The 54,792-nt window shown below is 72.5% G+C and carries 56 protein-coding genes (2 of these 56 only partly in view); 31 read left to right on the top strand and 25 right to left on the bottom strand.

Features of this window, described 5'->3' with window-relative positions; genetic code table 11:
- Nucleotides 1–666, bottom strand: partial view of an RsiG family protein gene (locus PV796_RS16865; protein WP_376569698.1) — the 5' portion only. 96 nt of this gene lie to the left of the window's left edge; the window shows 666 of its 762 coding nt (coding positions 1–666); its start codon is at nt 664–666; the stop codon falls past the left edge of the window.
- Nucleotides 667–839: 173 nt separating this feature from the next.
- Here PV796_RS16865 and dtd point away from each other — a divergent pair, with 173 nt between their 5' ends.
- The gene (dtd, locus tag PV796_RS16860; protein ID WP_274914072.1) at nt 840–1,265 is read left to right on the top strand and encodes a D-aminoacyl-tRNA deacylase; all 426 of its coding nucleotides are present in this window, start codon (nt 840–842) and stop codon (nt 1,263–1,265) included.
- Between the two features lie 577 nt (nt 1,266–1,842).
- Here dtd and ygfZ read toward each other — a convergent pair.
- The 6 genes from ygfZ to PV796_RS16830 form a co-directional block, all read right to left on the bottom strand.
- Nucleotides 1,843–2,823, bottom strand: a complete 981-nt coding sequence (gene ygfZ / locus PV796_RS16855; RefSeq protein WP_274914071.1) for a CAF17-like 4Fe-4S cluster assembly/insertion protein YgfZ — start codon at nt 2,821–2,823, stop codon at nt 1,843–1,845.
- 30 nt (nt 2,824–2,853) lie between these two features.
- Entirely contained in the window at nt 2,854–3,309 is a 456-nt protein-coding gene (locus PV796_RS16850; RefSeq protein ID WP_274914069.1) for a Fur family transcriptional regulator, read from the bottom strand.
- Between the two features lie 21 nt (nt 3,310–3,330).
- On the bottom strand, nt 3,331–4,380 hold the full coding sequence (locus PV796_RS16845) for an ABC transporter substrate-binding protein (RefSeq protein ID WP_274914068.1): 1,050 nt from the start codon (nt 4,378–4,380) through the stop codon (nt 3,331–3,333).
- 5 nt (nt 4,381–4,385) lie between these two features.
- The gene (locus PV796_RS16840) at nt 4,386–5,159 is read right to left on the bottom strand and encodes an ABC transporter ATP-binding protein (protein WP_274914067.1); all 774 of its coding nucleotides are present in this window, start codon (nt 5,157–5,159) and stop codon (nt 4,386–4,388) included.
- Nucleotides 5,159–6,202, bottom strand: a complete 1,044-nt coding sequence (locus PV796_RS16835) for a FecCD family ABC transporter permease (RefSeq protein WP_274914066.1) — start codon at nt 6,200–6,202, stop codon at nt 5,159–5,161. Before PV796_RS16835 ends, PV796_RS16840 begins: the two co-directional genes overlap by 1 nt.
- Nucleotides 6,203–6,492: 290 nt before the next feature.
- Nucleotides 6,493–7,077, bottom strand: coding sequence for an FABP family protein (locus PV796_RS16830; RefSeq protein WP_274914065.1), 585 nt, complete (start codon nt 7,075–7,077; stop codon nt 6,493–6,495).
- A 299-nt stretch (nt 7,078–7,376) separates the two neighbouring features.
- On the opposite strand from PV796_RS16830, the gene PV796_RS16825 reads away from it, so the two are divergent.
- Nucleotides 7,377–7,742, top strand: coding sequence for a DsrE family protein (locus PV796_RS16825; protein ID WP_274914064.1), 366 nt, complete (start codon nt 7,377–7,379; stop codon nt 7,740–7,742).
- Between the two features lie 30 nt (nt 7,743–7,772).
- On the opposite strand, the gene PV796_RS16820 is transcribed toward PV796_RS16825, so the two are convergent.
- The 7 genes from PV796_RS16820 to PV796_RS16795 form a co-directional block, all read right to left on the bottom strand.
- Nucleotides 7,773–8,072: a DUF3099 domain-containing protein gene (locus tag PV796_RS16820; RefSeq protein ID WP_274914063.1), complete on the bottom strand. Its 300-nt coding sequence runs from the start codon at nt 8,070–8,072 to the stop codon at nt 7,773–7,775.
- A gap of 134 nt (nt 8,073–8,206) precedes the next feature.
- Complete coding sequence (locus tag PV796_RS16815) at nt 8,207–8,494, bottom strand: DUF1416 domain-containing protein (RefSeq protein WP_274914062.1); 288 nt, start codon at nt 8,492–8,494, stop codon at nt 8,207–8,209.
- 39 nt (nt 8,495–8,533) lie between these two features.
- A complete protein-coding gene (locus PV796_RS16810) occupies nt 8,534–9,379 on the bottom strand; it encodes a sulfurtransferase (protein ID WP_274914061.1) in 846 nt (281 codons plus the stop codon).
- 164 nt (nt 9,380–9,543) lie between these two features.
- Nucleotides 9,544–9,651: an Ms5788A family Cys-rich leader peptide gene (locus tag PV796_RS42380; RefSeq protein ID WP_376569689.1), complete on the bottom strand. Its 108-nt coding sequence runs from the start codon at nt 9,649–9,651 to the stop codon at nt 9,544–9,546.
- Nucleotides 9,652–9,867: 216 nt separating this feature from the next.
- Nucleotides 9,868–10,569, bottom strand: coding sequence for an LmeA family phospholipid-binding protein (locus PV796_RS16805; RefSeq protein ID WP_274914060.1), 702 nt, complete (start codon nt 10,567–10,569; stop codon nt 9,868–9,870).
- A gap of 201 nt (nt 10,570–10,770) precedes the next feature.
- Complete coding sequence (locus tag PV796_RS16800; RefSeq protein WP_274914059.1) at nt 10,771–11,901, bottom strand: hypothetical protein; 1,131 nt, start codon at nt 11,899–11,901, stop codon at nt 10,771–10,773.
- A 10-nt stretch (nt 11,902–11,911) separates the two neighbouring features.
- Nucleotides 11,912–12,214 (bottom strand): MoaD/ThiS family protein, encoded by a 303-nt coding sequence (locus PV796_RS16795; RefSeq protein ID WP_274919066.1) that lies wholly within the window; start codon nt 12,212–12,214, stop codon nt 11,912–11,914.
- A 130-nt stretch (nt 12,215–12,344) separates the two neighbouring features.
- Here PV796_RS16795 and PV796_RS16790 point away from each other — a divergent pair, with 130 nt between their 5' ends.
- Nucleotides 12,345–14,078, top strand: a complete 1,734-nt coding sequence (locus PV796_RS16790; protein ID WP_274914058.1) for an ABC transporter ATP-binding protein — start codon at nt 12,345–12,347, stop codon at nt 14,076–14,078.
- Nucleotides 14,075–16,108, top strand: a complete 2,034-nt coding sequence (locus PV796_RS16785) for an ABC transporter ATP-binding protein (protein WP_446750601.1) — start codon at nt 14,075–14,077, stop codon at nt 16,106–16,108. The genes PV796_RS16790 and PV796_RS16785 overlap by 4 nt, the downstream gene beginning before the upstream one ends.
- Before the next feature lie 99 nt (nt 16,109–16,207).
- On the opposite strand, the gene PV796_RS16780 is transcribed toward PV796_RS16785, so the two are convergent.
- Entirely contained in the window at nt 16,208–17,119 is a 912-nt protein-coding gene (locus PV796_RS16780) for an alpha/beta hydrolase (RefSeq protein WP_274914057.1), read from the bottom strand.
- A 252-nt stretch (nt 17,120–17,371) separates the two neighbouring features.
- Between PV796_RS16780 and PV796_RS16775 the strand changes: the two genes are divergently transcribed.
- The 5 genes from PV796_RS16775 (at nt 17,372) to PV796_RS16755 (ending at nt 23,019) form a co-directional block, all read left to right on the top strand.
- A complete protein-coding gene (locus tag PV796_RS16775; RefSeq protein WP_274914056.1) occupies nt 17,372–18,184 on the top strand; it encodes a response regulator transcription factor in 813 nt (270 codons plus the stop codon).
- 24 nt (nt 18,185–18,208) lie between these two features.
- Nucleotides 18,209–19,234 carry a LacI family DNA-binding transcriptional regulator gene (locus PV796_RS16770; protein WP_274914055.1) on the top strand — a complete coding sequence of 342 codons (1,026 nt, stop codon included), beginning with the start codon at nt 18,209–18,211 and terminating at the stop codon, nt 19,232–19,234.
- Between the two features lie 143 nt (nt 19,235–19,377).
- Nucleotides 19,378–20,493 (top strand): S1C family serine protease, encoded by a 1,116-nt coding sequence (locus PV796_RS16765; RefSeq protein ID WP_274914054.1) that lies wholly within the window; start codon nt 19,378–19,380, stop codon nt 20,491–20,493.
- Nucleotides 20,494–20,653: 160 nt separating this feature from the next.
- Entirely contained in the window at nt 20,654–21,394 is a 741-nt protein-coding gene (locus PV796_RS16760; protein WP_274914053.1) for a response regulator transcription factor, read from the top strand.
- Complete coding sequence (locus PV796_RS16755; RefSeq protein WP_274914052.1) at nt 21,391–23,019, top strand: sensor histidine kinase; 1,629 nt, start codon at nt 21,391–21,393, stop codon at nt 23,017–23,019. Before PV796_RS16760 ends, PV796_RS16755 begins: the two co-directional genes overlap by 4 nt.
- Nucleotides 23,020–23,056: 37 nt before the next feature.
- Here the strand turns inward: PV796_RS16755 and PV796_RS16750 are convergent, their stop codons facing one another.
- Nucleotides 23,057–24,508 carry an LmeA family phospholipid-binding protein gene (locus PV796_RS16750; protein WP_274914051.1) on the bottom strand — a complete coding sequence of 484 codons (1,452 nt, stop codon included), beginning with the start codon at nt 24,506–24,508 and terminating at the stop codon, nt 23,057–23,059.
- Nucleotides 24,509–24,689: 181 nt separating this feature from the next.
- Here PV796_RS16750 and PV796_RS16745 point away from each other — a divergent pair, with 181 nt between their 5' ends.
- Entirely contained in the window at nt 24,690–25,544 is an 855-nt protein-coding gene (locus tag PV796_RS16745) for an SDR family oxidoreductase (protein ID WP_274914050.1), read from the top strand.
- Between the two features lie 73 nt (nt 25,545–25,617).
- On the opposite strand, the gene PV796_RS16740 is transcribed toward PV796_RS16745, so the two are convergent.
- Both PV796_RS16740 and PV796_RS16735 read right to left on the bottom strand, forming a co-directional pair.
- Nucleotides 25,618–25,833, bottom strand: a complete 216-nt coding sequence (locus tag PV796_RS16740; protein ID WP_274914049.1) for a hypothetical protein — start codon at nt 25,831–25,833, stop codon at nt 25,618–25,620.
- Nucleotides 25,830–26,012, bottom strand: a complete 183-nt coding sequence (locus PV796_RS16735) for a hypothetical protein (protein ID WP_274914048.1) — start codon at nt 26,010–26,012, stop codon at nt 25,830–25,832. The genes PV796_RS16740 and PV796_RS16735 overlap by 4 nt, the downstream gene beginning before the upstream one ends.
- A gap of 231 nt (nt 26,013–26,243) precedes the next feature.
- On the opposite strand from PV796_RS16735, the gene PV796_RS16730 reads away from it, so the two are divergent.
- The 5 genes from PV796_RS16730 to PV796_RS16710 all read left to right on the top strand — a co-directional run bounded on the left by PV796_RS16730 (nt 26,244) and on the right by PV796_RS16710 (nt 29,301).
- Nucleotides 26,244–27,131, top strand: coding sequence for a helix-turn-helix domain-containing protein (locus PV796_RS16730; protein ID WP_274914047.1), 888 nt, complete (start codon nt 26,244–26,246; stop codon nt 27,129–27,131).
- Nucleotides 27,118–27,324 (top strand): DUF397 domain-containing protein, encoded by a 207-nt coding sequence (locus PV796_RS16725; protein ID WP_274914045.1) that lies wholly within the window; start codon nt 27,118–27,120, stop codon nt 27,322–27,324. The genes PV796_RS16730 and PV796_RS16725 overlap by 14 nt, the downstream gene beginning before the upstream one ends.
- A 232-nt stretch (nt 27,325–27,556) precedes the next feature.
- Nucleotides 27,557–27,886, top strand: coding sequence for a type VII secretion target (locus PV796_RS16720; RefSeq protein WP_274914044.1), 330 nt, complete (start codon nt 27,557–27,559; stop codon nt 27,884–27,886).
- Nucleotides 27,883–29,034, top strand: a complete 1,152-nt coding sequence (locus PV796_RS16715) for a WXG100-like domain-containing protein (RefSeq protein ID WP_274914043.1) — start codon at nt 27,883–27,885, stop codon at nt 29,032–29,034. The genes PV796_RS16720 and PV796_RS16715 overlap by 4 nt, the downstream gene beginning before the upstream one ends.
- 3 nt (nt 29,035–29,037) lie before the next feature.
- Nucleotides 29,038–29,301: a hypothetical protein gene (locus PV796_RS16710; protein WP_274914042.1), complete on the top strand. Its 264-nt coding sequence runs from the start codon at nt 29,038–29,040 to the stop codon at nt 29,299–29,301.
- Nucleotides 29,302–29,403: 102 nt separating this feature from the next.
- On the opposite strand, the gene PV796_RS16705 is transcribed toward PV796_RS16710, so the two are convergent.
- Complete coding sequence (locus PV796_RS16705) at nt 29,404–31,221, bottom strand: bifunctional metallophosphatase/5'-nucleotidase (protein ID WP_274914041.1); 1,818 nt, start codon at nt 31,219–31,221, stop codon at nt 29,404–29,406.
- Between the two features lie 186 nt (nt 31,222–31,407).
- Here PV796_RS16705 and mshD point away from each other — a divergent pair, with 186 nt between their 5' ends.
- Nucleotides 31,408–32,325 carry a mycothiol synthase gene (gene mshD / locus PV796_RS16700; protein WP_376567396.1) on the top strand — a complete coding sequence of 306 codons (918 nt, stop codon included), beginning with the start codon at nt 31,408–31,410 and terminating at the stop codon, nt 32,323–32,325.
- Between the two features lie 62 nt (nt 32,326–32,387).
- On the opposite strand, the gene PV796_RS16695 is transcribed toward mshD, so the two are convergent.
- Nucleotides 32,388–33,011 carry a GNAT family N-acetyltransferase gene (locus PV796_RS16695; RefSeq protein WP_274914039.1) on the bottom strand — a complete coding sequence of 208 codons (624 nt, stop codon included), beginning with the start codon at nt 33,009–33,011 and terminating at the stop codon, nt 32,388–32,390.
- 311 nt (nt 33,012–33,322) lie between these two features.
- Here PV796_RS16695 and PV796_RS16690 point away from each other — a divergent pair, with 311 nt between their 5' ends.
- The 4 genes from PV796_RS16690 to PV796_RS16675 all read left to right on the top strand — a co-directional run bounded on the left by PV796_RS16690 (nt 33,323) and on the right by PV796_RS16675 (nt 38,372).
- On the top strand, nt 33,323–35,602 hold the full coding sequence (locus tag PV796_RS16690; RefSeq protein WP_274914038.1) for an RNA degradosome polyphosphate kinase: 2,280 nt from the start codon (nt 33,323–33,325) through the stop codon (nt 35,600–35,602).
- Nucleotides 35,603–35,729: 127 nt separating this feature from the next.
- Nucleotides 35,730–36,929, top strand: coding sequence for a CHAD domain-containing protein (locus tag PV796_RS16685; protein ID WP_274914036.1), 1,200 nt, complete (start codon nt 35,730–35,732; stop codon nt 36,927–36,929).
- 19 nt (nt 36,930–36,948) lie between these two features.
- A complete protein-coding gene (locus PV796_RS16680) occupies nt 36,949–37,461 on the top strand; it encodes an NUDIX hydrolase (RefSeq protein ID WP_274914035.1) in 513 nt (170 codons plus the stop codon).
- Nucleotides 37,462–37,508: 47 nt separating this feature from the next.
- On the top strand, nt 37,509–38,372 hold the full coding sequence (locus tag PV796_RS16675) for a helix-turn-helix transcriptional regulator (protein ID WP_274914034.1): 864 nt from the start codon (nt 37,509–37,511) through the stop codon (nt 38,370–38,372).
- Nucleotides 38,373–38,409: 37 nt separating this feature from the next.
- Here PV796_RS16675 and PV796_RS16670 read toward each other — a convergent pair whose 3' ends face one another.
- Nucleotides 38,410–39,267: a class I SAM-dependent methyltransferase gene (locus tag PV796_RS16670; protein ID WP_274914033.1), complete on the bottom strand. Its 858-nt coding sequence runs from the start codon at nt 39,265–39,267 to the stop codon at nt 38,410–38,412.
- A 196-nt stretch (nt 39,268–39,463) separates the two neighbouring features.
- Here PV796_RS16670 and mshA point away from each other — a divergent pair, with 196 nt between their 5' ends.
- On the top strand, nt 39,464–40,846 hold the full coding sequence (gene mshA / locus PV796_RS16665) for a D-inositol-3-phosphate glycosyltransferase (RefSeq protein ID WP_274914032.1): 1,383 nt from the start codon (nt 39,464–39,466) through the stop codon (nt 40,844–40,846).
- Complete coding sequence (locus PV796_RS16660; protein ID WP_274914031.1) at nt 40,839–41,372, top strand: YbjN domain-containing protein; 534 nt, start codon at nt 40,839–40,841, stop codon at nt 41,370–41,372. The genes mshA and PV796_RS16660 overlap by 8 nt, the downstream gene beginning before the upstream one ends.
- A 16-nt stretch (nt 41,373–41,388) precedes the next feature.
- On the opposite strand, the gene PV796_RS16655 is transcribed toward PV796_RS16660, so the two are convergent.
- Together PV796_RS16655 and PV796_RS16650 are read right to left on the bottom strand one after the other, a co-directional pair.
- Nucleotides 41,389–42,690 (bottom strand): alpha/beta hydrolase family protein, encoded by a 1,302-nt coding sequence (locus PV796_RS16655; protein ID WP_274914029.1) that lies wholly within the window; start codon nt 42,688–42,690, stop codon nt 41,389–41,391.
- 227 nt (nt 42,691–42,917) lie between these two features.
- Nucleotides 42,918–44,309, bottom strand: a complete 1,392-nt coding sequence (locus PV796_RS16650; protein WP_274914027.1) for an MDR family MFS transporter — start codon at nt 44,307–44,309, stop codon at nt 42,918–42,920.
- Between the two features lie 220 nt (nt 44,310–44,529).
- Between PV796_RS16650 and PV796_RS16645 the strand changes: the two genes are divergently transcribed.
- The gene (locus PV796_RS16645; protein ID WP_274914025.1) at nt 44,530–45,291 is read left to right on the top strand and encodes a phosphoglyceromutase; all 762 of its coding nucleotides are present in this window, start codon (nt 44,530–44,532) and stop codon (nt 45,289–45,291) included.
- A gap of 374 nt (nt 45,292–45,665) precedes the next feature.
- On the opposite strand, the gene phoU is transcribed toward PV796_RS16645, so the two are convergent.
- Nucleotides 45,666–46,343, bottom strand: coding sequence for a phosphate signaling complex protein PhoU (gene phoU / locus PV796_RS16640; protein WP_274914024.1), 678 nt, complete (start codon nt 46,341–46,343; stop codon nt 45,666–45,668).
- Nucleotides 46,344–46,706: 363 nt separating this feature from the next.
- On the opposite strand from phoU, the gene PV796_RS16635 reads away from it, so the two are divergent.
- Nucleotides 46,707–48,011: a sensor histidine kinase gene (locus PV796_RS16635; RefSeq protein WP_274914023.1), complete on the top strand. Its 1,305-nt coding sequence runs from the start codon at nt 46,707–46,709 to the stop codon at nt 48,009–48,011.
- Nucleotides 48,008–48,688, top strand: coding sequence for a response regulator transcription factor (locus PV796_RS16630; RefSeq protein WP_016572018.1), 681 nt, complete (start codon nt 48,008–48,010; stop codon nt 48,686–48,688). Before PV796_RS16635 ends, PV796_RS16630 begins: the two co-directional genes overlap by 4 nt.
- Before the next feature lie 74 nt (nt 48,689–48,762).
- Here the strand turns inward: PV796_RS16630 and PV796_RS16625 are convergent, their stop codons facing one another.
- Nucleotides 48,763–49,377, bottom strand: coding sequence for a DUF461 domain-containing protein (locus PV796_RS16625; protein WP_274914022.1), 615 nt, complete (start codon nt 49,375–49,377; stop codon nt 48,763–48,765).
- 773 nt (nt 49,378–50,150) lie between these two features.
- Here PV796_RS16625 and PV796_RS16620 point away from each other — a divergent pair.
- The 6 genes from PV796_RS16620 to rlmB all read left to right on the top strand — a co-directional run.
- Nucleotides 50,151–50,633, top strand: a complete 483-nt coding sequence (locus tag PV796_RS16620; RefSeq protein WP_003953493.1) for a CarD family transcriptional regulator — start codon at nt 50,151–50,153, stop codon at nt 50,631–50,633.
- 435 nt (nt 50,634–51,068) lie between these two features.
- A complete protein-coding gene (gene ispD, locus PV796_RS16615; protein ID WP_274914014.1) occupies nt 51,069–51,815 on the top strand; it encodes a 2-C-methyl-D-erythritol 4-phosphate cytidylyltransferase in 747 nt (248 codons plus the stop codon).
- On the top strand, nt 51,802–52,326 hold the full coding sequence (ispF, locus tag PV796_RS16610; RefSeq protein WP_274914012.1) for a 2-C-methyl-D-erythritol 2,4-cyclodiphosphate synthase: 525 nt from the start codon (nt 51,802–51,804) through the stop codon (nt 52,324–52,326). The genes ispD and ispF overlap by 14 nt, the downstream gene beginning before the upstream one ends.
- Before the next feature lie 141 nt (nt 52,327–52,467).
- Nucleotides 52,468–52,872, top strand: a complete 405-nt coding sequence (locus tag PV796_RS16605; protein ID WP_274914010.1) for a PPOX class F420-dependent oxidoreductase — start codon at nt 52,468–52,470, stop codon at nt 52,870–52,872.
- Nucleotides 52,873–52,993: 121 nt separating this feature from the next.
- On the top strand, nt 52,994–54,388 hold the full coding sequence (gene cysS, locus PV796_RS16600; protein ID WP_274914008.1) for a cysteine--tRNA ligase: 1,395 nt from the start codon (nt 52,994–52,996) through the stop codon (nt 54,386–54,388).
- Nucleotides 54,389–54,541: 153 nt separating this feature from the next.
- On the top strand, nt 54,542–54,792 hold the 5' portion of the coding sequence (gene rlmB / locus PV796_RS16595; RefSeq protein WP_274914007.1) for a 23S rRNA (guanosine(2251)-2'-O)-methyltransferase RlmB. Its footprint extends 703 nt past the window's final position; the window shows 251 of its 954 coding nt (coding positions 1–251); it begins with the start codon at nt 54,542–54,544; the stop codon falls past the right edge of the window.

The following is a 54,792-nucleotide window of genomic DNA, read 5'->3' as shown; positions in this document are numbered from 1 at the left end:
GCGCTGTGAGATCCCCCGCTCGTGACGGATCAGCCGCCCCATCGCGTCCTGCAACTCCTCGTCCGTACGGGCCGTGAGGTCCGAGAGCTCCACCTCGCCGAGCATCTCGTCGGCGAGCCGACGGCACTCCTCGCTGTGCGGGGTGCCGAGGGTCACGTGCCGGGCCGACGAGCGCTGGCGGGACGGCAGGTCGGTGAGGATCTCGGGCAGCCGGTCCAGCAGCGCCGAGTGGGCCCCGGTGCGGCGGGCGATCTCGGCGCGGAGGATGTCGATCCGCCCCTGGAGGAGGCGGCGCAGATAGCTGAGGTCGGCCTCCTCCTGCTGGCAGTCACGGCGCACCCCCCGCAGCTCGGGCAGGCTCAGCCCGGACAGCTCGGGGGAGCCGGTCGGGCGGAAGCGGTCGCGCTGCTGCGGAGGGCGGGCGGTGGGTGCTGCCTGGCCGGCCTGGAGCATGGGGTCGTCCTTGGTAGGGGCGGGCTCGATGGGAGCCGGCGCCGGGGTGGTGGTCAGCGCGTGCGGGGCCTCCGGGGCGGTGGGGGACTCCGGGGCGACGGGTCTCGTACGACCGGACGGTGGGGTGGGGAGCGCCGGCGGCGGGCTGCCCGCCGGTGCCGTCCGGGCGGCTGGCACGGGGCCGGGTGTCTGTCCGGCGCCGAGTGTCGTCATGAATCGTTCCGTCCCCTCGTACCGGTGCCGCATCCAGGGCATGTGTCCGTGAAACGCACCGCGTGCACGCATCGTGCCACTCTGTGCAGTCCATGTGCAGGGGACACGGCATGCGAACGGCCCTTGTGGGGGTACCGGCCCGGGCGGCGCGGCGGCCCGGCATCATGGCGGGTATGCGAGCTGTGGTGCAGAGGGTGAACGGCGCACGCGTCGACGTGGCGGGCGAGACGGTCGGGGAGATCGTCGGGGAGGGGCTGTGCGCGCTGGTGGGCGTCACCCATGACGACACCCCGGAGAAGGCCGCGCAGCTCGCCCGGAAGCTGTGGTCGGTGCGGATCCTCCAGGACGAGAGGTCCTGTTCGGACGACGGGGCGCCGCTGCTGGTGATCAGCCAGTTCACTCTCTATGGTGACGCGCGCAAGGGCCGTCGTCCCACCTGGAGCGCCGCCGCGCCGGGCCCGGTCGCCGAACCGCTGGTCGACGAGGTGGTGGCCCAACTGCGCGCGCTGGGCGCCAAGGTCGAGACCGGCCGCTTCGGCGCGGACATGAAGGTGTCGCTCACCAACGACGGACCGTTCACGGTCCTGCTGGAGGTCTGAGCTCCGGGCCCGCCGGGGCCTTAGGGGCTGGGGGAACACTTCCCCTAGGGGCCGCAAGCGCCCCCTGCGGGGCCTCAACGCGCCACGCCGGTACGGGTATTCCCGCGGAGACACACCGCGCCAGAGCCGGGTCCCCCGCGGAGACACACCGCGCCGGAGTGGGGTCCCCCGCGGACACGCACCGGGCCAGAGGGGGGTCCCCCGTGGATGCGCACCGCGGCGGAGCGGGGTCCCGCGCGGAACGTCGCACCGGGCCGAGGCGGGTCTCCCCGCCGAACGCGCCGCGCCCTGGCCGGTGTTCCCCGCGGAAGGCTCCCCGCCCGGGCGGGTACTCCCGGTGGAACGCAGCGAGCCCGGACGGGAGTTGCGCGCGGGAGCCACGCAACCGGGCGGGAATCCGCGAGAGCCACGCAGCCGACGGGAATTCCCCGCGAGACCCCCGCAGTCAGGCGGGGACTCCTCGCCGGGAGCCACGCACCCGGCGGGAATCCCCCGCGAGACGCGCCGCGCCCTCCTGGGTGTTCCGCGGTGCGGTGGGGCCCGGCCAGCCGGCCCGGTCCCGCCGCACCACCCTCCCTCACGGCTCGACGACGACCTCCTGGGCCGCCGCGGTGTCGCCCGCGATCAGTGGGGCGTCGGTGGGGACGTTGCGCTTGACCAGGGCCAGGGCGATCGGGCCGAGCTCGTGGTGGCGGGCCGAGGTGGTGATGAAGCCCAGTTGGCGGCCCTCCGGGCCGTCGGCGGCCAGGCGGACCGGCGTGCCGTGCGGGGGCAGGTGCACCTCGCTGCCGTCCAGGTGCAGGAAGACCAGGCGGCGCGGCGGCTTGCCGAGGTTCTGGACCCGGGCGACGGTCTCCTGGCCGCGGTAGCAGCCCTTCTGGAGGTGGACCGCGCCGCCGATCCAGCCGACCTCGTGCGGGATGGTGCGGTGATCGGTCTCCAGCCCCAGCCGCGGGCGGTGCGCCTCGACGCGCAGCGCCTCCAGGGCCAGCACGCCGATCGCGGGACCGTGCTCCGCCGCGAAGGACTCCAACTCGGCGCGGGGGAGGAAGAGATCGCGGCCGTGCGGGGCCTCCCGGACGACCGTGCCCTCGGGGGCCTCGGTGATGGAGCCGGCCGGGAGGTGGACGACGGCGAACGCGTCGGTGCGGTCGGCGACCTCGACCCGGTAGAAGAACTTCATGCTCTCCAAGTAGGCGATCAGCGCCTCCTGCTTGCCGGGCTCGGTGTGCAGCCACGTCGTCTCGCCGTCGTCGACGAGGTAGAGCGCGTGCTCGACGTGGCCGTGCGCGGAGAGGATCAGCGCCTCGGTGGCCCGGCCGGGCGGGAGTTCGCTGACGTGTTGGGTCAGCAGCAGGTGCAGCCAGCTCAGCCGCTCGGGGCCGCTGACGGTGACCACGCCGCGGTGCGAGAGGTCCACGAAGCCGGAGCCGTCGGCGAGCGCGCGCTGCTCCCGGAACAGGTCGCCGTAGTGCGCGGCGACGCCTTCGTCGGGGGCCTCGGCGGGGACGGCGCCGGGCAGCGACAACAGGGGGCTGGCGGATGAATGTCGCAGCATGGGCCCAGCCTACGACCAGCGGCCGCGGAGCTACCCGCTTCCCTCGGCGTCCCGGCCGCCCTGCCCGGTTTGCCGGGTGCAGGACGCGCACCGGCCGAAGATCGCGAAGTGCTTCAGGTCGGTGTCGAAGCCGAACTGCTCGCGCAGGGTGTCGGTGAACGGGGCGGCCACCGACAGGTCCGCCTCGATCACGTCGGTGCAGTCCCGGCACACCAGGTGGATGTGGTGGTGGCGGTCGGCGAGGTGGTAGGTGGGCGCGCCGTGGCCGAGGTGGGCGTGGCTGACCAGCTCCAGCTCCTCCAGCAGCTCCAGGGTGCGGTAGACGGTGGAGATGTTGATGCCGCCGGCGGTCTTGCGCACCTCGGTGAGGATGTCGTCCGGGGTGGCGTGCTCCAGCCTGTCGACCGCCTCCAGCACCAGTTGCCGCTGCGGGGTCAGGCGGTAGCCGCGCCTGCGGAGGTCGCTCTGCCAGTCGGTGGTCACCACACGGCCAGTGTAGGAGGGCGGTCAGCCGGTGTGCACTCCTCGGAGATAACGGGCGAGGTCGGCGATGGCGGTGGGGTTGCGGGGGCTCTCGACGAGTTCGGCGTAGTCCATGACGTAGATGCGGTGGTGCTTGACGGCGGAGACGTTGGCGAGCGGGGCGTAGGACTCCAAGAACGCCTTCTTCTGCGCGGCGGTGGTGTCGCCGTAGTTGTTGACGACGATGACGTCGGGGTCGCGGGCGACGACGGTCTCCCAGCCGACGGTGGTCCAGGAGTCCTTGAGGTCCTTCATGACGTTGTCGCCGCCGGCCTTGGTGATGATGTCGTGCGCGGCGGCGTACTCGCCGGCGGTCATCGGCTTGTCCTGGCCGGAGTCGTAGAGGAAGACGGTGGGGCGGTGGGCCGGGGCGTGGGCCGCGGCGTCGGCGACCTGCTTGCGGTAGGTGCGGATGAGGGCCTGGGCGCGGTCCTCGACGTGGAAGAGCTTCCCGAGGTTGGTCAGGTCGGCGTAGAGCGCCTCCAGGGGTGGCATCACGCCGCGGGCGGCGGAGTCGGTGCCGTTGTGGCAGGACTCGGTCAGGACGTACGCGTCGACGCCCAGCTTCTTCAGGGCGGCGGGGGTCAGACCGTCGCCCTCGCCGAAGCCGTAGTTCCAGCCGGCGAAGACCAGATCGGCCTTGGCGTCCAGGGCGATCTCCTTGGTGATGGCCTTCTTGGAGAGCCAGGGGACCTTGCCGTAGGCGGCCTTCCACGGGACCTTGCTCAGCTCGCCCTTGTCGTCCGGCATGACGTAGCCGGCCATCCGGTCCGTGAGGCCCAGCGCGAACATGATCTCGGTGATGCCGACGTCGTTGGTGACGACCCGGCGCGGGGTGTGCGGGTAGGTGGTGCGGGTGCCGCAGTTGGTGAGGGTGACGGGGCGGTCGTCGGGAGCCGGGCGGGCATCGGTGCCGGCGGGCCCGGTGCCCACGTGGGCGCCGCAGCCGGTGAGGGCGAGGGCCAGGGCGGCGAGCCAGGCGGCCGGGCGGAGGCGGCGGGCGGGGTGCGGGGTGTCGGTCACGGGGTCCCTCACGGTCCTCAGGAGGCGGGCAGGCGGTCGAACAGGAGCTGGACGGCGCCGGTTTCGGGGTGCCGCACGCGGTGCGCGCGGACACCGAAGACCTCGGCCAGCAGCTCGGCGGTGAGCACGTCGTGCGGCGGTCCGGAGGCGACGATCCGGCCGGCGGACAGCACGTGCAACTCGTCGCAGTGCACGGCGGCCAGGTTGAGGTCGTGCAGCGCCGTCAGCACCGTCAGGTTGCTGTCCCGTACCAGCGCCAGGACCTCCAACTGCTGGGCGATGTCCAGGTGGTTGGTGGGCTCGTCGAGGACCAGGACGCGGGGCTCCTGGGCGAGTGCGCGGGCGATCAGGACGCGCTGCTTCTCGCCGCCGGAGAGGCCGAGGAAGCCGCGGTCGGCGAGGTGGTCGGCGCCGACCCGGGTCAGCGCGCGGGCGCAGATCTCGCGGTCCGCGGCGCTGGGCCGACCGGAGCCGCGCTGGTGCGGCAGCCGGCCCATGGCGACGACCTCGGCGGCGGTGAAGTCGAAGTCGGTGCCGGCCTCTTGGGGCAGCGCGGCCAGCAACGTGGCGCCCTCGCGGGCGGTCAGCGCGTGCAGGTCGGCGCCGTCCAGGAGGACGCTGCCGGCGGCCGGGCGCAGCGCGCGGTAGACGCAGCGCAACAGGGTTGACTTCCCACTGCCGTTGGGGCCGACGAGCCCGACGAGCCGCCCGCTGCCGGCGGTGAGGGTGACGTCGTGGACCAGGCGCCGCCCGGCCACCGCCACCGACAGTCCGGTGATGTCCAGACGCATCAGGAACCGCCCCCGAAGGTGTAGCGGCTGCGCCGCATCAGCAGGACGAAGCAGGGGACGCCGAGGACGGCGGTGAGCACCCCGACGGGCAGTTCGACGGGGGCCAGCAGCACCCGGGAGAGCACGTCGACCCAGACCATCAACACCGCGCCGAGCAGCGGGGCGAGCGCCAGCACCCGGCGGTGGTCGGCCCCGACCAGCATCCGGGTGGCGTGCGGCACCATCAGTCCGACGAAGCCGATCGCGCCGGAGACCGCGACCACCGCGCCGGTGGCCCCGGCGGCCACCACGAACAGTTCGCGGCGCAGCCGTTCGGGGTCCACGCCCAGCGCGGCGGCGGTCTCGTCGCCCATGGCCAGGGCGTTCAACCGGCCGGCGGAGAGCCGGAGATGGACCAGGGCGGCGGCGACCGCGGCGGCGGCGATCGGGACCGAACCCCAGCCGGCCCCGCTCAGGCTGCCCAGCAGCCACATCATCGCCGAGCGGGCCGCCTCGCCGCGGTCGGCGGTGAACACCATCAGGGTGGTGACCGCGGAGAAGCCGTAGTACATGGCCGTCCCGGTCAGCACCAGCCGCATCGGGGTCAGCCCGTGGGCGGTCCGGGCGGCCGCGTAGACCAGGGCCATGGCCAGTAGCGCGGAGAGGAACGCCGAGACGGACAGCGCCCAGACGCCGAGCGCGGCGAGCGCGCCGAAGAGCATCACGGCGTTGGCGCCGACCGCCGCGCCGGAGGAGATGCCGAGCACGAACGGGTCGGCGAGGGCGTTGCGGACCAGGGCCTGGACGGCGACGCCGATGGCGGAGAGTCCGGCGCCGACGACGGCGGCGAGCAGCGCCCGGGGGAACCGCAGCTCCCAGACGATGGTGTAGGCGGCGACCTCATCGGGTCTGAGGGTGCCGCCGGTCAGCCCGGCGCCGAGGTAGCGCAGCACCTGCGGCCAGCCGATCCCGGCGGCGCCGAGGCCGGTCCCGCACAGCAGCGAGACGAGCAGCACGGCGCCCAGCGCGGCGGCCAGGGGGAGGGTGCGGGTGGGGCGTGCCACGGGGCCTTCGCCTTCGGCTCGGGCCGCGCGCGAGAGGTCCCCCTGCTCTTTTGGAGCGTGGGGGAGGGAAAGGGGCGGCGGCCCGGAGCCGGGCCGAGCGGGCGTCCCCTCGCAGTCCACGGCGAGTTGGTGCGGATCCGGCGCCGCCGCGGGCGATCGGGCTTGCGGAACGGGCCCGTTGGGGCGTTCCGCTTACCGTTGCGGGTCAGCGCCGGACTCTCACCGGACTTCCCCCGCGGGGCGTCGTCGTTGTCAGGTTTTCGTGCGCGGCCGGACGGCCACGGGTGGGCTCAGCCCTCGTACGGGGTGCCGTCCGGGCGGAAGAAGGAGACGCCGTCGGGCATGTCGTCGGGCAGGCTCTCGGCCCACTCCTTGAGGTCGGCGACCTTCTTGAGCTGCGCGGACATGTAGGGGCGCAGCGGCACCTCGGGGGTGGCCTTCTCGCCGACCCACATCAGGTCGCCCTTGACGTAGCCGTACAGGCGCTTGCCGCCGCTGTACGGGCCGGCGGCGGCGGTCCGCGCGACGGCGTCGGTGGCCAGGTCGATCTGCGGCTTCTGGTCGGCCAGTTCGCCGTACCAGATCTCGACGACGCCCTGGTCGCGGGTCATCACGACCTCGACCTTGTTTCCGTCGACCCGCCAGAAGCCGGTCTCCGTCTCCAGCGGGCGGACCTGCTTGCCCTCGTTGTCGAGCACCCAGGTGTGCGAGGTGTACTCAAGGAAGTCGCGGCCGTCGTGGCTGAAGACGACCTCCTGGCCGAAGTTGCACTTCTCCGCGCCGGGGAAGTCGAAGACGCCGGCGCCCTCCCAGCGGCCGAGGAGGAAGACGAGCGGCACCAGGGACGGGTTCAGGTCGGACGGGATCTCGATCATGAGCTCAGGCGATCTGTTGTGGGGACGAGAGGTATCAGCGCTGGCCCTGGTACAGCTTCTTCCAGGTCAGCCCGGCGAAGGCGATCACGCCGACGGCGACCAGAACCAGCAGGGTGGTGAAGAATGCCTCAAGCACGAGCGCGCTCCTTGGGCGGAGTGAGGTGTTACGGACCGCCTGCGAGTCTAGTCGGCGCCGTCGGCGGCGGCGCTGTGAGGTCCGCCCCGGCTCTTGGGGCCGGCGCTCCGGCTCCCACGGGGCGTCCCCGGTCCGCCGGCCCGCCCGCGCCTACTCTTGGGCCATGGCGAACAAGCTGGTGATCAAGGTGACGGCGGGCGCGGACGCGCCCGAGCGGTGCTCGCAGGCGTTCACGGTGGCGGCGGTGGCGGTGGCCAGCGGCGTGGAGGTGTCGCTGTGGCTGACGGGGGAGTCGGTGTGGTTCGCGCTGCCGGGGCGGGCGGCCGAGTTCGAGCTGCCGCACGCGGCGCCGCTGCCGGAGCTGATCGAGTCGATCCGCGCGGGCGGCGGCGCGATCACGGTGTGCACGCAGTGCGCGGCGCGGCGCGGCATCGAGGAGAAGGACCTGATCGAGGGGGCGGGCATCGCCGGCTCCCAGCTCTTCGTGAGCGAGATCATGCCGGACGGCGTGCAGGCGCTCGTCTACTAGGGCCCTCGGCCGCGGGTGCGCGGGCGGGGGTCAACTGCGGCGGCGGTCCTCGTCGTCCCGGTCGTCCAACTCCCGCCACCAGCGGTCGGACTCCGGGTCCCCGGACTCGTCCCACCAGCGCTCGCCCGGCTCCCGGCGGTTGCCGACGATGGCCGCGACGGGCGGGATGACCATGGCGACGACGCACATCGCCACCGCGGCCGGTACCGACCACAGCCGCACCAGGCTCCACGCCAGCACGAACAGCACCAGGCACACCGTCATGAGGACGAAGTACCGGCGGTGACGGCGCTGCGGCGGGGTGGGCGGGCGGTGCGCATGCGCGTACATACGTCCACGGTAAGTCCGCGGGGCCCGGGAAAGAAGGCCGGAGGACCGCACCCCACAGCCAAGGCGTCCAAACCCCTGGGGTGCGGCCCTCCGGGCCGAACGGGCCCGCGGCACGGGCCCGTCCGCGCGCGCCGTCAGACGGCGATGGCGACCTCCGCCAGCCCGCCCTGCTGGGCGACGACGGTGCGGTCCGCGCTGGCACCGGGCACGAGGGCGCGCACGGTCCAGGTGCCCTCGGCCGCGTAGAAGCGGAACTGTCCGGTCGCGGAGGTGGGAACCTCGGCGGTGAACTCTCCGGTGCTGTCCAGCAGGCGGACGTAACCGGTGACGGGCTGGCCGTCGCGGGTCACGCTGCCCTGGATCGTGGTCTCACCGGGCTTGATGGTCGAGGCGTCCGGGCCGCCGGCCTGTGCTCCACACATAGGGGTACTTCCTTGAGGGGTAGAGAGGGGCTCTCGGGCTTACTTGTTGGCGCCGAGCTCGATCGGGACGCCGACCAGGGAGCCGTACTCGGTCCAGGAGCCGTCGTAGTTCTTGACGTTGCTCTGGCCGAGCAGCTCGTGCAGCACGAACCAGGTCAGCGCGGAGCGCTCGCCGATCCGGCAGTAGGCGATGGTGTCCTTGGCCAGGTCGACGGACTCCTGCTCGTAGAGGGCGGTGAGCTCGTCGTCCGACTTGAAGGTGCCGTCGTCGTTGGCGTTCTTCGACCACGGGATGTTGCGGGCGCTGGGCACGTGGCCGGGGCGCTGCGACTGCTCCTGCGGGAGGTGGGCGGGGGCCAGCAGCTTGCCGCTGAACTCGTCGGGGGAGCGGACGTCGACCAGGTTCTTGGTGCCGATCGCGGCGACGACGTCGTCACGGAAGGCGCGGATCGAGGTGTCCTGGGCCTTGGCCTTGTACGCGGTGGCCGGGCGCTGCGGGACCTCGGAGCCGTCGACCAGGTCGCGGGAGTCCAGCTCCCACTTCTTGCGGCCGCCGTCGAGCAGCTTGACGCCGTCGTGCCCGTAGAGCTTGAAGTACCAGTAGGCGTAGGCCGCGAACCAGTTGTTGTTGCCGCCGTAGAGGACGACGGTGTCGTCGTTGGCGATGCCCTTCGCCGAGAGCAGCTTCTCGAAGCCCTCCTGGTCGACGAAGTCGCGGCGCACCGGGTCCTGGAGGTCCTTCTTCCAGTCGATCCGGACGGCGTTCTTGAGGTGGTTCTTGTCGTAGGCCGAGGTGTCCTCGTCGACCTCGACGAGGACGACCTTCGGGTCGTCCAGGTGTGCCTCGACCCAGTCGGCGTCTACCAGGACGTCGCTACGGCTCATGTTCTTCTCTCCTCCGGGGCAGTTGCGGGGGGCGGGCTTGAGGGTGCACGGGTACCGCGGACGGCGCGGCGGCGCCAGGAGGCGCGCAGCGCTGCGTGGGTACGGGTGTGAGGACGGCCTTCAGCGGCGGCCGACGGCCGGGGCGACGGGAGGGATGCGACCCGTCAGGCAGGGCGACAGAGCATGGCGGCGACGCGGCACAGGTCGACTGCCCGCCGCTTCGTCAGTACCGCCTGTCCCCGTGGACGGAGACCGCTCAATGCGCATCGCATGGCTCCGATCGTAGGGACGCGGAGCACGGCATGTCACCGGTGTGTCGAATGGCGAGACGTGATTGTCCGTGATGTGGGACGCGCGAGGGTGTGGGGCGGGCGCGCACCGCGCGTGGGGGCGCCGTCGCGGGTGTCGGGTCTGGCGTTCGGACCGAGGTGTCTCAGGGTGTGGACGGGGCGGCGGCCCGGTGGGGCGGCCCGCCACCCGCCGGCGGGTCAGCCGGTGATCTTGACGTGGGTGCCGGAGGCGGTGACGGAGATGCCCTGCGCGGTCGCCGTGAGCTTCTCCAGCTTCAGGTTGCCCGGCAGTTGGTCCAGCTTCCAGCCGTGGTCGGTCTGGGTCCGCACCTCGCGCTCGCAGCTCGGCAGCGCCCGGCACATGGCGGGGATGTGGTCGGCCCGCACCCGGACGGTGTCGCCGTGCACGATGTCGATCGTGCCGGTCACCTCGAACGAGTTGAGCAGCGGCACGTTCGGGGAGATCTTGACCAGGGCGCGGCCGTCCTTCTCGCCGCCGTAGGAGATCTTGACGCCGCCGCCGGCCGCGTTGGTCAGGTCCGGATAGGAGATCTCGGCGGTGGCGGTGGCCGAGGCGGCGCTCTCGATGGAGGAGTAGTCGCTGGTCAGCGCCACGTCGTGGAACTGCGCCGACATCCGCTTGAGGGTCAGCGTGCGGCCCTCGGAGCGGGCCGCCAGGTGGTCGAGGTTGGCGTCCACCTCGTCGAGGTTGCGCGCCGCGACCTGGGTCAGGAACGGGAAGCCCTTGATGGAGACCTCGGGCGTCGAGGTGATCCCGTTCATGCCGCGGAGCTTGTCCGCCGCCTTGCTCTCGGCGAGATGGACCGCGACGCGGTCGGCCGCCACGAACAGCCCGCCGAATATGACGACGAGCACCAGCAGCACCTTCAGTGCGCGCATCGAACCACTACCCCCACTCGCGACCGCCGGGCTGGATGGGCCCCGGCCGATTCGTCCACTCCGGAGCGCGGGCCCCCAGCCCGCGCTCCGGGAACCCTAGACGAACCGGTCGGGAGAACGGGAACGGCGGCCGTACGGAGCGCACAACCGTGCGCTCCGTACGGCCGCCGCGGCACTGCGTGGGGGGCCTCGCGGCCCTGGCTACCCCAGGGCCCGGCCCAGGACGTAGACCGCCGGGGCCGCCAGGGCCAGCGGCAGGGCGACGCCCGCGGTCATGTGCACGAACTTCGACGGGTAGTCGTAGCTGGCCACCCGCAGGCCGATCAGGGCGCAGCCGCCGGCCGCCAGGCCGAGCAGCGCGCCGGCGGTCCCCATGCCGGTCAGTTGCGCGGCGGCCAGGCCGCCGCCGGCACCCGCCAGCAGGCCCAGCACCAGCGTCACCGGACCGGGCAGCGGCAGCGCCCGGACGAGCACGGCCAGGGCGACCGCGGCGCCGCCGACCACCACCGCGTTCGGGTCCGCGGCCAGGTGGCCGGCGGCGAGCACCGCCAGCGCGGACGAGGTCAGGCCCGCGGTCAGCGCGTACATCCGCTCGTCCGCGCTGGAGCGGTTGCGCAACTGGAGCACGATGACCAGCAGGCACCACACGCCGAGCGTGCCGAGGGCCACCAGCGGCGCGTCCTCGCGCGGGGTGGTGAGCAGCCCGACGTCGGTGGCCACGCCGCCCAGGAAGGCCAGCGCGATGCCCTGGCGGGCCGGCCACATGCCGTTCAGCCGGAACCAGCCGGCGGCGGTGACGGCCTGGAGCAGCACCACGGGGACGGCGAGGAGCGGGCGGGCGACCGGCGCGGCCAGCGCCAGCAGCAGGGCCAGCACCGCGGTCAGCGCGGCCGGTTGGATCCCGGGCGGGATGATCGGGGAGCGGCCCTCGGCGCGGGCGCGCTGGTTGGGCTTCAGCGGCGCGGTGGGGGCGGCGGGCGCGGCCGGCGCCGGCTCCGCGGTGGCGGTGGTCCCGTGCGCGGACCCGTAGGGGGCGGCCTGGTGCTGGTGCGCGCCCTGGTGGGCGGCGGGCGCCGGGGCGGCGTAGGCGTCCTGCCCGTAGGGGGCGGACGGCTGCGGCTGCCCGTGCGGCTGCTCGTGGGCCGCCTGGCCGGCGTAGCCGTGGTAGTCCTCGTACCCCTCGTATCCCTCATAGCCGTACGGCTGTTGGGGCTGGGACTGGTACGGCTGGTGGGCCTGGGGCGGCTGCTGTTGGGGCTGCGCGTAAGGGTCGTAGGGCTGCTGCCCGTACGGGTACGGGTTCTGGTGCGGCTGGTGCTGGTTGTCGCTCATGACCCTCTGCTCATCCTCCGGCGAACGGCGGCAGGACCTCGACGGTGCCGCCCTGCGACAGCGGCACCTGCGCATGATCGCGGGAGCCGACCTGGACGCCGTCCACCAGGAAGGAACAGCGCAGCAGGACGCGGCCGAACTCGGGGTCCGTGGCGTGCGCGGTGCGCGCCGCGTCCAGTGCCTCGGCGAGCGTCGCCGCCGCGTACGGCTCCTCCGCCGTGCCGGCGGCTGCCTTGGCCGCGGCCCAGTAGCGCACGGTGCCAGTTGTTGTCACGGCGGCCTCTTCGTGTCGGGGGCTCTTGCCGCCTCCCATCATGGCGTACGCGGCGGCCGGCCCGGGTCGGGGCAAGTCCGGGTAAAGACTTGTGGCCGTCCGGGAAGATTCCCGCACGGTTCGGAGAAATTCGATTGGCCGGGGCAACCGTTCGCATAGGCTCCGGCCTGTGTTGGTCCGACTCGCGCGGGCGCATCTGCGGCCCTACAGGCGCTCCATATCCCTGATCGTCCTGCTCCAGCTCATCCAGACGCTGGCCACGCTCTACCTGCCCACCCTCAACGCCGACATCCTCGACAACGGTGTCGTGAAGGGGGACACGGGCTACATCCTGCGGATCGGCGGCTTCATGGTCGCGGTGACGCTGCTTCAGATCACCTGCGCGGTCGGCGCGGTCTACTGCGGCGCCCGTACGGCCATGGCCCTGGGCCGGGACATCCGGGCCGCGGTCTTCGACCAGGTGCAGTCCTTCTCCGCCCGGGAGGTCGGCGGCTTCGGTGCGCCGTCGCTGATCACCCGCACCACCAACGACGTCCAGCAGGTCCAGATGCTGGTGTTGATGACGTTCACGTTGATGGTCTCGGCGCCGATCATGTGCGTCGGCGGCGTCGTGATGGCGCTCAACCAGGACGTGCCGCTGTCCGCGCTCCTCCTGGTCATCGTCCCGGTCCTCGGGATCCTCGTCTCACTCATCGTGCGCCGGATGCGCCCGCTGTTCCGCGGGGTGCAGGAGCGCATCGACACCGTCAACCGCGTGCTGCGCGAGCAGATCGCCGGCATCCGCGTCATCCGCGCCTTCGTCCGGGACCGCTATGAGCGCGAGCGGTTCGCCGGGGCCAACACCGACCTGTACGACGTCTCGATCCGCGCCGGCCGGCTGATGTCGATGATGGGCCCGCTGGTGATGCTGATCGTGAACCTCTCCAGCGTGGCCGTGGTGTGGTTCGGCGGGCTGCGCATCGACGGCGGCCAGATGCAGATCGGGGCGCTGGCGGCCTTCCTCAGCTACCTGATGTACATCCTGATGTCGATCATGATGGCGACGTTCATGGTGATCACGCTGCCGCGCGCCGAGGTCTGCGCCGAGCGCATCCAGGAGGTGCTGGCGACCGAGTCCAGCGTCACCCCGCCCGCCGAGCCGGTCACCACGCTGCGCCGCCACGGCGAACTGGAGCTGCGCGACGTGGAGTTCCGTTTCCCCGGCGCCGAGCAGCCGGTCCTCAAGAACGTCTCGCTGATCGCCCGCCCCGGAGAGACCACCGCCGTCATCGGCTCCACCGGCTCCGGCAAGTCCACCCTCCTGGGGCTGGTGCCCCGGCTCTTCGACGCCACCGACGGCGCGGTCCTGGTCGACGGCGAGGACGTGCGCACCCTCGCCCCGGAGACCCTGGCCGCCGTCATCGGCCTGGTCCCGCAGAAGCCGTACCTCTTCTCCGGGACGGTCGCCAGCAACCTGCGGTACGGCAATCCGGACGCCACCGACGAGGAGCTGTGGCAGGCGCTGGGCACCGCGCAGGCCCGGGAGTTCGTCGAGCGGATGGAGGGCGGCCTCCAGGCGCCGATCGCGCAGGGCGGCTCCAACGTCTCCGGCGGTCAGCGGCAGCGGCTGGCGATCGCCCGCGCCCTGGTCCGCAAGCCGGAGATCTACCTCTTCGACGACTCCTTCTCCGCCCTGGACTACGCCACCGACGCGGCCCTGCGCGCCGCGCTGGCCCGGGAGACCGACCGGGCCACCGTGGTGATCGTCGCCCAGCGGGTCTCCACGATCCGCGGCGCCGACCGGATCGTGGTCCTGGACGCGGGGCGGATCGTGGGCACCGGCACCCACGCCGAGTTGATGGCCGACAACGAGACCTACCGGGAGATCGTGCTCTCCCAGCTCACCGAGCAGGAGGCGGCGTGACCACCGCGGACAAGCAGGACCCGGCCGCGGGGCGGGCCCCCGACCAGACGCCCGCCGACACCGCCGGCGAGACCACCGGATCGACCCCCCGCCGCGGCCCGGCCCCCGGCGGCGGCCCGATGGCCCGGATGATGGGCGGCCCGGTCGAGAAGTCCCTGGACTTCAAGGGCTCCGGCAAGCGGCTGTTGGCCCAGATGCGGCCGGAGCGCGGCATCGTCGCGGTGGCGCTGCTGCTGGGCGTGCTGAGCGTGGCGCTGACCGTCGTCGGCCCGAAGGTGCTGGGCCGCGCCACCGACCTGATCATGGCCGGCGTCATCGGCCGCCACCTGCCCGAGGGCCTGACCGAGGCGCAGGCCGTCGCCGAGCTGCGGGCGCACGGCCAGGGCGGGTTCGCCGACATGCTCGGCGCCATGCCGGTGGTCCCCGGCCACGGCGTCGACTTCGGCGCCGTCGGCACCATCCTGCTCGGCGCCGTCCTGATCTACGCCGGCTCCGCCGCCTTCGGCTTCACCCAGGCCCGGATCGCCACCCGGGTCGTCCAACGCACCGTCTTCCGGCTGCGCGAGCAGGTCGAGGAGAAGCTGGCCCGGCTGCCGCTGAGCCACTTCGACAAGCAGCAGCGCGGCGAGGTGCTCTCCCGCGCGACCAACGACATCGACAACGTCCAGCAGACGCTCCAGCAGACCCTCAGCCAGATCATGGCCTCGCTGCTGACGATCCTGGGCGTGCTGGGGATGATGTTCTGGATCTCGCCGCTGCTGGCGCTGGTCGCGCTGATCACCGTGCCGGTCTCGATCGTCGTCGCCACCAAGGTCGGCAAGCGCGCCCAGCCGCAGTTCGTCCGCCAGTGGAAGACCACCGGCAAGCTCAACGCGCACATCGAGGAGATGTACACCGGCCACTCCCTGGTCAAGGTCTTCGGCCGCCAGAAGGAGTCCGCCGCACTCTTCCGCGAGCAGAACGAGGCGCTCTACGCGGCCGGCTTCCGGGCCCAGTTCATCTCCGGGATCATCCAGCCCGCGATGATGTTCATCGGCAACCTCAACTACGTGCTGGTGGCCGTGGTCGGCGGTCTGCGGGTGGCCTCGGGCGCGCTGTCCCTCGGCGACGTCCAGGCGTTCATCCAGTACAGCCGCCAGTTCAGCCAGCCGCTGACCCAGGTCGCGGCGATGGCCAACCTCGTCCAGTCCGGCGTCGCCTCCGCCGAGCGGGTCTTCGAACTCCTCGACGCCCCCGAGCAGGACCCGGACGCCGAGCAGCCCGCCCGCCCCGAGCAGGTCACCGGTCGGGTCGCCTTCGAGGACGTCTCCTTCCGCTACGACGAGCACAGGCCGCTCATCGACGGTCTCTCGCTGACCGTCCGCCCCGGCCAGACCGTCGCCATCGTCGGCCCGACCGGCGCCGGCAAGACCACCCTGGTCAACCTCCTGATGCGGTTCTACGAGGTCCGCGGCGGCCGGATCACCCTCGACGGCGTGGACATCGCGAAGATGTCCCGCGAGGAGCTGCGCGCCAACATCGGCATGGTCCTCCAGGACACCTGGCTCTTCGGCGGCACCATCGCCGAGAACATCGCCTACGGCGCCCCCGAGGGGACCTCCCGCGACAAGGTCGTCGAGGCGGCCCGGGCCACCCACGTCGACCGCTTCGTCCGCACCCTCCCGGACGGCTACGACACCGTCATCGACGAGGAGGGCGACAACGTCTCGGCCGGCGAGAAGCAGTTGATCACCATCGCCCGGGCCTTCCTCGCGGAGCCGGCGATCCTCGTCCTGGACGAGGCCACCAGCTCGGTCGACACCCGCACCGAGGTCCTCATCCAGCACGCGATGGCCCAACTCCGCACCGGCCGCACCAGCTTCGTCATCGCCCACCGCCTCTCCACGATCCGCGACGCCGACGTCATCCTGGTCATGGAGAACGGCGCGATCGTCGAACAGGGCGACCACGACGCCCTCTTGGCCGCCGGGGGCGCCTACGCCCGGCTGTACGCGGCCCAGTTCGCGGAGGCGGTGACGGAGGCGGGGTAGGCACCCAGGTGCCGGCCCCGGCGAACGACCCCCGGGGCGCGGGGCGTTGGGGGTGTTTCCAAGGGCTGCCCCTTGGGTGCCGCAGGGGCAGCGTCCAAGTCAGCCCGCCCGCCGGGCCCGTCGGGCGATCCAGCGCCCGATCCGGTCCAACAGCTCCGGGCCGGCGGCGTTCTCCGCGTGGCCGAAGCCCGGTTCGAGCCAGAGCTCGGCGGTGGCCGGATCGGCGGCGGCCCACAGCATCCGCGGATGGTCCACCGGGAAGTACGGGTCGCGGTCGCCGTGGACGAGGAGCAGCGGCGTGGGCGCGATCAGCGGCACCGCCTCGGTGGGGGAGAGGGGGACCGCGGCCCACTCCTCGGGATGGATCCGCGTCCGCAATCCGATGCGGGAGACCAGCCGCCCACTGGGTCGCGTCACGGCCCAATGGAGGCGCCGCATGGGCGCGGTGCCCCGGTAGTACCACCGTGCGGGGGCACTGACCGCGACCACCGCGTCCGGCCACGCATCCGTGCGCTCCCCGTGCTCCCCCGGGCCCGCCACCGCCGCCCGACGGCCGTGCAGCGCGGCCTGCCGGAGCACGACCGAACCGCCCATGGAGAAGCCCACCGTGGCGATCGTGCGGTGGCCCAGCGAGCGGGCCCAGCGGACCGCGGCGGTCAGGTCGTGGATCTCCCGGTCGCCGACGGTGGACCGGCCGCCGGAGCCCCCGTGCCCCCGGAACGAGAACGTGACCACGTCCGCATGCTGGGACAACGCGGCGGCGGTGCGGCGCAGCGCGGGCCGTTCGAGCGAGCCGGAGAAGCCGTGCGCGAGGACCACGGCGAGGTCCGCCGAGGGCACCGGGAAGGGGGCGCGGGAGGGGGCGTACGGCGCTTCGGGGCCCGGAATCCGAGGGGTGTGGGCGGCCTCGATGCGCACGCCGTCGTCCGTCAACAGGGTCACCCGGTGACCACTCGTTGTGATCGACGGAACACAAGATCGCGCAAAATCGCCCTCGGGTCCGCAAGTCATGTGAGCTATTCTGCTGGGCAGAGGAAGGATCCGGGCAGCGTCGCCCCCGGATCCTTTTGTGCTTTCGCGCACGCAAAGCGCGTGACCGGAAAGCGCCGCGTACGAAGCAGTGCCGCAGACTCCCCCGGCCTGGCCGGGTGGTGCCCCCGTCGCAGGGACCGAGGAGGAACCAGACGTCATGGGCAAGCGAAGCGTGCAGGACAGCGAGCCGCACAGGATGGAGCTCGCCGGAGACCGGGCAGGTGGTCGGGAGTGAGCTCACTTCTGCTGCTGACCAACGCCCTCCAGCCATCGACGGAGGTGCTCCCGGCGCTCGGCCTGCTGCTGCACAGCGTCCGGGTGGCCCCCGCCGAGGGCCCGGCCCTGATCGACACCCCAGGGGCCGACGTCATACTGATCGACGGCCGCCGCGACCTTCCGCACGTGCGGTCCCTGTGCCAGCTCCTGCGGTCCACCGGGCCGGGCTGTCCGCTGGTGTTGGTGGTCACCGAGGGCGGACTGGCCGCCGTCACCGCCGACTGGGGCGTCGACGACGTGATACTGGACACCGCCGGGCCGGCCGAGGTGGAGGCGCGGCTGCGGCTGGCGATGGGCCGCCAGCAGATCACCACCGACAACGGCCCCACGGAGATCCGCACCGGGGACCTCTCGGTGGACGAGGCCACCTACAGCGCCAAGCTCAAGGGCCGGGTCTTGGACCTGACCTTCAAGGAGTTCGAGCTGCTGAAGTACCTGGCGCAGCACCCGGGCCGGGTCTTCACCCGCGCCCAACTCCTCCAAGAGGTGTGGGGCTACGACTACTTCGGCGGTACGCGGACGGTGGACGTGCACGTCCGGCGGCTGCGCGCCAAGCTGGGCCCCGAGCACGAGTCGCTGATCGGGACCGTCCGCAACGTCGGCTACCGCTTCGTGGTGCCGGAGAAGGTGGAGCGGGCCGCGGCGGAGGCCAAGGCGCAGGAGGAGGCCGGGCGGCCGGGGAAGGGCGGCGACGGCGGCGAGCGGGCCGGTGCGCGGGCGCCCTCGTCGGGCGCCGGATCCGGGGCCGCACAGCCTGCCCGACGGTAGGGCCACCCGCGTAGACTGCCGCGCGTGGCCAAGGTGACGCGAGATGACGTAGCAAAACTGGCGGGGACGTCCACCGCCGTTGTCAGTTACGTCATCAACAACGGACCGAGGCCGGTCGCCCCGGCCACGCGCGAGCGGGTGCTCGCCGCCATCAAGGAGCTCGGTTACCGACCCGACCGGGTCGCGCAGGCGATGGCGTCCCGCCGCACCGACCTCATAGGTCTGATCGTTCCGGACACCCGTCAGCCGTTCTTCGCGGAGATGGCGCACGCCGTCGAACAGGCCGCCTCCGAGCGCGGCAAGATGGTGCTGGTCGGCAACGCCAACTACCTCGACGAGCGCGAGGTGCACTACCTGCGCGCGTTCCTCGGGATGCGGGTGGCCGGGCTGATCCTGATCAGCCAGGGCCCCAGCGAGCATGCCGCCGCGGAGATCGACGCCTGGGACGCCCGGGTGGTGCTGTTGCACCGCAGGCCGGACGCGATCGACGACGTCGCGGTGATGACCGACGACATCTGGGGCGCCCAACTGGCCACCCGGCACCTGCTGGAGCACGGCCACCCGTACGTCGCGTTCCTGGGCGGCACGGAGGAGACCCCGAAGTCCGGTGACCCGGTCACCGACCACGTCGAGGGCTGGCGACGGGCCATGCTGGAGTCCGGGCGGTCCCCGGAGGGGCGCTACTTCCAGGCGGCGTACAACCGCTACGACGCCTACCGGATCGCGCTGCGGCTGCTGTCCGGCCCGGACCGGCCGCCGGCCATCATGTGCGCCACCGACGACCAGGCGATCGGCGTGCTGCGGGCCGCCCGCGAGCTACGGCTCGACGTCCCCGGCGAGTTGGCGGTGGCGGGCTTCGACGACGTGAAGGAGGCGGCGCTCACCGATCCGCCGCTGACGACGGTGGCCTCGGACCGGCAGGCGATGGCCCGGGCCGCGGTCGACCTGGTGCTGGACGACGGGCTGCGGGTGGTGGGTTCGCGCCGCGAGCGGCTGCGGCAGTTCCCGTCGCGCCTGGTGGTGCGGCGGTCCTGCGGGTGCGGGGGCTGAGCGGCGCACGGCGTCCCGGCGGGGCCCTGAACCCGCCCAACTAGGGCTCCCGGAGGCGCCCTTATACCGGGCATACCCACTTCTGTTGGGTCTCTCAGGGCGTTCTCAGACGGTTCTCATGCAGCGGCAGCAGAGTCGTGGGCATGACCGAGAGCTACCGCCGTAGCGGCGATGAGATGCCCCAGGACCGGCCGTACTCCTACGACAACGCATACGGCACCGGCCACCGCAGCGAGCACGGCGCGGACCGCGCCTACGGGGGCGACGTTCCGCCGGCGCCCCCGTACGCGCCGTCCCCCGCGGAGGCGGGCGGTGCGGGCGCGCCGGAGCCGCGGCGCCGGGCCCGCCGGCCGGTCGCGCTGATCGCGGCGGTGGCGCTGGCCTCCGGTCTGATAGGCGGCGGCAGCGCGGCGCTGATCGCCGGCGCCACGCAGCAGGGCGCCACGTCGGGCGGTATCTCCACCCCGCTCGTCAACGCCGGGCAGAACACCGGCGGTAGCGGTGTCGCCGGGGTGGCCAAGGCGGTCAGCCCGGCCATCGTGGAGATCCAGGCGCGGACCGCGGACGGCCAGTCCACCGGCTCCGGCGTGGTGATCACCAGCAACGGCGAGATCGTCACCAACAACCACGTGGTGGCCGGCGCGCACAGTGTCAGCGTGACCTTCAGCGACGGCAGCAAGAAGACCGCGACGGTGGTCGGCACCGACCCCGACAAGGACCTCGCGCTGATCAAGGTCGTCGGCGGCAAGGGGCTCACGCACGCGGTGCTCGGCGACTCCAGCAAGCTGGTGGTCGGCGACCCGGTCGTCGCGATCGGCTCGCCGGAGGGCCTCACCGGCTCGGTGACCAGCGGCATCATCTCCGCGCTCAACCGGGAGGTGACCGTCCCCAAGGAGGGCGGGCAGAACCAGAACCAGGGCCAGGGCCAGGGGCAGGGGCAGGGCGGGGGCCGCGGCTTCGGCGGCGGTGGCTGGCCGTTCGAGTTCGGTGGCAACCAGTACAACGGCGACACCGGCTCGTCCAAGACCAGCTACAAGGCCCTGCAGACCGACGCCGCGCTCAACCCGGGCAACTCCGGCGGCGCCCTGATCAACATGCAGGGGCAGATCATCGGCATCAACTCGGCCATGTACTCGCCGAGTTCGTCGGACAGCAGTCAGGCGGGCAGCGTCGGCCTCGGCTTCGCGATCCCGATCAACACCGTCAAGGCCGACCTCGACGCGCTGCGCGGCGGCGGCAGCGGGAGCAGCGGGGTCTGAGCCGGGCCCGGGCGGGACGGGCGGCGGTCGGGGGCCAGGGGTCGGGGGTTGTCCACAGGCGGTTGTCCACAGGGCGTCCGCCGGTGCGGCATCCGTGTCAGGCTGAAGCCAGAAAGATCCCGCCGGTCGTCCGCACACGCACACCGAGGTAGCCACGCACATGAGCCCCGCCGAGCACGGAGATCACCCCGCCCGCATCCTCATCGTCGACGACGAGCCCGCGGTCCGCGAGGCACTGCAACGCTCGCTGGCCTTCGAGGGGTACGGCACCGAGCAGGCCGTCGACGGTCTGGACGCGGTGGAGAAGGTCGCCGCCTACGATCCCGAGTTGATCGTGCTGGACGTGCTGATGCCGCGGATGGACGGGCTGACCGCCGCCCGCCGGCTGCGGGCGAGCGGGGTGACGGTGCCGATCCTGATGCTGACCGCCCGGGACACCGTCGGCGACCGGGTCACCGGCCTGGACGCCGGCGCCGACGACTACCTCGTCAAGCCCTTCGAGCTGGACGAGCTGCTGGCCCGCATCCGCGCCCTGCTGCGCCGCAGCTCGTACGCGGCGGCGGCCGGCACCGCCCAGCCCGACGAGGGCGAGATCCTCGGCTTCGCCGATCTGCGGATGAATCTGGCCACCCGCGAGGTCGTCCGCGGCCACCGGCCCGTGGAGCTGACCCGCACGGAGTTCACGCTCCTGGAGATGTTCCTGGCCCACCCCCGGCAGGTCCTCACCCGCGAGCAGATCCTCAAGGCCGTCTGGGGCTTCGACTTCGAGCCGACCTCCAACTCCCTGGACGTGTACGTGATGTACCTCCGCCGCAAGACGGAGGCCGGCGGCGAGCCGCGGCTGGTCCACACCGTGCGCGGGGTGGGCTATGTGCTGCGGCTGGAGGGCGGAGCGGAATGAACGGCACCGACGACGCGCACGCGGCGCACGGCGCGGGGGACGCCTCCGATGCCGAAGCGCCGCACGCCGAGGCGTCCCGCGGCGAGGCTGCGCACGACGGCGGCGGTGGCGCGGACGGGGCGCGGCCGGCGGGCGGGGGCTTCGGCCTGACGCGGTTCCACCAGCTCCCGCTGCGCTCGCGGCTGGCGCTGCTCACCGCGGTCGCGGTCGCCTTCGCGGTGGCGCTGTCGGCCGCCGCCTGCTGGCTGATCACCCGCGACCGGCTCACCGAGCAGCTCGACACCAGCCTGAGCACCGTCGAGGTCAACACCGACTACGTCCAGGCGATCAGCGCCCGCTGCGCCGGCTCCCCGTTGAACGTCCGCTTCCAACCGACGCCGTACACCATCCAGTTGGTCTCCCCGTCCGGCTACGTCTGCACCTCGCCCGGCAAGTTCGCCATCCCCGCGCAGCACGCGGACCAGGCGGTCGCCGACGGGCGGCTGGCCGGCGCCGTGCACACCACCAAGGACGAGAAGGGCGTCGCGATGCGGGTCTCGACCTCCCCGTACCGCGGCCCGATCACCGACGCGCAGGGGAACCGCCTGGCGATCTCGGTGGCCGCGCCGATGGACCAGGTCACCGATCCGCTCAACCACCTCGCGCTGGTGCTGCTGGTCGTCGCCGGGGTGGGGGTGCTGGGCGCGGCGACCGCCGGCCTGTGGGTGGCCCGGGCGGCCCTCAAGCCCGTCGACCGGCTCACCGCCGCCGTCGAGCACGTCGCCCGCACCCAGGACCTCACCATCCGCATCCCCACCGACGGCGAGGACGAAATCGCCCGCCTCTCCCGGTCGTTCAACGCCATGACCGCCGCGCTGGCCGCCTCCCGCGACCTCCAGCAGCAGCTCATCGCGGACGCCGGCCACGAGCTCCGGACGCCCCTGACGTCCCTGCGGACCAACATCGACCTGCTGGAGCGCAGCGAGCGCTCCGGCCGCAAGATCCCGGCCGCCGACAAGGAGGCCCTGCTGGCCTCGGTGAAGGCCCAGATGGGCGAGTTGGCGGCGCTCATCGGCGACCTCCAGGTCCTCTCCCGGCCCGCGGAAACGAGCCTGGGCACCGGCGCGTCCGCGATCCGCGTGGTCGCCCTGCACGACATCGTCGGCTCCGCCCTGGAGCGGGCCCGGCTGCGCGGCCCGTCCCTCACCCTCACCGCCGCTCTCGCCCCGTGGTACGTCCGCGCCGAGCCGGCCGCGCTGGAGCGGGCGGTGGTCAACCTCCTCGACAACGCCGTGAAGTTCAGCCCGTCCGGCGGCACGGTCGAGGTCCGCCTCGCGGACGGCGCGCTGACCGTCCGGGACCACGGCCCCGGCATCCCGCCCGACGACCTCCCGCACGTCTTCGAGCGCTTCTGGCGCTCCCCCGCCGCGCGCAGCCTGCCCGGCAGCGGACTCGGGCTGTCCATCGTGGCCCGCACCGCGGAGCAGGCCGGCGGCGGCGTCCGCCTCCGCAACGCCCCCGGTGGCGGCACCGAAGCCCTCCTCACCCTGCCGGGCGCCGCCACCCCGCCCCCCGACACACCGGGGCGGTCGGGCGCGCCGGAGGCGCCTGGCGGGCCGGCGGGCGCGTCGGATACGAGCGCGTAGGAAGCGGCCGTCCCGGAACCCCCGGGGCGGCCCGCGCCTACTTCCCCCCGCCCTTGCCCTTGCCGTCGTTCTTCGCCGCGTCGCCGAACGGCAGCTCCGTGCCGGTGAGGTCGGCGTGGATGCCGTCGGGCTCCACGGAGACGTTGGCGAGGCGGATGTTGCCCGGGGTCTTGGGGAGTTGGAAGGAGAGGGCGAGGCGGTCGGCGAGCTGGGGCTTGGTGAGGTCGGTGAGGGCGCCCAGCATCTTCGCGTCGATGCCGACCTTCTGGAGCAGCCAGGGGTGGTCCATCACGACATCGACGAGGTTGACCGTCATGAGCTGGTGGACGAAGCGCGGCGAGCCGATCAGCTCGTGCAGCTTGTCGTCGCTGCGCAGGGCGTCGTCGAGGTACTCCTGGGGGATGCCGATCCGCTTGGCGATGGCCGGGATGCTGAGCATCGCCTTGACCCTGGCGACCTGCCGGGTGAGTTCGGCGGCGCCCTTCTGGGTCAGGCGGAGGCCCTCGCCCTCGCCGGTGCCCGGGCGGTAGACGGCCATGTCGCCGATGTCCAGGCGCATCTGGCCGATCTCGGTGGAGATGCCCCGGTCGCCGATGCGGTGGATGCGGGCCTCGGCCCGGACCCGCAAGGTGTGCCCGGCGACGGGAAGTTCGCCGACCGCGCGCACCCCGTTGGGGCCGAGCGCGCTGAACTTCACCTGGGAGGCGCCCAGTTCGCGGTTCATGTCGTCGAAGGTGAGCAGCACGCTGCCGTGCATCTCGCCGATGATGGCGCCCTTGATGGCGGTCGGCAGATCGCCGTCCAGTTGGATGTTCCGGGCCGTCGCCGACACCTTCGCCAGCGAGACCCGGTCGGCGGCGACGTCCGGGATCACCACGTCGACCTGGTCGAGCCGCTTGTCGAAGACCTGGGTGAGGAACGGGAATCCGTGGATGTCCACCTCGGGCCGGGCGTGCAGATGCAGGGCCGACTTCACCTGGTCCTCGGCCTTGTTCTGCGCGTAGAGCACGGCGAACCGGTCGCCGAGGGCGAGCACCCCCGTGCAGGCCGCGAGCGCGACCAGCGCCTTGATGGTGCGCGGAACGGCCGCGAAGCGACCGATGCCCCGCTTCAGCTTCCGGTGGTTCGGCGGCGACCAGGCGTCCTCGTCCTCGTCGTCCGAGCGCAGGCCGAGCCCGAGCGGATCGTCGCTGTCGTCACGCTCGTTGAGGTAGCCGCGGTACGGGGGAGGCGGGGCGTGCGGTGCGCCGTGCTCAGGGTCGCCGCCCCGGCCGGGCGCCCGGGACGGATCCGGGTCGGCGAGTGCGGCCAGGTCCGCGTAGGGGTTGACCGGCGGGAGCTCTCTGGTGTCGCCTTGAGGGCCGCCCGACGGCCCGGATATGTGGGGCTGGTCGCCGGCCTCCGGGGCGGGGGTGGAGGCTGCGGCGGGGGTACCGGCCGGGGACGAGGCCGAGTGCGAGGGTGAAGATATGCGTATGGGGGTTCGCATCAGCACATCCCACCACGAGCGGGGCCCGGAAGTGCAAGTCCCGCCGGCGGAATGTGAGATACGCGAAAATCGTCCCGCCGTCCTTGGCGAAATCTTGCCGCGTGACGTTCCCGTGCCCGGGCGGCGGACTGAACTAACGTCGTCCCGCGTCACCGCCGCCCGCGTCTCCCCGGAGGAATCCATGATCGTGGTCACCGGAGCAACCGGCAACATCGGCCGCCGCCTTGTCGGCCGCCTACTGGAGGAGGGGATGCCGGTCCGCGCCCTCACCCGGGACCCCGCCCGCGCCGAACTCCCCGCCCGGGCCGAGGTGGTCCGCGCCGACCTCGCCGGGGACCCCGACCTCGCCCCGCTGCTCGCCGACGCCGAGGCGCTCTTCCTCAACCTGGCGGCCGGCGGGGCGTCGGCGCAGCGCCTGATCGACGCCGCCCAGCGGGCCGGCGTCCGCCGCATCGTCCTCAACTCCTCGCTCTCGATCACCGATTCGCCCGCCGACGACGCCAACTTCATCTCCCGCTCGCACGCCGAGGCCGAGCGCGCGGTCCGCGCGTCCGGTCTGGAGTGGACCTTCCTGCGCGGCGGCAACTACGCCACCAACGCCCTCCGTTGGGCCCCGGCGATCCGCGCGACCGGCGTGGTCCGCGACGCGCACCCGGGCGCCCGGAGCGCCCCCGTCCACGAGGCCGACCTCGCGGACGCCGCCGCCGTCGCCCTCCTGGACCGCACCGGCGCCCACGCCCACCAGATCCACCGGCTCACCGGGCCCGAGGTGCTCACCAACACCCAGCAGGTCGCCGCGATCGCCGGGGCCACCGGCCGGCCGGCGCGCATCGAGCAGATCTCGGAGGACGAGGCCGCCGAGGCGATGGCCGGCCCGCACTTCCCCGTCGAGGCGGCCCGCCAACTCGTCCACCTCTTCGGCCAGTCGGTCGACGCCCCGGCCTTCCCGGTCACCGACGACGTCGCCCGCGTCACCGGCCACCCGGCCCGCACCTTCGCCCAGTGGGCGGGCGAACACGCCGGGGACTTCGCCTGAGGACGGCGGCGACGTCCGAGCCATCCGAGCCAGCCGGGCCGTTCGGGGATTCCTCCCTGGGCGGTCCGTTCCCTCATGGCCATGACGTCACCGGGCGCAGACAACGCCGGCACCGGCACGGTGGGAACGCCAGCCCGAGGACGTGCGGATCGAGCATCTCCTCGGGCATGACCCGCACTTCGCCCCGCTCGCGCGTCACGAGCCCACGGCTGTCCACCTCATAGACGCGCAGCGTCATCCGGGGCGCATCCGGCACGCGGACATCCGGGATGCCCTTCGCCTCACTCACGCATGCACCTCCTTCAGATGCCGCCGCAGCCTGACGTTGCAGTCGCTCTCCGCGCTGCGGTCGTACTCCTGACGGGCAGTCGCGCGCTGCCCGCCGATCTCGGCGCAGTACGCGCAGCCGGGGTGCGGTTGGGGCGGGGCGGGCCAGGGGGGCGGGGCGAAGGGGCGCGGATTCGGCATGGCTCTGTCCTTTGGCGAAGGGGAAGTTGACTCGCTGGTGCAGGCCGCACCCTGCGAGGGGCCGGCGATCGCAGGATCAGCCTGTCGAGCGGCGAATGGGATCAGCAAGACTTCTCTTCGAAGATTCGGGACTGATTGCTCGAACTACAGACCGCCGTTGCGGACGGGGTACTTGGGTGCTTCGATTTCAGGTGTCGCGAGTCCTTCGAACTGGAAGCAGGAGGTGGGCTCATGACTGATGGGCCTACGGGATCGACGGTGCCGAGGCGTCAACTTGGGCGACACCTAAGAGATTTGCGGGGACGTGCTCGGCTCACGGTGCGCGCCGCGGCTCGCAATCTGGAGTGGTCTGAGGCCAAGATGTGGCGCATCGAGACGGGCCAAGTGTCGTTACGCAGCCACGACGTTCAGACGATGTGCGCAATCTACGGTGCGCCTGAGGATCTCACCGAGGCGCTCATGGGGCTTGCGAAAGAGACGAAGGCGCGGGGGTGGTGGCATGCGTACGGTGAGGTGATCCCCGAGGGGTTCAGCGTCTACGTCGGTCTTGAAGAGGCGGCGGCAAGCATAGACGCGTATCAAAGTGAGCTCGTTCCGGGGCTGCTCCAGACTGAGGACTACGCACGGGAGATCATCCGCACCCATCTCTGGGGGATCAGTGAGGAGAACCTTGAGGGGCGAGTGGCCCTGCGCATGGAACGTCAGGTATTGCTCACGCGCCCGACGGACCCGGCCATGCTGCGGGTAGTGCTGAACGAGGCGGTGCTTAGGCGCCCAATCGGCACCGAGAAGTTGATGGCACGTCAGCTTGCGCACATCATTTTCGTTTCCGAGCGACCGAACATTGCGGTTCGGGTGGTTCCCTTTGCTGCCGGGATGCACCTGGGTGTTGCTGCCGGGCCATTCAGTATTCTGCGTTTCCCCTTGAATGGCGACGGTACGGAATCCGAACCTTCGACGGTCTACACGGACGGGTACACCGGCGGTTTGTTTCTGGATAAGCCAAAGGAACTGGAAGAGTACGAGGTGGCGTTCCGGGACATCTGGGAGAGGTCGCTCCATGACTCGGAATCACGACGTCTGATTGCTGAGGTGGCACGGAGCTATGAACAAGGTTGATCTGCATCACGTGGAATGGGTCAAGTCGAGCTACAGCCATGGGAATGGTGAGTGCGTAGAGGTAGCAGTCCTCGACGACACCGTCGCCACCCGCGACAGCAAGCAACAGTCCGGCCCTGTCGTGACCACCACCCGCGAAGGATGGCGCGCGTTCCTCGACGGCGTCGTCAAGGGTGAAGTCGGCCGCCCGTAAGGGCCGTTCGCAACCGACTGCAGGCCGACGCCCTCCGTGTGGTCATGCCCCACGCGGCCACGCGGAAGGTGTGGGCCCGGGTTCAGATTTGATCACGCCCGGGTATGGCCAGGGTCACGAACGTAAAGCGCAGGACAATCCCGTATCCGGGACCCGTTAAAGGCGCTTTCCCGGAGGCCGCTCCCCGACGTACCCCTGGAGGCTTGTTACGTGACCGAACAGGGGGAGCGGGATGAGCGGGCAGTTCGGCGTCGAGCCGACGGCGCTGACGGATCTGGCGGGCAAGTTCGACATGCGGGCGGAGGATCTGGATGGCCCGATCCGTTCCTTCACGGCAGCGTCGAGGGAGGTCGGGGAGGCGTTCGGGATCCTCGGTGCCTGTGACGGCGCGTTGGAGAAGTACCAGAAGTTACTGATCGGCACGGTCAGGGCGTTGAGCCAGTTACCCCAGGTGCTCACCAGCGACGCCGACCGGTTGCGGATCAACGCGTCCCAGTACGCGGAAGCGGACCGGATGGCCGTCGGCCACCTCCAGGCCGTGCCCCGTTACCAGGCGGTGTGACGGTGGACATCAACGGCTGGGTCGACGGCAAGGTGCTGGAGATCCTCCAGGCATTCGGTGTGGAACTCCCGGGCGGCAACGGCGACACGCTGCGCGAGATCGCCCGCGGCTGGGACGCCATGGGGAACGAGCTGGCCAAGGTCGTGGGGGCCCTCGACCGCTCCATCGACGGCGTCGACAAACAGGGTTGGCACGGCGCGGCCCGCGACGCCTTCGAGAAGCACTGGCAGGACCAGAAGAAGACCATCACCGACGTCGCGAACAACTTCCACCATGTCGCGGACGGGCTACGGGAGTTCGCCGGCGAGATCGACAAGATAAACAAGGAGATCATCGACATCTGCGTCGAGATCGCCGAGATGGAGGTGCTCGGCGCCGCGCTGTCCGCCTTCACCGGATTCCTCTCGGACCTCGTCGCCAACGCGGCCGTGGCCGCGAAGGTCGCCAAGATCGTGGACCTGGTCAAGCTGTTCACGTCGGCGGCGGAGAAGGTGGCGGCGCTGCTGGAGACGTTCGTTGGGATGAACGCGGAGGCTGCGGCGACGATAGAGAAGATACTCGTCGCGGTGGCTCGGATCGGCGGCAAGTTCGCGGAGAGCTACGCCACGAACTTCGTCGCTGACTCGGGCAGCCTGATGATCAACCAGGCGCTCAACGGCCAGCCGGTGACGGTGGGTCAGGATTTCACCACCGCCAACAAGGAAGCCCTGGGTACGGCCGCGTTCACCGTGGGCGGGGCGGAGCTGGCGGAGGGCGCCAAACTGACGGGTGCGGTCGGCAGGGTACTCAAGGGCGAGGGCCAGGCGGGCAGCGCTGTCAATGGTGCGCTCGGCAACATTGCGGGGGGCCTCACCGCTGACCGGAAGGACGACAGCAAGGGCGCCGCCGACACCGCATGGGACGCGGGGACGAATGCTGTCACCGGGGCCCTCGGAAACCGCATGGGCGACCATCTTCTCGGGAGGAAGGAGGGGCACAGCCTCGGCGGCGAGGGTGGCGGTGAAGAGGGCAAGCTCATCGACGGGGCGTACAGGAACGCCTTCCGCACCGGCCTCAACACAGGGATCTACGAAGGCGGAGCGGGCATCGAGACCGACGTTCAGAACCTCTTCAAGGAAACCGACGAGGCCGAGAAAGGCGCGAGTTAATTCGTGTACCAAGAGGCCAGCACCGTGATCCTGGCGGGTGTCGCGCACGTCGATCCGAACGAACCCGCCGACTGGCTCAGCTTCCTGGCGCTCCCCGGGGCAGTTTTCGGGCTACCGCTCGTGATAGCCGGCGTCGGTGTGACCGCCGCCATCTGGCGCATGAAGGGGCGGAGAAAATGGGGCGAATACGTGATCGGGCCGGTGATTCTTCTCGTCGGCTTGGCTATCGCCGTCCCCTGTTTCGGCTTCGCCTTCCACCTGTTCTGATGCGGCGCGAAACGTAGCGGCCCTGGTCGTCCGCCGTGGAGAGGCGGGCGGCCGGGGCCGTAGGCAGAGGCCGGCCGAAGCCGAACGGCCCGTCGGAGCTGGCTACTTCACCACCGTGATCCGATCCGCCTTCGGCGGGGTCAGTGGGGCGGACGGCGTCGAGTGGGCCGTCAGATACGCCGTGAGGGCGTCGAGGTCGGACGGGCCGACGTGCTTGTTCTTGCCCGCCTTCAGGGCGGGGAAGCCGTCGCCGCCGCCGGCCAGGAACTCGTTCATGGCGACGCGGTAGGTCGTGGCGGGGTCCACCGGCGCGCCGTTGAGCTTGACGGTGTCGGTGACGACGCGGGCGGCGCCGGTCTTGGTCATGTCCAGGGTGTAGGTGAGGCCCCTGGAGACCTGGAGGATCTTGGGGGACGCCTCGTTGGGGCCGCTGACCTGTTGCCGGAGGGCGGCCAGGAGTTGGGCTCCGGTCAGGTCGACGACGTGCGTCATGTTGGTGAACGGCTGGACGGTGAACGCCTCGGCGTAGGTGACGACGCCGTCGCCCTCTTTGCCCGACGCCTTGTAGGCGAGGTCGGAGCGGATGCCGCCGGGGTTCATCAGCGCCAGTTGGGCGCCGCCCTTGTCGGGGGCCGCGGTGGCCTCCTGTTGGGCGTCGGCGATCAGGTCGCCGAGGGGCTCCTCGGGGGTGCCGGCGCCGCGGCCGTTGATGTCGGCGGAGACGTAGCCGACCGGCTTGTTGGCGATCGGGGCGGCCAGCTTGTCCCAACGGGCGATCAGGGACGTCAGGTCCGGCGCCTTGGGCTGGGTGCGGTCGACGACGTGGTTGACCGCGTGCGGGCCGTGCACCGCGGTGCGGACGATGTCGTGGGTGCGGCGGTCGTAGGTGAGCGTGGTGTCGGTGTAGAGGCGGCCGTAGGAGGCGGCCGAGGTGACCGTGCGGGGGTGGCCGGCCGGGTCCGGGATGGTGCAGGTGTAGGACTGGTGGGTGTGGCCGGTGACCAGCGCGTCCACCTTCGGGCTGATGCGCTTGGCGATGTTCACGATCGGGCCGGAGATCCCCGCGCCCGGACCGGGGCTGTCGCAGTCGTAGTTGTACGAGGTGGAGGCCGGCATGCCGCCCTCGTGGATGAGCGCGACGATCGCCTTGACGCCCTGGCGGTCCAGGACCTTGGCGTACTTGTCGATGGTGGCGACCTCGTCGTGGAAGGTCAGGCCCTTGACGCCGTCGGCGTTGACGATGTCCGGGGTGCCCTTCAGGGTCACGCCGATGAAGCCGATCTTGACGCCGTTGTGCTGCCACACCGTGTACGGCTTGAGGATCGGCTTGCCCGTCTTGTCGTCGGTGACGTTGGCGGCCAGGTAGGGGAAGGCGGCGCCCTTGAAGGTCTTGCCCTTCTCGTAGCAGCCGTCCTTGGGGTGGCAGCCGCCGCGCTGCATGCGGGTCAGCTCGGCCCGGCCCTCGTCGAACTCGTGGTTGCCGACGGAGGTGACGTCCAGCCCCAGCCGGTTCATCGCCTCGATGGTCGGCTCGTCGTGGAAGAGGCCGGAGAGCAGCGGGCTGGCGCCGATGACGTCGCCGGCCGCGGCGGTGACGGAGTACGGGTGGCCCTGGCGGGCGGTGCGCAGGGACTGCGCGAGGTACTCGACGCCGCCGGCCGGGACGGTCTTCTTGGACCCGTCGGCCTGGCGCTGCTCGACGGTGCCGGAGGAACCCTGCGGCGGTTCGAGATTGCCGTGGAAGTCGTTGAAGGAGAGCAACTGGACGTCGACCGTGCGGGCCGGGCGGTGCGGGCGGCCGCTGTCGGCCCCGGCGGGCGGGGCGGTGGCGGTCAGGGCGACGCCGGCGACGGTGGCGAGCACGGCGGCGCCGGCCGCCAATCTGCGGCGCAGGCGCGGCCGTTGAGGTGTCGTGGGCATGGTTCCCCTCCGTGGCTGGTACTGAGCGGTGGGCAGCATATTGTCGACGCGCGTAGAGAGATAGGGGACGGAGGTGACGTCCCGGTGGCCGGACGGTGGCGGGGCCGGCCGGGGCGGCGTCCGCGGTGCCCGCCCGACGCGGGGACGGCGTCGTACGCTTCACACATGACTGACGCTGCACAGGAGATGGGGCACAGCGGCCGCCGGGTCGAGGTGGTCGACGAGCTCGCACCGGACGGGGCCCGGGCCGTCCTTGAGCTGATCGAACGGGCCGCGCGGGCGGACGGGCAGCCGGCCGTGTCCGAACAGGGCCGGCTCCAGTTGCGGGGCGGCCGCCGCGAGGGAGTGCGGCACCTGTTGGTGTACGCGCCCGGGGAGGACGGCGAGCAGCTCGTCGGCTACGGGCAGTTGGAGGACACCGATCCGGTGGAGGCGCCGGCCGCCGAGCTCGTCGTCCACCCCGGGTACCGCGGCCGCGGCCACGGCCGGGCGCTGGGCGGCGAGCTGCTGGCCCAGTCCGGGCGCCGGCTGCGGGTGTGGGCGCACGGCGGGCACCCGGCCGCCCGCCACCTGGCGCAGACGCTGGGGCTGACGATGTTCCGGGAGCTGCGGCAGATGCGGCGGTCGCTGGCGGACTGGGAGTTGGCCGAGCCGGCGCTGCCGGAGGGCGTGACGGTGCGGACCTTCCAGCCGGACGTCGACGACGCGGCCTGGCTGGAGATCAACGCGGCGGCCTTCGCGCACCACCCCGAGCAGGGCGCGCTGACCCAGCGGGATCTGGACGACCGCAAGGCCGAGGCGTGGTTCGACCCCAAGGGCTTCTTCCTCGCCGAGAAGGACGGCCACCTGGTCGGCTTCCACTGGACGAAGGTGCACGCCGAGGAGGGCCTGGGCGAGGTGTACGTCCTCGGGGTGCGGCCGGGCGCGCAGGGCGGCGGCCTGGGCAGGGCGCTGACCACGATCGGGCTGCGCCACCTGGCGGCGCAGGGATTGGCGACCGCGATGCTCTACGTGGACGCGGACAACGTGCCCGCGGTGACGGTCTACGAGCGGTTGGGGTTCACCACGCACGAGACGGACCTGATGTACCGGTCGGAGACCTGAGCGTCCCTGGGGTGCGTCGTGGCGGGGTGGGGCGGGCCGTGGGGCCCGCCCCGTCGCATGTGTCACGGCCGTGCGGGCCGCTCCTGTTGGGCGCGCCATTCGCGCGCCAGGATCGCGTAGATCACCTCGTCGCTCCACTCGCCGTCGAGGAACTCGTTCTCCCTGAGCTCGCCCTCGCGGCGCATGCCCAGGCGCTCCAGCAGCTTGGCGGAGGCGGTGTTGCGACCGTCCAACTCGGCCTGGATGCGGTGGAGTTGGAGCTCGGCGAAGCCCAGTTCGAGCAGGGCGCCGGCGGCCTCGGTGGCGTAACCGCGGCCGGCGTACTCGGGGTTGAAGACGTAGCCGATGCCGCCCTGGCGCTGCGCGCGGTGGGTGTAGACGAAGGTGACGTCGCCGACCAGGTCCCCGGAGTCCCGTAGGACGACGGCGAGTTGGAGGAAGTCGCCGGACTGCCGCAGCGTCGTGCGGGTCGCCTTGTCGGCGATCGAGGCGCGGGAGGCGGCCTCGTCGTGCGGGCCCCAGTAGAGGTAACGACAGACCTCGGGGCGGCGCTGATAGGCGTGGACGGCGGCGAAGTCGTCGTGGCGGACGGGGCGGAGGTCCAGGCGCGCGGTCCGTAGTGGGTACGCGGGGGTGTACGGGAGCGGGGGCAGCGGGGGTGTGGGTGGCGTGGAAGGTCTGGGCACGCGGTCAGCGTAGGGAGCGCGGGCGGCCGGCGCAGCGGACTTTCCGGGAGGCGGCGGCGGGCCGGCCCGGCGTCCGGGGCCCGCCAGGATTGGCGGCCGTGAAGATCGTCGGGCGTCGGGGCGGACGGAAAACACCCGGGGGTAGCGTCCCGCTTGCCTGGCCGCCATGTCCGCTTCACCGGCGATTCAATATCGCTTGCAAGCATCACTGAATGCAGCCCGCTGTGCCGAACGTCCCGAACCCGCGGCTCGAAGTCGTGCCGCCGCCTCCTGACGCGCCTGGAAGCCCCCGAGCGCGGAAGAATAAGGACATGAACCAGCAGCGCAGCGCTCAGGCCCCGGCCCAGCCCGAGACGCCGCCCCAGGAGGCGCCGAGGGCGCTGGGACCCCTGCAGCCCTCGGTCGGCTCGATCGCCGCGCACCGGCCGAACGCCGTCCGGCGGGACATCTCCGGGCTGGAGCCTGACCTGGACGCCGACCCCGACGCGTACGAGGACCGCGGCGTCCCGGGTGCGAACGGCGAGGAGCTGCCGAGCGGGCGGTTCCTGGACCGCGAGCGGAGCTGGCTGGCGTTCAACGAGCGGGTGCTGGAGCTCGCGGAGGACCCGGCCACCCCGCTTCTGGAACGCGCAAATTTCCTTGCGATTTTCGCCAGCAATCTGGACGAGTTCTTCATGGTCCGGGTCGCCGGCCTCAAGCGGCGGATCGCCACCGGCGTCGCCACCCGCTCCGCCTCCGGGCTCCAGCCCCGGGAGGTGCTGGACCTGATCTGGACCAGGTCCCGCGAGCTGATGGCCCGGCACGCCGCCTGCTTCCAGCAGGACGTCGCACCGGAACTCGCTGACCAGGGCATCCACTTGATCCGCTGGCCCGACCTGACCGAGCAGGAGCAGGCCCGACTGTTCACGCTGTTCCGGCAGCAGATCTTCCCGGTGCTGACCCCGCTGGCGGTCGATCCGGCGCACCCCTTCCCCTATATCTCCGGGCTGTCGCTGAATCTGGCCGTGGTGGTCCGCAATCCGGTCAGCGGCCATGATCACTTCGCACGTGTGAAGGTTCCGCCACTGCTCTCCCGCTTCCTGGAGGCGTCCCCGCAGCGGTACGTGCCCATCGAGGACGTGATCGCCGCCCACCTGGAGGAGCTGTTCCCGGGGATGGAGGTGCGGGCGCACCACATGTTCCGGGTGACCCGCAACGAGGACCTGGAGGTGGAGGAGGACGACGCCGAGAACCTCCTCCAGGCCCTGGAGAAGGAGCTGATGCGGCGGCGCTTCGGGCCGCCCGTCCGGCTGGAGGTCGAGGAGACCATCGACCCGGCCGTCCTGGACCTGCTGGTGCAGGAGCTGAAGGTCTCCGAGGCCGAGGTCTATCCGCTGCCCGGCCCGCTCGACCTGACCGGGCTGTTCGGGATCGGGGCGCTGGACCGGCCGGAGCTGAAGTACCCCAAGTTCGTGGCCGGCACCCACCGCGACCTGTCGGAGGTGGAGTCCGCCTCGGCCCCCGACGTCTTCGCCGCGCTGCGCGCCCGCGACGTCCTGCTGCACCACCCCTACGACTCGTTCTCCACCTCGGTGCAGGCGTTCCTGGAGCAGGCCGCGGCCGACCCCAAGGTGCTGGCCATCAAGCAGACGCTGTACCGCACCTCCGACCACTCGCCGATCGTGGACGCCCTGATAGACGCCGCGGAGTCCGGCAAGCAGGTGCTCGTCCTGGTGGAGATCAAGGCGCGCTTCGACGAGCAGGCCAACATCAAGTGGGCGCGCAAGCTGGAGGAGTCCGGCTGCCACGTCGTCTACGGCCTGGTGGGGCTGAAGACGCACTGCAAGCTCTCCCTCGTGGTGCGCCAGGAGGGCGAGACGCTGCGCCGGTATTCCCACGTGGGCACCGGCAACTACCACCCCAAGACGGCCAGGTTGTACGAGGACCTGGGGCTGCTGACCGCGGACCCCCAGGTGGGAGCCGACCTCTCCGACCTCTTCAACCGGCTCAGCGGCTACTCCCGGCGGGAGACCTACCGCCGGCTGCTGGTGGCGCCCACCTCGCTGCGCGACGGGCTGATCCAGCGGATCAACAAGGAGGCCGTGCACCACCGGGCGGGCCGTCCCGCCTACGTCCGCATCAAGGTCAACTCGATGGTCGACGAGGCGGTCATCGACGCGCTCTACCGGGCCTCGCAGGCCGGCGTGCCCGTCGACATCTGGGTGCGCGGCATCTGCGCGCTGCGCCCCGGGGTGCCCGGACTGAGCGAGCACATCCGGGTCCGCAGCGTGCTGGGCCGCTTCCTGGAGCACTCCCGGGTCTTCGCCTTCGGCAACGGCGGCGAGCCCGAGGTGTGGCTGGGCAGCGCGGACATGATGCACCGCAACCTCGACCGACGGATCGAGGCGCTGGTGCGGGTCACCGACCCGGCCCACCGGGCGGCCCTGAACCGGCTGTTGGAGACCGGGACGTCGGACACCACCTCGTCCTGGCACCTGGGCCCGGACGGCGACTGGACCCGGCACGCGGTGGACGCGGACGGCACTCCGCTGCGGAACGTACAGGAAATGCTCATCGACGCCCGGAGGCGCCGGCGTGGCCCAGCGACATGACCAGCCGGCCGGGGGGCCGCGGCACGGCCTCCTCGGCACCGGCGGGGGAAGCGGAAACGGAATCGGATACGAACCCGGCCCGGCGCCGGGAGCCTGCGCCGCAGTGGTGGACGGGCCGGGGGGCGGTGTGTACGGGAACGGGGTCTACGGGGAGGCGCTCTACGGGGCGGACGGCGGTGCGCAGGGGGCGGCGCGCGCGGGGTGCGGGGACGGGGTGCCCTACGGGCCGGACGACGGCCCCGGGCTCGGCGGGCGGACGGCCGGCGAGGTGCTGGCCGGCTATCTGCACCGGCAGTCCACGGACTTCCTGCGCAGCCTGCGGCTCCACCGGGAGGCCGGTCCGGACGCGGCGGGCGCCGGCGAGGCGGCCTGGCAGTTGCGCCGCGCCGCCCGCCGGATCAGCGCCACGCTGCACACCTTCCGGCCGTTGACCGAGGAGGTCTGGGCCGATCAACTCCGGGCCGAACTCGGCTGGTTGAGCACCACCCTCGCCCGCGAGCAGGCGTGCGGGGCGCGCCGGGACCGGCTGATGGGGGCGCTCACCCGGCTGACCGGGCGCGGCGAGCGGGCCGACCGGCCGGCGGAGCGGGGCGGCCGGGGCACCCGGTCCGGGCGCGGCGCCCGGGGCGCCCGGGACGGCCGACCGGCCGCACCGTCCGCCGCCGCGGCCACCGCCACCGTCCCGGCCGCCGCCACCGAGCCGGAGCCGGAGAGCGCGCTCTCCGCCGGCGCCGCCCGGGCCGGGGCGCTGCTCGACCGGCAGCTCACCCTCGCCCGCGCGCGGGCGCACTCGGCGGCCCTCCAGGCGCTGGGCTCGTCCCGTTTCCACGCCGTCGCGGACGCGGTCGCGGTACTGGCCTCCGAGGCGCCGCTGGCCCGCCGGGCCGGCGAGGTGGCCGCGGCGGAGGCGCTGCCGCCGCTCGCCGAACAGGCGCACCGGCGGCTCGCCGAGGCGGTCGCCACCCTGCCGCTGGCCCGCGCCGGCCACCCGTACAACGCCGGCGCGCTCGCCGTCGAGCAGGGCCAGGACGCGCCCTGGCACCGGGCGCGGCTGCTGGTCCGGATCAGCCACTACGCCCAGGAGGTGATCGCCCCGGACGCCGTCGACCCCCGACTGCTCGCGTCCGACCGGGTCCTCACCCAGCACCGGGACGCCGCCGAGGCGGCCGCGGCGGCGGCCACGGCGGCCCGCACGCCGCGGATCGCGCCGGCCACCGCGTACGCGCTGGGCGTGCTCCACGCCGACCAGCGGCACGAGGTCGAGGCGGCCCGCTACGCCTTCGGGCGGGTGTGGCTGCCGGGCCCGGCCGGCGAGCGCGGTGCCTGAGCGGGACGGGAGGGGCGCGATGGGCAGGACGGCGGGCCGCGGGGGCGGCGGGGCGAGCGGTGCACGGACGGTGCCGAACGGGCCTGTTCTGGCGGCCGGCTGCGTGCTGTGGCGCCGGGCGCCGGTCGGCGACGGGATCGAACTGGCCCTGGTCCACCGGCCGAAGTGGGGCGACTGGTCCCATCCCAAGGGCAAGCTCAAGCCGCGGGAGGACGCCCGGCGGGGCGCGCTGCGCGAGGTGCTGGAGGAGACCGGGATGACCTGCGCGCCCGGCCCGGAACTCCCCACCGTCCACTACCGGGTCGGCGATCGCCCCAAGGTGGTCCGTTACTGGGCGGCCGAGGCCACCGGCGGCGGCTTCATCCCCAACAAGGAGGTGGACCGCGTCTGGTGGGTGCCGCCGGACGTGGCCCGGGAGGTGCTCACCCAGGACCGCGACAAGGACCTGGTGAGCGCGTTGCTGAGCGCGCTGCCCGGGAGCGGTTCCGGGGCCGGGCGGGAGCCGGCGGGCGGGCCGGGCGGGGGCGGCTGACCGACGCCGCGGAACCCCGCGTTCCGTGGCCGGCGCATACTGGAGTGATGCTGCCCGGGGAAATCGAGATCAGTGCCTTCCTCAAGGCGCGCCGTGCCGCGCTCGACCCGACCGAGGTCGGTCTGCCCGACGGGTTCGGCCGCCGCCGGGTGCGCGGGCTGCGGCGCGAGGAGGTCGCCCAGCTCGCCGGGATCAGCGTGGACTACTACACCCGGATCGAGCAGGGCCGCGCGCCCGCCGTCTCCGGCTCCGTCCTGGACGCCATCGCCCGGGCGCTGCGGCTGTCGGACGGCGAGGTGACCTACCTGCGCAACGTCGCGGTGCCGCGGCGCCGGACCGCCGGCGCCTGCGCGCCGGTTCCGGCGCAGACCGTGCGGCCGGAGGTCCGCGAGCTGCTGGCGGCGATGGACCCCGCGGTCGCCGCCGTGCTGCTCGGCCGCGGGCTGGACATCCTGGCCTGGAACGGCGCCGGCGCCCGGCTCTCCTTCGACCTCGAAGCGCTTCTGCCCGCCCGGCGGAACACCGCGCTGCTGGTCTTCCTCGACCCGGCGGCGCGGGAGCGGTACCCGGACTGGGAGAAGAAGGCCGAGGAGGTCGTCGGCAACCTGCGGGCGGACAGCGGGCGACACCCGGACGACCCGCGGATCTGCGAGGTGGTGGGCGAACTCCTCGACCGCAGCCCGGAGTTCCGCCGGATGTGGGCGGCCCAGGGCGTCTCCGAGTGCCTGCGCGGGACCAAGCGGATGCGGCACCCGGAGGTCGGGGAGCTGACCGTGACCTTCGAGAGCTTCCGGCTGGCGGCCGACCCCGACCAGGTGCTGGTCACGTACACCGCGCCGGCCGGCTCGGCGTCCGAGGCCGGGCTGCGCGCGCTGGCGCGGTCGGCGGCGGGCGCGGCGGCGGCGTCCTAGAGCCGGTCCGGAGCCCCGCCGCGCTACGGGGACGCGGCTACTGCACCCCGCCGCCCCTTGGGGCCAGCGCCTCCCACCGCACCGTGACCTCGCCCTGGCGCCGCCGGCGGGGGTCCCCGGCCAGCGGCCAGTCGGTGGCCAGGGCGGCGACGGCGGCGCGCCACCGCTGACGGGCGCCCAGTGCGCCCAGCGGGGCGGCGCTCGCCCAGGCGCGGTCGAAGTCGCGCAGGAAGGCGTGCACCGGCTCGCCCGGCACATTGCGGTGGATCAGCGCCTTCGGGAGGCGTTCGGCCAGGTCGGAGGGGGTGTCCAGGGAGCCGAGCCGGGTGGCGAAGGTGACCGTGCGGGGGCCCTCGGGGCCGAGCGCGACCCACACGTGCCGGCGCCCGATCTCGTCGCAGGTGCCCTCGACCAGCAGCCCGCCGGGCGCCAACCGGGCGCGCAGCCGCGCCCAGACGGCGGCGACCTCGTCCTCGTCGTACTGGCGCAGCACGTTCGCGGCCCGGATGAGGAGCGGGGCGCGACCGGGCGGGCCGGGCAGCGGCACCTCGAAGCCGCCGTGGACGAAGTCCAGGCCGGCGCGGGCGTAGGGGAGCGCGGCGGCGACCCGGGCCGGGTCGATCTCGACGCCGACGACGCGGGCGTCCGGCCGCACCGTGCGCAGCCGGGTCAGCAGCTCCAGCGCGGTCCAGGGGGCGGCGCCGTAGCCCAGGTCGACGGCGACCGGGTCGGCGGCGCGGCGCAGTTCCGCGCCGTGCTCGGCGGCGATCCAGCGGTCCATGCGGCGCAGCCGGTTGGGGTTGGTGGTGCCGCGGGTGGCGGTTCCGACCGGCCGGGACGGCGCGGGTGCCGGGGCGGCGGCGGGGCGGGCGGAAACGGTCGAGCGGCGGGCCATGCATCGAGGGTATGGGGTCGCGGCGGGCCGGCCCGCCGGGCGGCCGGCGCCGGGCCCCGCAGCGCGGCCCGGATCACGCTTTGGCAAAGTGCGAAGAAAGTTCGAAGACGGCGGGACGGATGGAAATGGATCGCGGTGCGGTGTTGTTGCAGCGGGGCGGAGGCGAGCGCCCGCCTCGCCTAGGAGGTTGCTCGCAGTGAGCCACTATGTGTCCAGGCTCCGCAGCCGGCCGCACGGCCAGTTCGGGGGCCCGCCGCGGTTGCGGCTGCCCAAGGGGGCCCGGCGTCCCCGCCGGGTGGCGATGCTCAGTGTGCACACCTCACCGCTCCACCAGCCCGGCACCGGCGACGCCGGCGGGATGAACGTCTACATCGTCGAGCTGGCCCGGAAGCTGGCCGCGGCCGGCATCGAGGTGGAGATCTTCACCCGGGCCACCACCGGCGCCCTGCCGCCCGCCGTCGAGCTGGCCCCCGGCATCCTGGTGCGGCACGTCGCCGCCGGCCCGTACGAGGGGCTGGCCAAGGAGGAGCTGCCGGCCCAACTGTGCGCCTTCACCCACGGTGTGATGCAGGCGTGGGCCGGCCACCGCCCCGGCTACTACGACCTGGTGCACTCCCACTACTGGCTCTCCGGTCACGTCGGCTGGCTGGCCGCGGAGCGCTGGCGGGTCCCGCTGGTGCACGCCATGCACACCATGGCCAAGGTCAAGAACGCCTCGCTGGCCGTCGGCGACACCCCCGAGCCGGCCGCCCGGGTCATCGGCGAGACCCAGATCGTCGGCGCCGCCGACCGCCTGATCGCCAACACCGCCGAGGAGGCGGAGGAGTTGGTGCGGCACTACGACGCCGACCCGGGCAAGGTCGCGGTGGTCCACCCCGGCGTCAACCTCGACCGCTTCCGGCCGCTGGCGGACGACGGCACCGCCGACGTCGAGGCGAGCCGGGCCGCCGCCCGGGCCCGGCTCGGCCTGCCGCAGGACGCGGTGATCCCGCTCTTCGCCGGCCGGATACAGCCGCTCAAGGCCCCCGACATCCTGCTGCGCGCCACCGCCGCGCTGGTCGACGAGGACCCCACGCTGCGCACCCGCCTGGTGGTCCCGGTGGTCGGCGGCCCCAGCGGCAGCGGCCTGGCCAAGCCCGAGGGGTTGCAGAAGCTGGCGGCCCGGCTGGGCATCGCCGATCTGGTCCGGTTCCGCCCGCCGGTCGGCCAGGAGCAGCTCGCCGACTGGTACCGCGCCGCGTCCGTGCTGGTCATGCCGTCGTACAGCGAGTCGTTCGGGCTGGTGGCGATCGAGGCCCAGGCGTGCGGCACCCCGGTCGTGGCGGCCGCGGTCGGCGGGCTGCCGGTGGCCGTGCGGGACGGCGTCAGCGGCTTTCTGGTCGCCGGCCACGACCCGGTCGACTACGCCCGCGCGCTGCGCCGCTTCGTCGACGACCCGACGCTGGCCGCCCGGATGGGCAGCGCCGCCGCCCGGCACGCCCAGTCCTTCGGCTGGGACACCGCCGCCGCGGCCACCGCCGACGTCTACACCGCCGCGATGCAGGAGCGCCGCCGTCACCTACGATCGCTGCATGGCTGAGGAACGGCGGCCCTCCGGGGGCGAGCAGCAGGCGGCGGACGCGGCCGCGGTGGTCGAGCGCACCCTCAAGGACGCCGCCCTGGAATGGGAGTCGCCGGCCGCCGGCAACTACGTCGTCAAGCTGCCCGGCACCCGCAAGCTGTCCACCACCTGCTCGCTGATCGTCGGCCGCCACTCGCTCTCCGTCAACGCCTTCGTCGTCCGCCGCCCCGACGAGAACCACGAGGCCGTCCACCGCTGGCTGCTGGAGCGCAACACCCGCCTCTACGGCGTGAGTTACGCGATCGACAAGCTGGGCGACATCTACCTCGTCGGCAAGCTCCCGCTGGCCGCCGTCACCCCCGACGAGCTGGACCGGATCCTCGGCACCGTCCTGGAGAACGCCGACGGCAGCTTCAACACCCTGCTGGAGATGGGCTTCGCCTCGGCGATCCGCAAGGAGTACGCCTGGCGGGTGGCGCGCGGCGAGTCCACCCGCAACCTGTCCGCGTTCGAGCGGCTGACCCGCGGCGACGCGGAGCAGTAGCCACGGCGCCGCCGGCTCACGGCACGAAGCGCACCTCCGGGTGGCGCGCCGAAGGGCCGTCCAGCAGACGGCCGTCCCGGTCGCGCAGCCACCGGTCGAAGAACGCGGTGACATAGGCCCGTTCGGCGGCGACCGCGCGCGCCGGGTCGAGCGTCCCGACCATCTCCGTCACGTCCTTGCGGGACAGCCCCACCTGCCGCGCGACCTGCGGGATCAGCGCCTGGGCATCGGTGAAACTGGCGTGCCGGCCGCCCCGGAGCGTCAGGTCCCGCAGCCAGGTCCCGCGGGCCGCGCTGCGTCGCCAGGCCGCGCCCCAGGAGGGGATCGAGTGGTGGTCGTCCCCCGCCATCCCCATCAGCATCAGCGGCCGGTCCACCCCGTCCAGCCCCACGCTGGACGGATGTGACGGATCGTCATCGCGCTGGGTGTAGCCCATCACCCCGTCCATGTTCACCGCCGCCCTGATCCGCGGGTCGTCGTGCATCGTCTGCACGGCGGTGAACCCGCCGGCGGACTGCCCGAACATCCCCACCGCGGACGGGTCCAGCGCCCCGCGCAGCTCCGTCGGCAGCGCCGAGTCGGCCCCGCCGCGCGCCAGTTGGTCCAGCACGAACCGGGCGTCGGCCACCCGCACCGCCGCGACCTTCTCCAGCAACGCGGTGATCCGGCCGGTCCGTTGGGCCTTCGCCAGCTCCGCGCGCATGACGCTGCGCGCCACCCGGCCGTCCGGGAACTCCACGGCGGGCGCCTCATAGGGGTGGTCGAGGGTCACCACCGCGTAGCCGCGGGAGGCGAGTTCGTCGCAGAGCGCGCTGCCGAACGAGCGGGGGTCGCCGGCCCCGGGGGAGTAGAGGACCACCGGCAGCCGGCGGCCGTCCGGCCGGGCCACGGGGGCGCCCCGGTGCGCGTGGGTGAGGGTGGCGCCCCAGGCGACCTTGCCGGCCGGGACGTGGTCCGCGAAGTTGCCCAGCCGGTCGAACGCGGCCGCCTCGACCGCGGTCAACTGCGGCACCCGCGGGAACCGCCCGGCGTCCCGGGTGGCCGGGTAGCGCACGCTCACCATCAGCTCCCGGTACGGCCGTTGGGCCACCCAGGGGTCGGGCCGGTGGTGGTCCGTGAGGTGCAGCGCGACCGTGCCGACCGGATACGGGCCGGTGGGCGCGGGGAGCGTGAGCGCGGGCGCGGCCGCCGTGGCGTGCGCCCCGCCGCGCGGCTCCTGGCGCCCGCCCTCCGCCCCGGTCCCGATGCCCGCCGCGGCCGTCACCGCGACCACCACCAACGCCCCGACCCCCGCCAGCTTCCGCGCCGTGCCGCCCATCGCGTTCTCCCCGCTCGCCCCCACGGACGCGGACTGCGCCCGGCGGACGCCCACCGCCCGCACCCAGCACGATCCCGGCCCCGGCCGCCCCAAGCGACCGTGCGGGCACCTGTGTTGGGGGTACGGCCAGCACGAAGGAGGCGCTTACGCGGGCCGCCGACGGCAGGCGCCCACGAGGCCCCCTGGCGCTCTCCACCGGGCGCGCGGCATCACGCCGCCCCGCCCCGCTAGGAGTTCGACGGGATCTCGCTCCGGTCGGTCCCGGCGCGGCCGTCGTCCGGACCGCCCGCACCCGGACGCGCGGGGCCCGAACTCGCCGCGCCCGGCCGGCCGGTGGCGCCACCCGCCGTGGCCCCGGGGGCGGCGGCCGCCCGCTCCGGCAGCCCCCGCAGCAGCAGCCCGTACCCCACCGCGGCCACCGTGCCGACCACCGCGCAGCCGGCCCAGAGCACCCCGGCGCCGTAGTGGTCGATGACCGTGCCGCCCAAGAGGGGCGCGGCCAGCGACGCGACGGACCAGGACAGGGAGTACATGCCCTGGTAGCGGCCGCGGCCGTGGCGCGGTGACAGGCGGACCACCAGGCCCATCTGCGTGGGCGAGTTGATGATCTCGCCGAGCGTCCAGACGGCGACCGCGAGCGCGAACAGGGCGAGCGAGCCGGCCAGCGCCGTCAGCCCGAAGCCGTAACCGGCGAGCAGCGCCGAGCCGATGAGCAGCGCGGCTGGGCTGCGGTGCTCGATGAAGCGGGTGACCGGGATCTGGAGCAGCACGATCAGCACCCCGTTGACCGCGATGACCAGCCCGAAGTCCGCGCTGGAGAAGCCCGCGAGGCCCATCGACACCGGCAGCGACACATACGCCTGCTGGAACAGCAGCGCCAGCAGCAGGTTCAGCCCGACGACGGTCATGAACCGCCCGTCGCGCAGCACCGTCAGCATCGAGACCCGCGCCGCGCCGGCCGCGTCCCCCGGCGCGTCCGCGGCCCCGCCGACCGCCGGGCGCGACTCCGGCAACGCGAAGAACACCACCAGCGCGCAGGCCAGCACCAGCGCCGCCTCGCCCAAGAAGAGGGCCAGATAGCCGTGTTCGGCGATCAGCCCGGCGACGCTGGAGGAGACCGCGAAACCCAGGTTGATCGCCCAGTAGTTGAGGGAGAAGGCGCGGACGCGGTCCTCCGGGGCGACGATGTCGGCCATCATCGCCTGCACCGCGGGCCGCGAGGCGTTGGACGCCATCCCGACCGCGCAGGCCACCACCGCGATGGCCACCGGATCGGTCATGAACCCCAGCAGCGCCACGGAAACCGCCGTGCACACCTGTGCCACCAGCATCGTCGGTCGCCGCCCGAGCCGGTCGGCGAGCACCCCCGCCACCACCGACGAGACCACCCCGCCGAGCCCGTACAGCGCACCGACCAGCCCCGCGTACGAGGCCGAGTAGCCGCGCTCGACGGTCAGATAGAGCGCCAGGAAGGTGGCGACGAACGCCCCGAGCCGGTTGATCAACGTGCTGGTCCACAGCCACCAGAACTGCCGCGGCAGCCCCGAGACGCTCGCCACGGCGGCCCGCCGCAGTCGCCCCCGACCCCGGACCTTGTCACCACTTACGGGCGCAGACATGACGGACCCCCCTGGACACCGAACGGCTACGAGCAGCGAAAGCGCCCTCCCGTGGACGGCGAGGGCGACCCGGGCAAACTACAAAGCGGGCGGTCCCGGCCGCCACACAATTGACCGGAAGCGTCAAGCCGCACCGCCCCGTCTCCCCCGCCGGGCACCGATCCGCGCAGGTGACGGCCGCCCGCGGGCGCACCCCACGGCGTCGATTACGCTCGACGGCATGGCCACCGCACCGTACAAGCTGATCCTGCTCCGCCACGGCGAGAGCGAGTGGAACGCGAAGAACCTGTTCACCGGCTGGGTGGACGTCAACCTCAACGAGAAGGGCGAGAAGGAGGCGGTCCGCGGCGGAGAGCTGCTCAAGGACGCCGGCCTGGTCCCCGACGTCGTCCACACCTCCCTCCAGAAGCGTGCCATCCGCACCGCGCAGCTCGCCCTGGAGGCCGCCGACCGCCACTGGATCCCGGTCCACCGGAGCTGGCGGCTGAACGAGCGCCACTACGGTGCGCTCCAGGGCAAGGACAAGGCGCAGACCCTGGCCGAGTTCGGCGAGGAGCAGTTCATGCTGTGGCGCCGCTCCTACGACACCCCGCCGCCCCCGCTGGAGGACGGCAGCGAGTTCTCCCAGAGCGACGACCCGCGCTACGCCGCGATCCCGCCGGAGCTTCGCCCGCGCACCGAGTGCCTCAAGGACGTCGTCGCCCGCATGCTGCCGTACTGGTACGACGGCATCGTCCCGGACCTCATCGCCGGCCGCACGGTCCTCGTCGCCGCCCACGGCAACAGCCTCCGCGCCCTGGTCAAGCACCTGGACGGGATCTCGGACGCGGACATCGCCGGCCTGAACATCCCCACCGGCATCCCGCTCGCCTACGAGCTCGACGCCGACTTCCGCCCCGTCAAGCCGGGCGGCACGTACCTCGACCCGGAGGCCGCCAAGGCCGCCATCGAGGCCGTGAAGAATCAGGGCAAGAAGAAGTAAGCCCCCGCGCCTCGCGCAAGCAAGCCCCCTACCAGCGGTTTTCTCCGCCGGTAGGGGGCTTTTTGCCGGGTCGGGGCCGCGCGGGTCACCGTGCCGTCGTCACGGGGCCGCTGGCGTGCCGTCGGTGGAGCGGGCCGTTCAGCAGTTACCGCCGCACTGGCACGGGCCCCCGGACTGGCAGCCGCAGCCGCATCCGGAGCCGCAGCCACAGGCGCCGAGGACAGGGAGCAGCGGCCGGTCGACGGCCGGCTGCTCCTCCTGGGACGCGGGGTTCGGGGAGTCCGCCATGAGTGCCATTCTTCGCCTCCTAGGGGTCACCTGGTGCTTATTGCAAGCCCGGGTGCATAGGCGCGTCAACGGCGCGTGGGCGCACGTTACGCGCCCTCGACCCCCGTCGGGGGCGCGATCTCGTCGGCGTGCTCGCCGGTCACGAGGTAGACGACGCGCTTGGCTACCGAGACCGCGTGGTCCGCGAAGCGCTCGTAGTAGCGGCCCAGCAGGGTCACGTCCACGGCCGTCTCGATGCCGTGCTTCCAGCGGTCGTCCATCAGGTGCTGGAAGAGGGCGCGGTGGAGCAGGTCCATCGCGTCGTCGTCCTGCTCCAACTGGAGCGCGAGATCGACGTCCTTGGTGATGATGACCTCGCCGGCCTTGGCCATCAGCCGCTGCGCCAACTGCCCCATCTCCAGGATGGTGGCGTGCAGATCGCGCGGCACCGCCCGCTCCGGGAAGCGCAGCCGGGCCAGCTTGGCGACGTGCTGGGCCAGGTCACCGGAGCGCTCCAGGTCCGCGCTCATCCGCAGGGAGGTGACGACGATCCGCAGGTCGGTGGCGACCGGCTGCTGGCGGGCCAGCAGGGCGATGGCCCGGGCCTCCAGATCGCGCTGGAGGTCGTCGACCTTCTCGTCGGCGGCGATGACGTGCTCGGCCAACTTCAGGTCCGCGTCGAGTATCGCCGTGGTGGCGCGCCCGATCGCGGAGCCGACGAGCCGGGCCATCTCGACCAGGCCCTCGCTGATCGAGTCCAGCTCCTCGTGGTACGCGTCCCGCATCAGTGACCTTCTCTCGCTTCGAGGGGGGTGGGGGTTCCGGAGTTGCTCCCGGGAGTTCCGGGGCGTGCGTGGTGGTGAAGGGGGGTGGCGTGTGCGCCTACGCTCCCACGGACCGGCCGCCGGCGGTCCCGGCACCCTCAATGTGCGGCCGGATCGCGACGGGCGGGGCCACCGGGGATGAACCACCGCCGACCCGAAGGTGAACTCTGGGAGACGCCGCCGCGGCCGAGAGGGCGCCGCCCGCGTCCCGCCGTCGCGATCGGTGAACCGGCCCCGACGTCTCGGTGAACTCTGGGCGAAGGGTGTCCGAGCAGCGGCTCCCACCGCTGGGGGAGTGTCGGAGGCGGCACATACTCTGGATTCATGAACGTGGACGCGGCGGTCGCCGCGATGGCAGCGATCGCCGGTCTGTGCACCGGCGTCTTCGCCATGCTGGCGTTCCGCTGGAGCGAGCGGGATCAGGTCAAGCCCACCCGCACGTCCTTGCATACCGAGGCGGTCCTGCCGCCCGGTGTCGACACCGTCCTGTCGGTGCTGCGCTCCTCCGCCGTCGTCCTCGACGAGGCCGACGCGGTGGTCAAGGCGAGCTCCGCGGCGTACGCCCTCGGGCTGGTGCGCGGCGGCCGGCTGGCCGTGGAGCCGATGCTCCAGATGGCGCGCGACACCCGCAGGGACGGCGAGATACGCCAGGTGGAGCTCGACCTACCGCGCCGCGGCACCGGCCGCGGGGACGCCCTGGCGGTCTCCGCCCGGGTCGCCCCGCTCGGTTCCCGGCTGGTCCTGCTCCTGGTGGAGGACCTCACCGAGGCCCGCCGCATCGAGGCGGTCCGCCGCGACTTCGTGGCCAATGTCAGCCACGAGCTCAAGACGCCCGTCGGCGCCCTCTCCCTCCTCTCCGAGGCGGTGATGGACGCCAGCGACGACCCGGAGGCGGTCACCCGCTTCGCCGGCCGGATGCAGAACGAGGCCACCCGCCTGACCAACCTCGTCCAGGAGCTCATCGACCTCTCCCGGGTGCAGAACGACGACCCGTTGGAGGACGCCGAGCCCGTTCCGGTCGACGAGCTGGTCGCCGAGGCGGTCGACCGCTGCCGCCAGCAGGCCGGCACCAAACAGATCACCATCGCCAGCTCCATAGGCGGCTCCGAGGGCGCCGCGAAGCGCAGCAGCGAGGCCGACGGCCTGCACATCTGGGGCAACCGCGGCCAACTCGCCGCCGCCCTGGGCAATCTCGTCGAGAACGCCGTCAACTACTCCCCGGCGCGCACCCGCGTCGGGATCGCCGGCCGCCGGGTGCCCGCGCCCGGTGGCGACCTGATCGAGATCGCGGTGACCGACCAGGGCATCGGCATCTCCGAAAAGGACCGGGACCGCATCTTCGAGCGGTTCTACCGCGTGGACCCGGCGCGCTCGCGCGCCACCGGCGGGACCGGCCTCGGCCTCGCCATCGTCAAGCACGTGGCCGCCTCGCACGGCGGGGAGGTCACGGTGTGGAGCGCTGAGGGACAGGGCTCCACCTTCACCCTGCGTCTCCCGGAAGCCGGGGCCGTGCGCGACCGCGAACGGCCCTCGGACCTCACTGCGGAGGGCCTCGACGACGAGGACCGCCCGTACGAGACCTTCAACGATCCGCTCCCAGCTCACCCAGCCCCGGAGGTCCTTCCGTGACCCGAGTGCTCGTCGTCGAGGACGAGGAATCGTTCAGCGACGCACTGTCGTACATGCTCCGCAAGGAGGGCTTCGAGGTCGCCGTGGCGGCCACCGGGCCCGACGGTCTGGACGAGTTCGAGCGCAACGGCGCCGACCTCGTCCTGCTGGACCTGATGCTGCCGGGCCTGCCCGGCACCGAGGTCTGCCGCCAGCTTCGCGGCCGCTCCAACGTCCCGGTCATCATGGTGACCGCCAAGGACAGTGAGATCGACAAGGTCGTCGGTCTCGAAATAGGGGCCGACGACTACGTCACCAAGCCCTTCTCCTCCCGCGAACTGGTCGCCCGGATCCGCGCGGTGCTGCGCCGCCGCGGCGAGCCGGAGGAGGTCGCCCCGCAGGCCCTGGAGGCCGGCCCGGTGCGGATGGACGTGGACCGCCACGTCGTCACGGTCTCCGGCGGCAAGGTCGACCTGCCGCTCAAGGAGTTCGACCTGCTGGAGATGCTGCTGCGGAACGCCGGCCGGGTGCTGACCCGCATGCAGTTGATCGACCGCGTCTGGGGCGCCGACTACGTGGGCGACACCAAGACCCTCGACGTCCACGTCAAGCGGCTGCGCGCCAAGATCGAGCCCGACCCGGGCGCCCCGCGCTATCTGGTGACGGTCCGCGGCCTGGGCTACAAGTTCGAGCCGTAGGCCGCGGCGCGGGACATACGTGAAGGGGCGCCCCTCCCGACCGGGAAGGGCGTCCCTTTCGCGTGCTGCGGGCCTCAGTGGCCGGCGTGCCCCGACTCCGAGGGCTTGCCGGAGGTGCTCGGGGTGGCCGAGCCGCTCGGGCTGCCCGCCTCGCCCGGCTTGCCGGACGCGGAGGTGCTCGGCTGCGGCGTCACGGACGGGCCGTAGCTCTCGAAGATGTTCTTCGCCGGGACGACGAAGGCGTTCAGCTTGACCTTGCCGGTGTTGCTGAAGTCGAAGGTCAACTGCTGGGCGTTGCCGTCCTGGACGGCCTCCCGGCCGCTCTCCAGGAGGGCACTGGGGTTGCCCTTGCCACCGATGACGACGGAGCCGCCGGCCGGCACGTTGATCTTGGTGGACAGCTTGGCCGACTGGCCGGTGCCGTCGACCGAGATGCCGGTCAACTGCTGGTCCTTGGTGCCGGTGTTGAACACCGTCGCGGTGATCGCGGCCGGGCCCTTGGTCTGGACATCGGGCTGGGTGACGACGTTGGCGTTCTGCACCTTGATGTCGCCGACGCTGGTCTCGGCGTTGTCCGGCTTGACCTCCAGCGTCTGGGCGTCGTTCCCGGCGGCGCACGCGGAGAGGGTGGCGATCGAGAGCGAGAGGACGGTGGCGGCGAGGACGCCGCGTCGAAGGCTGCGGCTCACGGCGGCGGCATCTCCTTGACGAGCTACGGCGGCCGAACGATTCGTGCCCGGTCGCGGATGGACGGCTGAGGGCGGTTCGCGTACGCGTCATGGCGACGGGCACGTAAAGCCGCCCTAAGGGTGGGTCAGCGCCGCTAGGTTACCGAGCCGTCCTCGCGGTCCCGCACCCGACCCGCCCCCTAAGCGATCACCCACCCCCGCACCTGCCCCGACCCACCGATACCGGCACCCCGCCCGGGCGACCCGCTCCTCCCCCGGCCCCCATTTCCGGAAGCCTCTCTCGACCGATCTCCCGACCGATCTCCACACCCCTCTCCGTCCCGATCTCCGGAGAACTGCCGGGCATATTCGGCACGCGACTGTTCGAGTGGTGACCGCGGTGTTTCCTCCAGGTGAAAAGCGGTATTCACAGGGAATGCACATGACGCCCGAAATTGATCACTCGTGGCCCGCGCGGGATCGTTGATCAATTCCGGGAATCGCGCCCGACCGGTCACCATGCATCCGAACGGAGTAGCGGAACTCGCTCAGGTGGATCGGTGTAAATCGGGATGTTTCACCTGTTGATCTTTGTGATTCCGGTCCACCGTGGGTAGCTTTCTCCGCACCCGGGAAGCCCCTCCCACCTGCGAATACCTGCGCCCAGAGCCCCCTCGCAGCACGTTCCGGCTGCTGTTGTCAAGCCCCGAGATATGCCCTGACCTGCGAAAACGCCATTCAGAACGGCCCGTTCCCGTGTTAGCATGGATAGCCACGGAAGGGGTACCTGTCACATGACGTTCAAGGTTGGCGACACCGTGGTCTATCCCCATCACGGGGCCGCGCTGATCGAGGCCATCGAAACTCGCCAGATCAAAGGCGTGGACAAGACCTACTTGGTGCTGAAGGTCGCCCAGGGCGACTTGACTGTTCGTGTGCCAGCGGACAATGCGGAGTTCGTCGGCGTACGCGACGTGGTTGGTCAGGACGGGCTGGACCGGGTCTTCGAGGTGCTGCGCGCACCGTATGCGGAGGAGCCCACGAACTGGTCCCGTCGCTACAAGGCAAATCTTGAGAAGCTCGCTTCCGGCGACGTGATCAAGGTCGCCGAGGTTGTTCGTGACCTGTGGCGGCGCGAGCGCGAGCGCGGACTCTCCGCGGGTGAGAAGCGGATGCTCGCCAAGGCCCGCCAGATCCTGGTGAGCGAGCTGGCCCTCGCGGAGAACACCAACGAAGACAAGGCCGAGGCCCTGCTTGACGAGGTCCTCGCGTCCTGACGACGCGCACGCTGACTGCGACGACGCGAGCACGGTGACGTAAGCGGTGTGCCGACGCAGCAGCAACGACGTAAGTGCAATGCCGCGGTGCCCGAGCGACGACCGCCTCCCCGAGGTGGAGGGTCTGTTGCCGGGCGCTGCGGCATATCTGTGGGGAGCGTGTGGAAAGGCCGGACGCTGAGCCGGCGGCGACTTCGTCGGTGAAGGCCGCCGGGCTCCGCCCCCGGCCGTGGTGAACGGGGAGGCCCCCCGTGGCGTGCCGGGTGCGGGATGCTGCCCCGACCGCTGTCACGGAAGGGTTGCGGTCTGGGCGTCTCGCCCGGCACACCCCCGAGCTTCACGGGCAGGGGGTCCCTCCAGGCCATACCCACCCCGCCCGAGGAAACAAACCTGTCTGCCCTAATTCCGGGCCCGCCCGGACTTTCGGAGCCATCGATGTCAGATCCCTCCCGCCCGGCCCGCACCGCGGCGGTCATCCCCGCCGCCGGCCGCGGTGTCCGGCTCGGCCCCGGTACGCCCAAGGCGCTGCGCACCCTGGGCGGCACCCCGATGCTGGTCCACGCGGTCCGCGCGATGGCCGCCTCGCGCGCCGTCACGCACATCGTCGTGGTCGCCCCGCCGGACGGCCCCGATGAGGTCCGCCGCCTCCTCGACGCCCATCCGCTCGCCGACCGCACCGACCTGACCGTGGTCCCCGGCGGCGCCACCCGCCAGGAGTCGGTCCGGCTCGGGCTCGCGGCGCTGCCCGGCGGGATCGACGTGGTGCTGGTGCACGACGCGGCCCGTCCGCTCGTCCCGGTCGAGACCGTCGACACGGTGATCGCGGCGGTGCGCGACGGCGCTCCGGCCGTGGTTCCCGCGCTGCCGCTGGCCGACACCGTCAAGCAGGTCGAGCCGCGCCCCCAGGGGGCCCCGGAACCGGTGGTCGGCACCCCGGAGCGGTCGCTGTTGCGCGCCGTGCAGACCCCGCAGGGCTTCGACCTGGCCACGTTGCGCAAGGCGCACGAGGTCGTCGTGGCGGGCGAGGGGGCCACCGACGACGCCGGGCTGGTGGAGCGGCTCGGGGAGCCGGTGGTGCTCGTCCCCGGCCACGAGGAAGCGTTCAAGGTGACCCGGCCGCTGGACCTCGTCCTGGCCGAGGCCGTACTCGCCCGGAGGAGGGCCACCGATGGCTATGTCTGAGGCCGCTGCGACCGCGCCGGTGCCCGGCATCCCGCTCGTCGGGGTCGGCACCGATGTGCACGCCTTCGAGAAGGGGCGCGAGCTGTGGTGCGCCGGGCTCCTCTGGGACGCCGCGGCGAGCGACGGCTACGGGCTGGCCGGGCACAGCGACGGCGACGTGGCCGCGCACGCCGCCTGCGACGCGCTGTTCTCCGCGGCCGGCATCGGCGACCTCGGCGCGCACTTCGGCACCTCCCGCCCGGAGTGGTCCGGCGCCTCCGGGGTGACGCTGCTGGCCGAGGCGGCGCGCATCGTGCGGGCCGAGGGCTTCGCCATCGGCAACGTCGCGGTGCAGGTCATCGGCGTCCGGCCGAAGGTCGGCAAGCGCCGGGACGAGGCGCAGCGGGCGCTGTCGGCGGCCGTCGGGGCGCCGGTCTCGGTCTCCGGCACCACCACCGACGGGCTGGGGCTGACCGGCCGGGCCGAGGGGCTGGCGGCGATCGCCACCGCGCTGGTGGTGCGCACCGCCTGAGCGACCGCGGGGTGGGCCGGGTCGGGCTGCGCCGATCGGGCCCACTGCGTCGGAATGCCCGGTGCAGCAGGGGGCGTTGGGCCGAAATCCGGGTACGGGTGTTCCTCAAAAGCCAACGGTCCGGTCCACGGAAGGAACCTCGTGTCTGCCACGCTCTCCGACGGTCTCAAGAAGCTGCTCGACTCCCCGGTCTTCGTCATGGTGGGGACCATCCAGCCGGACGGCAGCCCCCAGCTCTCCCCGGTCTGGGTCAAGCGGGACGGCGACGACCTGCTGATCTCCACGACCGTCGGGCGCCGCAAGGAGAAGAACCTCCGCCGCGACCCGCGGGTCTCGGTCGTCGTCCAGCCCTTCGACGCGCCGTACACCTACGCCGAGATCCGCGGCCAGGCGACGCTCAGCACCGAGGGCGGGCAGCAGTTGATCGACGAGCTGTCGCGGAAGTACACGGGCAAGGCGTACGCGGAGTTCAACGCGGACGCGGTCAACGACGCGGAGCGGGTCGTGGTCCGCATCTCCCCGCGGAAGGTGGTCGGCGGCGTCTGAGGCGTCGTCGTCCGGAAGCACTCCGTCCGGAAAAGCCGGCAAATCGGACGGCTTTGACGGATCTGGTGCCCTGTGCCCAAGAGGGCACAGGGCACCGTCGCATTCCGACTACCCTTGTCCCGTGACGATTCGCCTGTACGACACCAGCGCCCGGCAGATCCGTGACTTCACCCCGATCAAGCCGGGCTGTGTCTCGATCTACCTCTGTGGCGCGACCGTGCAGGCCGCACCGCACATCGGGCACATCCGCTCCGGACTCAACTTCGACATCATGCGCCGGTGGTTCGCCCACCGCGGCTACGACGTGACGTTCGTCCGCAACGTCACGGACATCGACGACAAGATCATCCAGAAGTCGGCCGACCAGGGCCGCCCGTGGTGGTCGATCGGGTACGAGAACGAGGTCGCCTTCAACGCGGCCTACGACGCCCTCGGCTGCCTGCGTCCCACCTACGAGCCGCGCGCCACCGGCCACATCCCCGAGATGGTCGAGATGATGCGCGGCCTGATCGAGCGCGGCCACGCCTACGCCGCCGACGGCAACGTCTACTTCGACGTCCGGTCCTTCCCGGAGTACCTCCAGCTCTCCAACCAGGAGTTGGCCAACCTCCGCCAGCCGGCAGGCGAGGGCGAGACCGGCAAGCGGGACCCGCGCGACTTCGCCATGTGGAAGGCGGCCAAGGAGGGCGAGCCCAGTTGGGAGACCCCCTGGGGCCGCGGTCGGCCGGGCTGGCACCTGGAGTGCTCGGCGATGGCCCACAAGTACCTGGGCCCCGCCTTCGACATCCACGGTGGCGGCGTCGACCTGGTCTTCCCGCACCACGAGAACGAGATCGCGCAGGCCAAGGGTTTCGGGGACGAGTTCGCCCGGTACTGGGCGCACAACGCCTGGGTGACCATGAGCGGCGAGAAGATGTCCAAGTCGCTGGGCAACTCCGTGCTGGTCTCGGAGATGGTCAAGCGCTGGCGGCCGATCGTGCTGCGCTACTACCTCGGCACCCCGCACTACCGCTCGATGATCGAGTACAGCGAGGAGGCGCTGCGCGAGGCCGAGTCGTCGTTCGCGCGGATCGAGGGCTTCGTCCAGCGCGTGGTGGAGAAGGCCGGCGTCGTCGAGCCCGCGGCCGAGGTGCCGCCGGCGTTCGCCGAGGCGATGGATGACGACCTGGGCGTTCCGCAGGCGTTGGCGATCGTGCACACCACCGTCCGGCAGGGCAACTCCGCGCTGACCGCCGACGACAAGGAAGCCGCGGTGGCCCGCCTCGCCGAGGTGCGCGCGATGCTCGGCGTGCTCGGCCTGGACCCGCTCGACGAGCGGTGGTCGGGCGGCGGCGCGGACCGGGGCGAGGACCTGCACGGCGTCGTCGACTCGCTCGTCCGGCTCGTCCTGGAGCAGCGGCAGAGCGCCCGCGCCCGCAAGGACTACGCCACCGCCGACGCCATCCGCGACCAGCTCCAGCAGTCCGGCCTCACCATCGAGGACACCCCCTCCGGCCCGCGCTGGACGCTGTCCTAAGAGCCCGTCCCCGGGGACCGTCCCGGGGACCGGCGCACCCCCGGTCACCAGCCGGATTCGCCCTTCCCGGCGGCCGCGGGCGACACTCAATCCATACGTACGTACCTACTCCACGTCGCGAGACGTCGAGAGCAGTGAAGAAACAGGTGACCCATGGCCGGCAACAGCCAGCGCAGGAACCGCCGCACGTCGAACAAGAAGGGCGCTCAGGTCGGCAGTGGCGGTAAGCGGCGCCGGTCCCTGGAGGGCAAGGGCCCGACCCCGCCCGCGTCCGCGCGCAAGGGGCACGTCAAGAACCGCGTCGCCAACGCCAAGGCCAAGCAGGCCGCGAGCCGCCGGCCGGCGCCGCGGCGCGGTGGCGCCAAGGGCACCGCGGAGCTGGTCGTGGGCCGCAACCCGGTCGT

Source organism: Streptomyces sp. WZ-12 (assembly GCF_028898845.1).
In the GTDB taxonomy this organism is placed as follows: Bacteria; Actinomycetota; Actinomycetes; order Streptomycetales; family Streptomycetaceae; genus Streptomyces.
Note: the sequence above shows the minus strand (reverse complement) of the source record. Positions and strands in the feature narration are given on the sequence as shown.

Excerpts from the sequence above, each read along its gene's own strand:
- PV796_RS16745 (WP_274914050.1), top strand. The coding sequence starts at position 24,690 with ATGATCGTGGTCACCGGAGCAACCGGCAACATCGGCCGCCGCCTTGTC.
- PV796_RS16755 (WP_274914052.1), top strand. The coding sequence starts at position 21,391 with ATGAACGGCACCGACGACGCGCACGCGGCGCACGGCGCGGGGGACGCC.
- PV796_RS16750 (WP_274914051.1), bottom strand. The coding sequence starts at position 24,508 with ATGCGAACCCCCATACGCATATCTTCACCCTCGCACTCGGCCTCGTCC.
- PV796_RS16810 (WP_274914061.1), bottom strand. The coding sequence starts at position 9,379 with ATGAGCCGTAGCGACGTCCTGGTAGACGCCGACTGGGTCGAGGCACAC.
- PV796_RS42380 (WP_376569689.1), bottom strand. The coding sequence starts at position 9,651 with ATGCGATGCGCATTGAGCGGTCTCCGTCCACGGGGACAGGCGGTACTG.
- PV796_RS16840 (WP_274914067.1), bottom strand. The coding sequence starts at position 5,159 with ATGCGTCTGGACATCACCGGACTGTCGGTGGCGGTGGCCGGGCGGCGC.
- PV796_RS16780 (WP_274914057.1), bottom strand. The coding sequence starts at position 17,119 with ATGACTTGCGGACCCGAGGGCGATTTTGCGCGATCTTGTGTTCCGTCG.
- phoU (WP_274914024.1), bottom strand. The coding sequence starts at position 46,343 with ATGCGGGACGCGTACCACGAGGAGCTGGACTCGATCAGCGAGGGCCTG.
- PV796_RS16730 (WP_274914047.1), top strand. The coding sequence starts at position 26,244 with ATGACTGATGGGCCTACGGGATCGACGGTGCCGAGGCGTCAACTTGGG.
- PV796_RS16650 (WP_274914027.1), bottom strand. The coding sequence starts at position 44,309 with ATGTCTGCGCCCGTAAGTGGTGACAAGGTCCGGGGTCGGGGGCGACTG.
- PV796_RS16805 (WP_274914060.1), bottom strand. The coding sequence starts at position 10,569 with ATGCGCGCACTGAAGGTGCTGCTGGTGCTCGTCGTCATATTCGGCGGG.
- PV796_RS16645 (WP_274914025.1), top strand. The coding sequence starts at position 44,530 with ATGGCCACCGCACCGTACAAGCTGATCCTGCTCCGCCACGGCGAGAGC.
- PV796_RS16705 (WP_274914041.1), bottom strand. The coding sequence starts at position 31,221 with ATGCCCACGACACCTCAACGGCCGCGCCTGCGCCGCAGATTGGCGGCC.
- PV796_RS16820 (WP_274914063.1), bottom strand. The coding sequence starts at position 8,072 with ATGTACGCGCATGCGCACCGCCCGCCCACCCCGCCGCAGCGCCGTCAC.
- PV796_RS16620 (WP_003953493.1), top strand. The coding sequence starts at position 50,151 with ATGACGTTCAAGGTTGGCGACACCGTGGTCTATCCCCATCACGGGGCC.
- PV796_RS16825 (WP_274914064.1), top strand. The coding sequence starts at position 7,377 with ATGGCGAACAAGCTGGTGATCAAGGTGACGGCGGGCGCGGACGCGCCC.
- PV796_RS16795 (WP_274919066.1), bottom strand. The coding sequence starts at position 12,214 with ATGGGAGGCGGCAAGAGCCCCCGACACGAAGAGGCCGCCGTGACAACA.
- PV796_RS16655 (WP_274914029.1), bottom strand. The coding sequence starts at position 42,690 with ATGGGCGGCACGGCGCGGAAGCTGGCGGGGGTCGGGGCGTTGGTGGTG.
- PV796_RS16675 (WP_274914034.1), top strand. The coding sequence starts at position 37,509 with ATGCTGCCCGGGGAAATCGAGATCAGTGCCTTCCTCAAGGCGCGCCGT.
- PV796_RS16830 (WP_274914065.1), bottom strand. The coding sequence starts at position 7,077 with ATGATCGAGATCCCGTCCGACCTGAACCCGTCCCTGGTGCCGCTCGTC.
- PV796_RS16760 (WP_274914053.1), top strand. The coding sequence starts at position 20,654 with ATGAGCCCCGCCGAGCACGGAGATCACCCCGCCCGCATCCTCATCGTC.
- PV796_RS16765 (WP_274914054.1), top strand. The coding sequence starts at position 19,378 with ATGACCGAGAGCTACCGCCGTAGCGGCGATGAGATGCCCCAGGACCGG.
- PV796_RS16670 (WP_274914033.1), bottom strand. The coding sequence starts at position 39,267 with ATGGCCCGCCGCTCGACCGTTTCCGCCCGCCCCGCCGCCGCCCCGGCA.
- PV796_RS16690 (WP_274914038.1), top strand. The coding sequence starts at position 33,323 with ATGAACCAGCAGCGCAGCGCTCAGGCCCCGGCCCAGCCCGAGACGCCG.
- PV796_RS16660 (WP_274914031.1), top strand. The coding sequence starts at position 40,839 with ATGGCTGAGGAACGGCGGCCCTCCGGGGGCGAGCAGCAGGCGGCGGAC.
- PV796_RS16680 (WP_274914035.1), top strand. The coding sequence starts at position 36,949 with ATGGGCAGGACGGCGGGCCGCGGGGGCGGCGGGGCGAGCGGTGCACGG.
- PV796_RS16800 (WP_274914059.1), bottom strand. The coding sequence starts at position 11,901 with ATGAGCGACAACCAGCACCAGCCGCACCAGAACCCGTACCCGTACGGG.
- PV796_RS16725 (WP_274914045.1), top strand. The coding sequence starts at position 27,118 with ATGAACAAGGTTGATCTGCATCACGTGGAATGGGTCAAGTCGAGCTAC.
- PV796_RS16815 (WP_274914062.1), bottom strand. The coding sequence starts at position 8,494 with ATGTGTGGAGCACAGGCCGGCGGCCCGGACGCCTCGACCATCAAGCCC.
- ispD (WP_274914014.1), top strand. The coding sequence starts at position 51,069 with ATGTCAGATCCCTCCCGCCCGGCCCGCACCGCGGCGGTCATCCCCGCC.
- dtd (WP_274914072.1), top strand. The coding sequence starts at position 840 with ATGCGAGCTGTGGTGCAGAGGGTGAACGGCGCACGCGTCGACGTGGCG.
- ygfZ (WP_274914071.1), bottom strand. The coding sequence starts at position 2,823 with ATGCTGCGACATTCATCCGCCAGCCCCCTGTTGTCGCTGCCCGGCGCC.
- PV796_RS16635 (WP_274914023.1), top strand. The coding sequence starts at position 46,707 with ATGAACGTGGACGCGGCGGTCGCCGCGATGGCAGCGATCGCCGGTCTG.
- PV796_RS16720 (WP_274914044.1), top strand. The coding sequence starts at position 27,557 with ATGAGCGGGCAGTTCGGCGTCGAGCCGACGGCGCTGACGGATCTGGCG.
- ispF (WP_274914012.1), top strand. The coding sequence starts at position 51,802 with ATGGCTATGTCTGAGGCCGCTGCGACCGCGCCGGTGCCCGGCATCCCG.
- PV796_RS16735 (WP_274914048.1), bottom strand. The coding sequence starts at position 26,012 with ATGCCGAATCCGCGCCCCTTCGCCCCGCCCCCCTGGCCCGCCCCGCCC.
- mshD (WP_376567396.1), top strand. The coding sequence starts at position 31,408 with ATGGGGCACAGCGGCCGCCGGGTCGAGGTGGTCGACGAGCTCGCACCG.